This is a genomic window from Streptomyces sp. NPDC001634 (assembly GCF_040298185.1).
In the GTDB taxonomy this organism is placed as follows: Bacteria; Actinomycetota; Actinomycetes; order Streptomycetales; family Streptomycetaceae; genus Streptomyces.
In genome coordinates this window covers 1-54,543 of the sequence record NZ_JBEOZU010000070.1, presented here as the reverse complement: position 1 = coordinate 54,543, position 54,543 = coordinate 1, and the positions used below count along the sequence as shown (strand labels likewise).

General features: G+C 67.4%; 64 protein-coding genes, 1 tRNA gene and 1 pseudogene (1 of these 66 only partly in view). 57 read left to right on the top strand and 9 right to left on the bottom strand.

Annotation, left to right across the window (positions count from 1 at the left end):
• Positions 1-36, top strand: partial view of a UDP-N-acetylmuramate dehydrogenase gene (locus ABT186_RS34980; protein WP_351233923.1) — the end only. Its footprint begins 1,020 nt before the window's first position; only the last 36 of its 1,056 coding nucleotides appear in the window; its start codon lies off the left edge, out of view; its stop codon occupies positions 34-36.
• Positions 37-55: 19 nt separating this feature from the next.
• Here the strand turns inward: ABT186_RS34980 and ABT186_RS34975 are convergent, their stop codons facing one another.
• Positions 56-688 carry an NAD(P)-dependent oxidoreductase gene (locus ABT186_RS34975; RefSeq protein ID WP_351928474.1) on the bottom strand — a complete coding sequence of 211 codons (633 nt, stop codon included), beginning with the start codon at positions 686-688 and terminating at the stop codon, positions 56-58.
• Positions 689-824: 136 nt separating this feature from the next.
• On the opposite strand from ABT186_RS34975, the gene ABT186_RS34970 reads away from it, so the two are divergent.
• A complete protein-coding gene (locus ABT186_RS34970) occupies positions 825-1,463 on the top strand; it encodes a TetR/AcrR family transcriptional regulator (protein ID WP_351233919.1) in 639 nt (212 codons plus the stop codon).
• Between the two features lie 88 nt (positions 1,464-1,551).
• The gene (locus ABT186_RS34965) at positions 1,552-2,049 is read left to right on the top strand and encodes a hypothetical protein (protein WP_351928472.1); all 498 of its coding nucleotides are present in this window, start codon (positions 1,552-1,554) and stop codon (positions 2,047-2,049) included.
• On the opposite strand, the gene ABT186_RS34960 is transcribed toward ABT186_RS34965, so the two are convergent.
• Positions 2,030-3,070, bottom strand: coding sequence for an adenosine deaminase (locus tag ABT186_RS34960; RefSeq protein WP_351233915.1), 1,041 nt, complete (start codon positions 3,068-3,070; stop codon positions 2,030-2,032). The two genes, ABT186_RS34965 and ABT186_RS34960, sit on opposite strands and share 20 nt — an antisense overlap.
• A gap of 136 nt (positions 3,071-3,206) precedes the next feature.
• On the bottom strand, positions 3,207-4,433 hold the full coding sequence (locus ABT186_RS34955) for a pyridoxal phosphate-dependent aminotransferase (RefSeq protein WP_351233914.1): 1,227 nt from the start codon (positions 4,431-4,433) through the stop codon (positions 3,207-3,209).
• Between the two features lie 262 nt (positions 4,434-4,695).
• Between ABT186_RS34955 and ABT186_RS34950 the strand changes: the two genes are divergently transcribed.
• From ABT186_RS34950 to ABT186_RS34870, 17 genes and pseudogenes are all read left to right on the top strand, one after another.
• Positions 4,696-4,768, top strand: a tRNA-Trp gene (locus tag ABT186_RS34950).
• A 106-nt stretch (positions 4,769-4,874) separates the two neighbouring features.
• A complete protein-coding gene (gene secE / locus ABT186_RS34945; RefSeq protein WP_351233912.1) occupies positions 4,875-5,162 on the top strand; it encodes a preprotein translocase subunit SecE in 288 nt (95 codons plus the stop codon).
• 80 nt (positions 5,163-5,242) lie between these two features.
• A complete protein-coding gene (gene nusG, locus ABT186_RS34940; protein WP_351233910.1) occupies positions 5,243-6,049 on the top strand; it encodes a transcription termination/antitermination protein NusG in 807 nt (268 codons plus the stop codon).
• A 170-nt stretch (positions 6,050-6,219) separates the two neighbouring features.
• Positions 6,220-6,654 (top strand): 50S ribosomal protein L11, encoded by a 435-nt coding sequence (gene rplK / locus ABT186_RS34935; RefSeq protein WP_030601313.1) that lies wholly within the window; start codon positions 6,220-6,222, stop codon positions 6,652-6,654.
• 103 nt (positions 6,655-6,757) lie between these two features.
• Positions 6,758-7,483, top strand: a complete 726-nt coding sequence (rplA, locus tag ABT186_RS34930) for a 50S ribosomal protein L1 (protein WP_351233908.1) — start codon at positions 6,758-6,760, stop codon at positions 7,481-7,483.
• A 175-nt stretch (positions 7,484-7,658) separates the two neighbouring features.
• The gene (locus ABT186_RS34925) at positions 7,659-8,549 is read left to right on the top strand and encodes an SCO4651 family lipoprotein (RefSeq protein ID WP_351928470.1); all 891 of its coding nucleotides are present in this window, start codon (positions 7,659-7,661) and stop codon (positions 8,547-8,549) included.
• A gap of 254 nt (positions 8,550-8,803) precedes the next feature.
• On the top strand, positions 8,804-9,652 hold the full coding sequence (locus ABT186_RS34920) for an SCO4651 family lipoprotein (RefSeq protein WP_351233904.1): 849 nt from the start codon (positions 8,804-8,806) through the stop codon (positions 9,650-9,652).
• A gap of 288 nt (positions 9,653-9,940) precedes the next feature.
• The gene (gene rplJ, locus ABT186_RS34915; RefSeq protein ID WP_351233903.1) at positions 9,941-10,471 is read left to right on the top strand and encodes a 50S ribosomal protein L10; all 531 of its coding nucleotides are present in this window, start codon (positions 9,941-9,943) and stop codon (positions 10,469-10,471) included.
• A gap of 114 nt (positions 10,472-10,585) precedes the next feature.
• Positions 10,586-10,969, top strand: a complete 384-nt coding sequence (gene rplL, locus ABT186_RS34910) for a 50S ribosomal protein L7/L12 (RefSeq protein ID WP_351233902.1) — start codon at positions 10,586-10,588, stop codon at positions 10,967-10,969.
• Positions 10,970-11,700: 731 nt separating this feature from the next.
• On the top strand, positions 11,701-15,186 hold the full coding sequence (gene rpoB / locus ABT186_RS34905; protein WP_351233901.1) for a DNA-directed RNA polymerase subunit beta: 3,486 nt from the start codon (positions 11,701-11,703) through the stop codon (positions 15,184-15,186).
• Positions 15,187-15,292: 106 nt separating this feature from the next.
• Entirely contained in the window at positions 15,293-19,192 is a 3,900-nt protein-coding gene (locus ABT186_RS34900; protein ID WP_351928468.1) for a DNA-directed RNA polymerase subunit beta', read from the top strand.
• Positions 19,193-20,249: 1,057 nt separating this feature from the next.
• Complete coding sequence (rpsL, locus tag ABT186_RS34895; RefSeq protein ID WP_003948652.1) at positions 20,250-20,621, top strand: 30S ribosomal protein S12; 372 nt, start codon at positions 20,250-20,252, stop codon at positions 20,619-20,621.
• 2 nt (positions 20,622-20,623) lie between these two features.
• Positions 20,624-21,094 (top strand): 30S ribosomal protein S7, encoded by a 471-nt coding sequence (gene rpsG / locus ABT186_RS34890; RefSeq protein ID WP_009330725.1) that lies wholly within the window; start codon positions 20,624-20,626, stop codon positions 21,092-21,094.
• A 39-nt stretch (positions 21,095-21,133) separates the two neighbouring features.
• Positions 21,134-23,260 (top strand): elongation factor G, encoded by a 2,127-nt coding sequence (gene fusA, locus ABT186_RS34885; RefSeq protein ID WP_351222614.1) that lies wholly within the window; start codon positions 21,134-21,136, stop codon positions 23,258-23,260.
• A 180-nt stretch (positions 23,261-23,440) separates the two neighbouring features.
• Entirely contained in the window at positions 23,441-24,634 is a 1,194-nt protein-coding gene (tuf, locus tag ABT186_RS34880; protein WP_351222616.1) for an elongation factor Tu, read from the top strand.
• Between the two features lie 196 nt (positions 24,635-24,830).
• Positions 24,831-25,187, top strand: a pseudogene (locus ABT186_RS34875) (glycosyl hydrolase 115 family protein); the annotation flags it as partial.
• Positions 25,188-25,235: 48 nt separating this feature from the next.
• On the top strand, positions 25,236-25,589 hold the full coding sequence (locus ABT186_RS34870) for a hypothetical protein (RefSeq protein ID WP_351222618.1): 354 nt from the start codon (positions 25,236-25,238) through the stop codon (positions 25,587-25,589).
• A gap of 129 nt (positions 25,590-25,718) precedes the next feature.
• Here the strand turns inward: ABT186_RS34870 and ABT186_RS34865 are convergent, their stop codons facing one another.
• Positions 25,719-26,201: a hypothetical protein gene (locus ABT186_RS34865; RefSeq protein WP_351928466.1), complete on the bottom strand. Its 483-nt coding sequence runs from the start codon at positions 26,199-26,201 to the stop codon at positions 25,719-25,721.
• Positions 26,202-26,347: 146 nt separating this feature from the next.
• On the opposite strand from ABT186_RS34865, the gene ABT186_RS34860 reads away from it, so the two are divergent.
• The gene (locus tag ABT186_RS34860) at positions 26,348-26,767 is read left to right on the top strand and encodes a hypothetical protein (protein ID WP_351928464.1); all 420 of its coding nucleotides are present in this window, start codon (positions 26,348-26,350) and stop codon (positions 26,765-26,767) included.
• Here the strand turns inward: ABT186_RS34860 and ABT186_RS34855 are convergent.
• The gene (locus ABT186_RS34855; protein ID WP_351928462.1) at positions 26,757-27,065 is read right to left on the bottom strand and encodes a YrhB domain-containing protein; all 309 of its coding nucleotides are present in this window, start codon (positions 27,063-27,065) and stop codon (positions 26,757-26,759) included. The two genes, ABT186_RS34860 and ABT186_RS34855, sit on opposite strands and share 11 nt — an antisense overlap.
• Before the next feature lie 473 nt (positions 27,066-27,538).
• Between ABT186_RS34855 and rpsJ the strand changes: the two genes are divergently transcribed.
• The 31 genes from rpsJ (at position 27,539) to truA (ending at position 45,580) form a co-directional block, all read left to right on the top strand.
• Complete coding sequence (rpsJ, locus tag ABT186_RS34850; protein WP_003948644.1) at positions 27,539-27,847, top strand: 30S ribosomal protein S10; 309 nt, start codon at positions 27,539-27,541, stop codon at positions 27,845-27,847.
• 17 nt (positions 27,848-27,864) lie between these two features.
• The gene (gene rplC / locus ABT186_RS34845) at positions 27,865-28,509 is read left to right on the top strand and encodes a 50S ribosomal protein L3 (RefSeq protein ID WP_351222624.1); all 645 of its coding nucleotides are present in this window, start codon (positions 27,865-27,867) and stop codon (positions 28,507-28,509) included.
• A gap of 8 nt (positions 28,510-28,517) precedes the next feature.
• Positions 28,518-29,174 carry a 50S ribosomal protein L4 gene (gene rplD / locus ABT186_RS34840; protein WP_351222626.1) on the top strand — a complete coding sequence of 219 codons (657 nt, stop codon included), beginning with the start codon at positions 28,518-28,520 and terminating at the stop codon, positions 29,172-29,174.
• On the top strand, positions 29,174-29,593 hold the full coding sequence (rplW, locus tag ABT186_RS34835; protein ID WP_351222628.1) for a 50S ribosomal protein L23: 420 nt from the start codon (positions 29,174-29,176) through the stop codon (positions 29,591-29,593). The genes rplD and rplW overlap by 1 nt, the downstream gene beginning before the upstream one ends.
• A 38-nt stretch (positions 29,594-29,631) precedes the next feature.
• Complete coding sequence (gene rplB / locus ABT186_RS34830; RefSeq protein WP_351222630.1) at positions 29,632-30,468, top strand: 50S ribosomal protein L2; 837 nt, start codon at positions 29,632-29,634, stop codon at positions 30,466-30,468.
• A 12-nt stretch (positions 30,469-30,480) separates the two neighbouring features.
• On the top strand, positions 30,481-30,762 hold the full coding sequence (gene rpsS, locus ABT186_RS34825) for a 30S ribosomal protein S19 (protein WP_030233885.1): 282 nt from the start codon (positions 30,481-30,483) through the stop codon (positions 30,760-30,762).
• A 45-nt stretch (positions 30,763-30,807) separates the two neighbouring features.
• On the top strand, positions 30,808-31,155 hold the full coding sequence (gene rplV / locus ABT186_RS34820; protein WP_006130776.1) for a 50S ribosomal protein L22: 348 nt from the start codon (positions 30,808-30,810) through the stop codon (positions 31,153-31,155).
• Positions 31,155-31,973 (top strand): 30S ribosomal protein S3, encoded by an 819-nt coding sequence (gene rpsC / locus ABT186_RS34815; RefSeq protein WP_055706471.1) that lies wholly within the window; start codon positions 31,155-31,157, stop codon positions 31,971-31,973. Before rplV ends, rpsC begins: the two co-directional genes overlap by 1 nt.
• Positions 31,974-31,978: 5 nt before the next feature.
• Entirely contained in the window at positions 31,979-32,398 is a 420-nt protein-coding gene (gene rplP / locus ABT186_RS34810) for a 50S ribosomal protein L16 (RefSeq protein ID WP_103837549.1), read from the top strand.
• Positions 32,398-32,622, top strand: a complete 225-nt coding sequence (gene rpmC, locus ABT186_RS34805) for a 50S ribosomal protein L29 (protein WP_018564811.1) — start codon at positions 32,398-32,400, stop codon at positions 32,620-32,622. Before rplP ends, rpmC begins: the two co-directional genes overlap by 1 nt.
• Positions 32,622-32,906: a 30S ribosomal protein S17 gene (gene rpsQ / locus ABT186_RS34800; RefSeq protein ID WP_004984524.1), complete on the top strand. Its 285-nt coding sequence runs from the start codon at positions 32,622-32,624 to the stop codon at positions 32,904-32,906. Before rpmC ends, rpsQ begins: the two co-directional genes overlap by 1 nt.
• A 405-nt stretch (positions 32,907-33,311) precedes the next feature.
• Positions 33,312-33,680, top strand: a complete 369-nt coding sequence (gene rplN, locus ABT186_RS34795; RefSeq protein ID WP_003998823.1) for a 50S ribosomal protein L14 — start codon at positions 33,312-33,314, stop codon at positions 33,678-33,680.
• Positions 33,681-33,682: 2 nt separating this feature from the next.
• Positions 33,683-34,006, top strand: coding sequence for a 50S ribosomal protein L24 (gene rplX, locus ABT186_RS34790; protein WP_351222634.1), 324 nt, complete (start codon positions 33,683-33,685; stop codon positions 34,004-34,006).
• Complete coding sequence (gene rplE / locus ABT186_RS34785; protein ID WP_097252926.1) at positions 34,006-34,563, top strand: 50S ribosomal protein L5; 558 nt, start codon at positions 34,006-34,008, stop codon at positions 34,561-34,563. The genes rplX and rplE overlap by 1 nt, the downstream gene beginning before the upstream one ends.
• A 5-nt stretch (positions 34,564-34,568) precedes the next feature.
• Positions 34,569-34,754 (top strand): type Z 30S ribosomal protein S14, encoded by a 186-nt coding sequence (locus tag ABT186_RS34780; RefSeq protein WP_003948630.1) that lies wholly within the window; start codon positions 34,569-34,571, stop codon positions 34,752-34,754.
• Between the two features lie 213 nt (positions 34,755-34,967).
• A complete protein-coding gene (gene rpsH / locus ABT186_RS34775; RefSeq protein WP_100827756.1) occupies positions 34,968-35,366 on the top strand; it encodes a 30S ribosomal protein S8 in 399 nt (132 codons plus the stop codon).
• Positions 35,367-35,390: 24 nt separating this feature from the next.
• Positions 35,391-35,930 (top strand): 50S ribosomal protein L6, encoded by a 540-nt coding sequence (gene rplF, locus ABT186_RS34770; RefSeq protein ID WP_351222637.1) that lies wholly within the window; start codon positions 35,391-35,393, stop codon positions 35,928-35,930.
• 3 nt (positions 35,931-35,933) lie between these two features.
• Positions 35,934-36,317 carry a 50S ribosomal protein L18 gene (gene rplR / locus ABT186_RS34765; RefSeq protein ID WP_019980869.1) on the top strand — a complete coding sequence of 128 codons (384 nt, stop codon included), beginning with the start codon at positions 35,934-35,936 and terminating at the stop codon, positions 36,315-36,317.
• Between the two features lie 37 nt (positions 36,318-36,354).
• Positions 36,355-36,960: a 30S ribosomal protein S5 gene (rpsE, locus tag ABT186_RS34760; RefSeq protein ID WP_009190144.1), complete on the top strand. Its 606-nt coding sequence runs from the start codon at positions 36,355-36,357 to the stop codon at positions 36,958-36,960.
• A gap of 2 nt (positions 36,961-36,962) precedes the next feature.
• On the top strand, positions 36,963-37,145 hold the full coding sequence (gene rpmD / locus ABT186_RS34755; RefSeq protein ID WP_009190145.1) for a 50S ribosomal protein L30: 183 nt from the start codon (positions 36,963-36,965) through the stop codon (positions 37,143-37,145).
• 2 nt (positions 37,146-37,147) lie between these two features.
• Positions 37,148-37,603: a 50S ribosomal protein L15 gene (gene rplO, locus ABT186_RS34750; RefSeq protein WP_059127184.1), complete on the top strand. Its 456-nt coding sequence runs from the start codon at positions 37,148-37,150 to the stop codon at positions 37,601-37,603.
• Between the two features lie 233 nt (positions 37,604-37,836).
• On the top strand, positions 37,837-39,150 hold the full coding sequence (secY, locus tag ABT186_RS34745) for a preprotein translocase subunit SecY (protein ID WP_351222641.1): 1,314 nt from the start codon (positions 37,837-37,839) through the stop codon (positions 39,148-39,150).
• Entirely contained in the window at positions 39,150-39,812 is a 663-nt protein-coding gene (locus tag ABT186_RS34740) for an adenylate kinase (protein ID WP_351222643.1), read from the top strand. Before secY ends, ABT186_RS34740 begins: the two co-directional genes overlap by 1 nt.
• 141 nt (positions 39,813-39,953) lie before the next feature.
• Positions 39,954-40,790: a type I methionyl aminopeptidase gene (gene map / locus ABT186_RS34735; RefSeq protein ID WP_351928459.1), complete on the top strand. Its 837-nt coding sequence runs from the start codon at positions 39,954-39,956 to the stop codon at positions 40,788-40,790.
• Positions 40,791-41,172: 382 nt separating this feature from the next.
• Complete coding sequence (infA, locus tag ABT186_RS34730; protein ID WP_003948620.1) at positions 41,173-41,394, top strand: translation initiation factor IF-1; 222 nt, start codon at positions 41,173-41,175, stop codon at positions 41,392-41,394.
• A gap of 193 nt (positions 41,395-41,587) precedes the next feature.
• Complete coding sequence (gene rpmJ / locus ABT186_RS34725; protein ID WP_003998809.1) at positions 41,588-41,701, top strand: 50S ribosomal protein L36; 114 nt, start codon at positions 41,588-41,590, stop codon at positions 41,699-41,701.
• A gap of 192 nt (positions 41,702-41,893) precedes the next feature.
• On the top strand, positions 41,894-42,274 hold the full coding sequence (rpsM, locus tag ABT186_RS34720) for a 30S ribosomal protein S13 (RefSeq protein ID WP_009300593.1): 381 nt from the start codon (positions 41,894-41,896) through the stop codon (positions 42,272-42,274).
• Between the two features lie 64 nt (positions 42,275-42,338).
• Entirely contained in the window at positions 42,339-42,743 is a 405-nt protein-coding gene (gene rpsK / locus ABT186_RS34715) for a 30S ribosomal protein S11 (protein WP_003956432.1), read from the top strand.
• A 145-nt stretch (positions 42,744-42,888) separates the two neighbouring features.
• Positions 42,889-43,911 (top strand): DNA-directed RNA polymerase subunit alpha, encoded by a 1,023-nt coding sequence (locus tag ABT186_RS34710; protein WP_062640332.1) that lies wholly within the window; start codon positions 42,889-42,891, stop codon positions 43,909-43,911.
• A gap of 203 nt (positions 43,912-44,114) precedes the next feature.
• Positions 44,115-44,636 carry a 50S ribosomal protein L17 gene (gene rplQ / locus ABT186_RS34705; protein ID WP_351928457.1) on the top strand — a complete coding sequence of 174 codons (522 nt, stop codon included), beginning with the start codon at positions 44,115-44,117 and terminating at the stop codon, positions 44,634-44,636.
• Positions 44,637-44,725: 89 nt separating this feature from the next.
• A complete protein-coding gene (gene truA, locus ABT186_RS34700; protein ID WP_351928455.1) occupies positions 44,726-45,580 on the top strand; it encodes a tRNA pseudouridine(38-40) synthase TruA in 855 nt (284 codons plus the stop codon).
• 20 nt (positions 45,581-45,600) lie between these two features.
• On the opposite strand, the gene ABT186_RS34695 is transcribed toward truA, so the two are convergent.
• Positions 45,601-46,476, bottom strand: coding sequence for a hypothetical protein (locus ABT186_RS34695; RefSeq protein ID WP_351222652.1), 876 nt, complete (start codon positions 46,474-46,476; stop codon positions 45,601-45,603).
• 315 nt (positions 46,477-46,791) lie between these two features.
• On the opposite strand from ABT186_RS34695, the gene rplM reads away from it, so the two are divergent.
• The 3 genes from rplM to glmM all read left to right on the top strand — a co-directional run bounded on the left by rplM (position 46,792) and on the right by glmM (position 49,404).
• Positions 46,792-47,235, top strand: coding sequence for a 50S ribosomal protein L13 (gene rplM, locus ABT186_RS34690; RefSeq protein WP_351222654.1), 444 nt, complete (start codon positions 46,792-46,794; stop codon positions 47,233-47,235).
• A gap of 42 nt (positions 47,236-47,277) precedes the next feature.
• Positions 47,278-47,790: a 30S ribosomal protein S9 gene (gene rpsI, locus ABT186_RS34685; RefSeq protein WP_351222656.1), complete on the top strand. Its 513-nt coding sequence runs from the start codon at positions 47,278-47,280 to the stop codon at positions 47,788-47,790.
• A gap of 255 nt (positions 47,791-48,045) precedes the next feature.
• The gene (gene glmM / locus ABT186_RS34680; protein WP_351222658.1) at positions 48,046-49,404 is read left to right on the top strand and encodes a phosphoglucosamine mutase; all 1,359 of its coding nucleotides are present in this window, start codon (positions 48,046-48,048) and stop codon (positions 49,402-49,404) included.
• 94 nt (positions 49,405-49,498) lie between these two features.
• Here glmM and coaA read toward each other — a convergent pair whose 3' ends face one another.
• Entirely contained in the window at positions 49,499-50,467 is a 969-nt protein-coding gene (gene coaA, locus ABT186_RS34675; protein ID WP_502973418.1) for a type I pantothenate kinase, read from the bottom strand.
• 407 nt (positions 50,468-50,874) lie between these two features.
• Between coaA and glmS the strand changes: the two genes are divergently transcribed.
• Entirely contained in the window at positions 50,875-52,722 is a 1,848-nt protein-coding gene (gene glmS / locus ABT186_RS34670; protein ID WP_351928453.1) for a glutamine--fructose-6-phosphate transaminase (isomerizing), read from the top strand.
• On the opposite strand, the gene ABT186_RS34665 is transcribed toward glmS, so the two are convergent.
• Positions 52,683-52,907 carry a DUF397 domain-containing protein gene (locus ABT186_RS34665; protein ID WP_351928452.1) on the bottom strand — a complete coding sequence of 75 codons (225 nt, stop codon included), beginning with the start codon at positions 52,905-52,907 and terminating at the stop codon, positions 52,683-52,685. The genes glmS and ABT186_RS34665 overlap by 40 nt on opposite strands.
• A gap of 6 nt (positions 52,908-52,913) precedes the next feature.
• A complete protein-coding gene (locus ABT186_RS34660; RefSeq protein ID WP_351928450.1) occupies positions 52,914-53,756 on the bottom strand; it encodes a helix-turn-helix domain-containing protein in 843 nt (280 codons plus the stop codon).
• A gap of 208 nt (positions 53,757-53,964) precedes the next feature.
• Between ABT186_RS34660 and ABT186_RS34655 the strand changes: the two genes are divergently transcribed.
• Positions 53,965-54,381, top strand: coding sequence for an ATP-binding protein (locus tag ABT186_RS34655; RefSeq protein WP_351222668.1), 417 nt, complete (start codon positions 53,965-53,967; stop codon positions 54,379-54,381).
• The last annotated feature ends 162 nt before the right edge of the window (positions 54,382-54,543 follow it).

Here is a 54,543-nt window from a genome sequence, read left to right as displayed (position 1 = left end):
GTGAACGAGCCGGTGACGGTGGGCGTGAGCCTCTGAGGCGGTCCGGGCCGAAGTCCTAGTAGGCCACCCCCACCCCCTGCTTCACCGTCCCCGGGTCGTCCACCATCGCCAGCATTGCGTGGGCGACATCGGCGCGGCCGATGAAACGTCCCTTGCGCGGGAAGCCGCCGACGGCCGTGCGGTACGTGCCGGTGACCGGCTTGTTCTGCAGGCGCGGCGGCCGCACGACCGTCCAGTCCGTGGTGCTGCGGGCCAGTTCCGCCTCCATCTCGCTCAGATCGGCGTAGACGTCCTTGAGGAGCGCCGAGACCACGCCGCGGGCGGTGCGGTCGAGCGCCCCGTCGCCCTCCGGTGCGGGACCGACCGGACCGGCGCTCACCACGAGCAGCCGGCGGACCCCCTCGGCCTCCAGGGCGGCCAGTACCGTACGCGTCAGCCGGGCCGCCACCCCTGCGTCCTTGCGGCTGCGTGCGCCGAGCCCCGACAGGACCGCGTCCCGGCCGGCGACCGCCGGACGCAGCGCCTCCGGGTCGCTCAGATCCGAGCGGAACACCTCCAGTCCCGTGCCCGTCACGCTGAGCCGTGCGGGATCCCGTACGACGGCGGTGACCTGGTGCCCGGCCGTCAAGGCCTGTTTGACGATCTCCTGGCCGATGCCGCCTGTGGCACCGAAAACCGTGAGCTTCATGGCGTGTCTCCCGTACTCCCGTTGGAGTCTCCTGAGGGTGGGTGAGTATTCACTCACCCCGGTTTCCCTCTAGAGTGGGTAAGCACTTACTCACCCGTCAAGTCTGAATGGACCGACCATGGAATCCTTGGGCCCCATGCAGCACACAGGGGCGCAGAAGACGGCCCAGCACAGACCCACCCGGGTCCGCATCCTCGACGCCGCGCACGAGCTGATGCTCAGCGTGGGGCTCGCCCGCGCCACGACCAAGGAGATCGCCAAGGCGGCGGGCTGTTCCGAGGCCGCGCTCTACAAGTACTTCGCGAGCAAGGAGGAGCTGTTCATCCGCGTCCTCGCGGAGCGACTGCCCCAGCTCGGACCGCTGCTGAGCAGCCTCGCGGCCGAGCCCGGCCGGCACACCCTGGAGGAGAACCTCACCGAGATCGCCCGCCAGGCCGCCCTCTTCTACGAGCAGAGCTTCCCGATCGCCGCGTCGTTGTACGCCGAGACCCAGCTCAAACGCCGGCACGACGAGGCGATGCGGCAGATGGGGTCGGGGCCGCACATGCCCATCCGGCTGCTCGACACGTACCTGCGTGCGGAACAGGCCGCCGGGCGGGTCCACGCCGACGCGGACACCTTCGCGGCGGCCTCGCTACTGCTCGGCGCATGCGCGCAGCGGGCGTTCGCGTACGAGTCGACGGAGACGGGCGCACGGCCGCCGGTGGACGACTTCGCGCGGCGGTTGGCGCGGACACTGCTGGGCGGAATTTCCGATGCCGGCGGCTCCCCGTGACCGCGACGCCAGGTGCATGAGGCACCCGGAACTTCCCGAACATCCCGCATTCGGCTGAGGCTGCGCCAGTGCAAGTCCAGGAGGCCCCATGAGCACCGGGTCGTCCAGCCCTGGCAGCCTCTGTGACGGAATCCCGCCCGACGAGGGCCGGTGCGAGCCGGTCGACCTCGTCCTGGCCCACCTCACGTCCGGCCTGCGCCCCGCCAAGTGGCCCGAGCTGCGCCGGAAGCTGCGGCAGGGCACTCCGCCGACCGTCCGCACCGACGGGGCGCGCACCGCCCGGGACGCAGCGTCCTGGCGCGCGCGGTGGCAACGAGCGGACTTCCGGGACGAGCTGCGGCACACCACGTACGCCCGCACGTTCTTCCTGTTCGGCAGCCGGGACGTCTTCGCCGAGACCGCCATGTGCTTCGCCCACGCGGCGGGCCGGGGGCCGTACCGGAAGAGCGTTGCCAAGGGGCACTCGGCGCTGATGGCGTCACTCCCGTCGCTGATCCGGCCGCCCGGCGGCGGACACCCCGTCGAGGTGCTGATCTGCTTCAGGCCCTGTCCGCCCTACGTCCCCTTCAAGAGGCCGGGGCGCTGAGCCAGTCGTCGATGCCCGACAGCAGCTTCGCCTTCGTGTCATCCGGTGCCGCCGAACCCCGTACCGACTGCCGCGCCAGTTCCGCCAGCTCCTCGTCCGTGAAGCCGTGGTGCCGGCGGGCGATCTCGTACTGGGCCGCCAGACGGGAGCCGAACAGCAGCGGGTCGTCGGCGCCCAGCGCCATCGGGACGCCCGCCTCGAACAAGGTTCGCAGGGGTACGTCCTCGGGCTTCTCGTAGACGCCGAGCGCCACGTTCGACGCCGGGCACACCTCACAGGTCACGCCCCGGTCCGCGAGACGCTTCAGCAGGCGCGGGTCCTCCGCCGCGCGCACCCCGTGCCCGATCCGGCTCGCATGGAGATCGTCCAGACAGTCGCGCACCGAGGACGGGCCGGTCAGCTCGCCGCCGTGCGGGGCCGACAGCAGACCCCCGTCGCGGGCGATGGCGAAGGCACGGTCGAAGTCCCGCGCCATGCCCCGGCGCTCGTCGTTCGAGAGGCCGAAACCGACCACGCCGCGGTCCGCGTACCGCACGGCCAGCCGGGCCAGCGTGCGCGCGTCAAGCGGGTGCTTCATACGGTTCGCGGCCACGAGCACGCGCATGCCGAGACCCGTCTCCCGCATCGCCGTCTCCACCGCGTCCAAGATGATCTCCAACGCCGGAATGAGACCGCCCAGGCGCGGTGCGTACGACGTCGGGTCGACCTGGATCTCCAGCCAGCCCGAGCCGTCCTTGATGTCCTCCTCCGCGGCCTCCCGCACCAGCCGCCGGATGTCCTCCGGCTCCCTGAGGCAGGAGCGCGCCGAGTCGTACAGCCGCTGGAAGCGGAACCAGCCCCGCTCGTCCGTCGCCCGCAGCTTCGGCGGCTCCCCGCTGACCAGCGCATCGATCAGCGCGTCGGGCAGCCGCACGCCGTACTTGTCGGCCAGTTCCAGCAGGGTGGCGGGCCGCATCGACCCGGTGAAGTGCAGGTGCAGATGGGCTTTCGGCAGCTCAGAGACATCACGTACGTGCTCCATCCCAAGATCCTGCCGTACGTCCCCGCTGTCCCGGTAGCGCTTTCCCCGAACGTGGTCTTGCTCGCACGGACGCTCGCACAAAAGAAAAGAAGGGGACGAGCGGGTGAATTCACCCGCTCGTCCCCTTAGCGGGGCTTCAGTCCCGCGCCTCCGACAGCAGCTTCTGGATCCGGCTCACGCCCTCGACCAGGTCCTCGTCACCGAGGGCGTACGACAGCCGCAGGTAACCAGGGGTGCCGAAGGCCTCACCTGGGACGACCGCGACCTCGGCCTCCTCCAGGATCAGCGCGGCCAGCTCCACCGAGTTCTGCGGGCGCTTGCCGCGGATCTCCTTGCCGATCAGCGCCTTCACCGACGGGTACGCGTAGAACGCGCCCTCCGGCTCCGGGCAGAGCACGCCGTCGATCTCGTTCAGCATCCGCACGATGGTCTTGCGGCGCCGGTCGAAGGCCTCGCGCATCTTCGCGACCGCCTCCAGGTCGCCGGATACGGCGGCCAGGGCCGCCACCTGCGCGACGTTCGACACGTTCGACGTCGCGTGCGACTGCAGGTTCGTCGCCGCCTTCACCACGTCCTTCGGGCCGACGATCCACCCGACACGCCAGCCCGTCATCGCGTACGTCTTCGCGACACCGTTGACGACGATGCACTTGTCGCGCAGCTCCGGCAGGAGCGCCGGCAGCGAGGTGAACTTCGCGTCGCCGTAGACCAGGTGCTCATAGATCTCGTCCGTCAGCACCCACAGGCCGTGCTCGACCGCCCAGCGGCCGATCGCCTCGGCCTCGGCCTCGCTGTAGACCGCGCCGGTCGGGTTCGAGGGGGAGACGAACAGGACGACCTTCGTCCGCTCCGTGCGGGCCGCCTCCAGCTGCTCGACGGAGACGCGGTAGCCCGTCGTCTCGTCCGCGACGACCTCCACCGGGACACCGCCGGCCAGCCGGATCGACTCCGGGTACGTCGTCCAGTACGGCGCCGGGACGATCACCTCGTCGCCCGGGTCGAGGATCGCGGCGAAGGCCTCGTAGATGGCCTGCTTGCCGCCGTTGGTGACCAGGACCTGCGAGGGGTCCACCTCGTAGCCGGAGTCGCGCAGCGTCTTCGCGGCGATCGCGGCCTTCAGCTCGGGCAGACCGCCGGCCGGCGTGTAGCGGTGGTACTTCGGGTTCTTGCAGGCCTCGATGGCGGCCTCGACGATGTAGTCCGGCGTCGGGAAGTCGGGCTCACCGGCGCCGAAGCCGATCACCGGGCGCCCGGCGGCCTTGAGGGCCTTGGCCTTGGCGTCCACGGCGAGGGTGGCGGACTCGGAGATCGCCCCGATCCGGGCGGATACCCGGCGCTCGGTGGGAGGGGTTGCAGCGCTCATGGGGCCCATCGTTTCAGACCGGAAACTCCAGCGGCACGCGGGTTTCACGGACTGAACAAGACCGGACCGATGACTGAACAACTGTCCGGATGCGGTCCGCTGCCTGGCCGATCTTTCGCGGGCAAAGCCCTTATGGGCACTTTCTGTTCGACGACCGGCCGCGGACCACGTACACTCTCACCTCGTTGGCCTCCAGCGGCGGCGATCGAGCGGGTGCACACCGAGCACCCGGCTGGATGCGGTACGTTGGGGTACACAACAAAGGGTCGTAGCTCAATTGGTAGAGCACTGGTCTCCAAAACCAGCGGTTGGGGGTTCAAGTCCCTCCGGCCCTGCTACACACTCCCCATCAGGAAGTGTGCGCACAGTACGTACGTATTGCACGCCGTGCGGCTCCACCGGGCGCGGCACGGTCACGACCCGGGAATCAGGTGAGGACGAGTGACGGACGCCGTGGGCTCCATCGACATGCCTGACGCCCAGGATGAGCTGCAGGAGTCGAAGAAGAAGACCCGCAAGGGCGGCAAGCGAGCCAAGAAGGGCCCGCTGAAGCGCCTTGCCCTCTTCTACCGCCAGGTCGTCGCGGAGCTCCGCAAGGTCGTCTGGCCGACGCGGAACCAGCTGACGTCGTACACAACAGTGGTGATCTTCTTCGTCGCGATCATGATCGCCCTGGTGACTTTGATTGACTATGGGCTCAACCACGCCGCCAAGTACGTCTTCGGCTGAGCCGAGAGCGAAGGACGCCGTCGTGCCCGGCGTCCCTTTCGCATGTTCCACCCCTATGTATCCAGGAAGAAGCAGCCACCGTGTCTGACCCGAACCTGAACGACGCCATCGAGCCGGACGAGTCCGTGGATGACGAGCTCGACATCGTCGAGGGCGCGGACGAGCAGGACGAGTTCGAGGCTGCCGAAGCCGAGGCGGGCGAGTCGGCCGAGGAGGCCGCCGTACACGTCGTGGACGAGGACGAGGTCGCCGAAGAGGAGACCGCGCCCGTGGACCCCGTCGAGGCCCTGCGCGAAGAGCTGCGTACCCTGCCCGGCGAGTGGTACGTGATCCACACGTACGCCGGCTACGAGAACCGTGTGAAGACCAACCTGGAGCAGCGCGCCGTCTCGCTGAACGTCGAGGACTACATCTTCCAGGCCGAGGTGCCGCAGGAAGAGGTCGTCCAGATCAAGAACGGCGACCGCAAGACGATCAAGCAGAACAAGCTGCCGGGCTACGTCCTGGTCCGCATGGACCTGACGAACGAGTCCTGGGGCGTCGTCCGCAACACCCCCGGTGTCACCGGCTTCGTGGGCAACGCCTACGACCCGTACCCGCTGACGCTGGACGAGATCGTCAAGATGCTCGCCCCCGAGGCCGAGGAGAAGGCCGCCCGCGAGGCCGCCGAGGCCGAGGGCAAGCCCGCTCCGCAGCGCAAGGTCGAGGTTCAGGTGCTGGACTTCGAGGTCGGCGACTCGGTCACCGTCACCGATGGCCCGTTCGCCACGCTGCAGGCGACCATCAACGAGATCAACGCCGACTCCAAGAAGGTCAAGGGTCTCGTGGAGATCTTCGGCCGCGAGACGCCGGTCGAGCTCTCCTTCGACCAGATCCAGAAGAACTGAGTCCTTCTGGTACGAGCACTTCCGTGCAGGTCAGCCCGGCTTCCGTAGCCGGTCTGACCTGCTCGGTTTTTGGCCGCGCATAGGTACCCGTTATCGTTGTGCGGTATGCCTCCATCCGGATGATCCGGATCGGACGGCGGAAAACTCTCACTAAGGACCCGGAGAGAGCAATGCCTCCCAAGAAGAAGAAGGTCACGGGGCTCATCAAGCTCCAGATCCAGGCCGGCGCCGCCAACCCGGCTCCGCCGGTCGGCCCGGCGCTGGGTCAGCACGGCGTCAACATCATGGAGTTCTGCAAGGCCTACAACGCCGCGACCGAGTCGCAGCGCGGTTGGGTCATCCCGGTGGAGATCACGGTCTACGAGGACCGTTCCTTCACCTTCGTCACCAAGACTCCGCCGGCCGCCAAGATGATCCTCAAGGCCGCAGGCATCGAGAAGGGCTCCGGCGAGCCGCACAAGACCAAGGTCGCCAAGATCACCCAGGCGCAGGTCCGCGAGATCGCCCAGACGAAGATGCCCGACCTCAACGCCAACGACCTGGACGCCGCCGCGAAGATCATCGCCGGCACCGCCCGTTCCATGGGCGTCACGGTCGAGGGCTGAACCCCACCTTCGTAGAACCATGCAGCTGCCGAATACGCAGCCGCACGTGGCAGGGCCTGCTCGGCCCGTACCACGACTCCTTTCAGAACACACAGGAGCAGTTGTGAGCAAGCGCAGCAAGGCTCTCCGCGCTGCGGACGCCAAGATCGACCGGGAGAAGCTGTACGCCCCGCTCGAGGCCGTCCGTCTCGCCAAGGAGACCTCCACGACCAAGTTCGACGGCACCGTCGAGGTCGCCTTCCGTCTGGGTGTCGACCCGCGCAAGGCCGACCAGATGGTCCGTGGCACTGTGAACCTCCCGCACGGCACCGGTAAGACCGCCCGGGTCCTGGTCTTCGCGACCGGTGACCGTGCCGAGGCCGCTCGTGCCGCGGGCGCCGACATCGTCGGCGCCGACGAGCTGATCGACGAGGTGTCGAAGGGCCGTCTGGACTTCGACGCCGTCGTCGCCACCCCGGACCTCATGGGCAAGGTCGGCCGCCTCGGCCGCGTGCTCGGTCCCCGTGGTCTGATGCCGAACCCCAAGACCGGCACCGTGACCCCGGACGTGGCGAAGGCCGTCACCGACATCAAGGGCGGCAAGATCGAGTTCCGCGTCGACAAGCACTCGAACCTCCACTTCATCATCGGCAAGACGTCCTTCGACGAGGCCAAGCTGGTGGAGAACTACGGTGCGGCGCTCGAGGAGATCATCCGTCTGAAGCCGTCCGCCGCCAAGGGTCGCTACATCAAGAAGGCCGCCATCACCACCACGATGGGCCCCGGCATTCCGGTCGACCCGAACCGCACCCGTAACCTCCTCGTCGAGGAGGACCCGGCCGCCGTCTGATCCTGACGGCAGCCGCGGGCACGCGCAGCTGACGCCGGGCCCCGCACCTTTCGAGGTGCGGGGCCCGGCGTGTTTTGTGCGAGAGATGCGGCACATGCCGTTTCGCGGGAGGTGCGTGCCGATTTCCCCGTGTCGGAGTTAGCGTGAAGATCACGGAGCGCACAAGGGGGAACAGATGAGGGACAGGGGCGTGAGGCGCGGGATCCTCTCGATCGTCGTGGTCGCGGCGCTCTCCACCGCGGCGGGGTGCACCCTCTCCGGCGACGGCGGCTCCCACAAGGGCTCCTCGGAGGCGTCCGGCGGCCGTGGCACCCGTGTCGACTCCCGGTCGGCGAGCGCTCTGCGGGCCGTCGAGAAGGCCACCGCCAGGGCCGGGTCCGCGCGGATCGAGTCCACGACGGCCATGGGCACGATGCTCTCCCTGAAGACCGATGGCGCCCTCGGCTGGTCCGGCGCCTCTGTGGGCACGCTCCGCCTCACGTACACCGGCGGCCAGCTCGCCGAGACCATGCGCACGCTGGGCAGCACCTCCATGGAGGCCCGGCTGCTGCCCGACGCCTATTACGCGAAGGTCGGCGCCACGTTCGCCCGCCGTCTGCACGGCAGGCGCTGGATCAAGTACGCGTACGACGACCTGGCGGCCCTTCCGGGCGGCTCGGGGGCGTATCTGACGGACCAGCTGCGCAACACCGCCCCGCTCCAGCCGGTGCGGCTGTTGCTGGCCGCCGGGGACGTACGGAGGGTCGGCGACGAGACGGTACGCGGCCGGCGCACCACGCACTACTCGGGCACGGTCACCACGGCGGCCCTCGGCGGCGAGGACGCGGCCGGTCTCAAGGAGCAGCTGGAGCAGGCGGGGGTCACCACGGAGACCGTCGACATCTGGGTCGACGACCATGACCTGCTGGTCAAGAAGGTCGAGAAGGGCGAGCTGTCGACCGGACGGATGTCCTCCACGGCGTACTACCGCGACTACGGCGTGAAGGTCTCGGCCGCAAAGCCGCCTGCGGCGGAGACCGCCGACTTCAAGGAACTGGTGAGCACGCAGGGCTCGTCGAGCCGATGAACGGGCGTGGCGCGTATCGCTTCCGCGTCGCATCGGCATCATCGGCATCTCGGGTTCTCGGCCCGCCGCCTGGCCAGGGCGTGCCGCCTCCTTCGGACGGGCCCTGCGGCCAGGCTCCGCCCATCGACGGACGATGTGTACCCACCCCCATGCCCCGGCCTCCCCCACCCCCAGAAATCACGAGCCTCCCGGCCCCCACCCGGATAAGCTCGCCGCTTGTCTGTGTATCGCTCATCTGTTCACTGGGGGGAATCATGGGGATTTCTGTGCGCGCAGCGGCGGGGGCCGGGCTTGTTGTGGTTCTGGCTTCCGGGGGAGTGGTCGGCTGTACGAAGGGTGATGCGGGGGAGCCGCGGATGACGCCCGCCGCGGCCGTGGCCAAGGCCGCGAAGAACACCGAGAAGATCACGTCCCTCCGCTACCGGATGACCGGCACGGTCCCGGGCGCGGGCCGGGTCTCCGGCGAGGCCGCGATGAAGATGAAGCCGGTCGCCATGGCCATGAAGATGACGGCCGAGAACCAGCACGCCAAGGGCCCGGTCGAGATCCGGCTCGTCGACAAGGCGATGTACATCGGTGGGGGAGCCGAGGCTGCCAAGGAGATGAACGGCAAGAGCTGGATCAAGTTCGACCTGGCCGCCCTCGGCGCGGACAAGGGACTGAACTCGAATCAGTTCGGCGGCGGCCAGGCCGACCGGAACCCGGCCCAGGAGTCCACGTTCCTCACGGGCTCCAAGCACGTCACGAAGGTCGGCACCGAGACCGTCGACGGTGTGAAGGCCATCCACTACACGGGCCGGTTCACCCTCGACGACCTGCGTGCCTCCCTCAGGGAGCAGAAGCTGGACAAGGACACCCGCGAACGGCGCGAGAAGGGCCTCGACCAGTACGAGAAGATGGGCGCTCGCACGATCACCATGGATCTGTGGGTCGACGGCGGCGACCACACCAAGCAGTTCCGGATGCGCAGCGACGCCGACAAGGGCCGCCTCGACATGACCATCACCTTCCTGGACTTCAACAAGCCGGTGACGGTGACGGCCCCGCCCGCCAAGGACACGGTCTCCCTCACCGACCTGATGAAGGACGCCAAGCAGAGCTGAGAGCCGAGCCCGGGGAGCGGATTTGCTTGACGGCGATCCGTTCCCGTACTCTCCTACGGAAGCCAAAGACCGCTGGTCGTTGCCGTGCGCTCGGATGAGGGCGCGGTGGCCGAAGGATCCGCTGAACTGCGGACGACCCGCGCAGGTGACAGTGGAAGAACTCCCGGAGTGCGTGCGGTATCCGTGCGTGCGGCCGGTCGAGTCCGCCCCGTGCGCCTGCGCCGGGGCGTTTCGTTTTGCCCAGCCCCTTCCGAGCGGTCTCATCACCCGGAAGGAGGCCGACGCTCTATGGCAAGGCCCGACAAGGCTGCCGCGGTAGCCGAGCTCGCGGAGCAGTTCCGCAGCTCGAACGCCGCCGTGCTGACCGAGTACCGGGGTCTCACCGTGGCGCAGCTCAAGACGCTGCGTCGTTCGCTCGGTGAGAACGCCCAGTACGCCGTGGTGAAGAACACGCTGACCAAGATTGCGGCCAACGAGGCCGGGATCACGACGCTCGACGACCTGTTCAACGGTCCGACGGCGGTCGCCTTCGTCACCGGTGACCCGGTGGAGTCGGCGAAGGGTCTTCGTGACTTCGCCAAGGACAACCCCGCGCTCGTCATCAAGGGCGGTGTCCTTGAAGGCAAGGCGCTGTCCGCCGACGAGATCAAGAAGCTTGCGGACCTCGAGTCCCGCGAGGTTCTGCTCGCCAAGCTGGCGGGCGCCTTCAAGGGCAAGCAGACCCAGGCTGCTCAGGTCTTCCAGGCGCTCCCGTCGAAGCTCGTCCGCACCGTGGACGCGCTGCGCGCCAAGCAGGCCGAGCAGGGCGGTGCCGAGTAATTCGGCTCGCGAAATGACCGTAGCCGCCTGAGGCAGCGGTCGTAGCGGGCCGAACGTACGCCCGCCAGACATGTACATCCGGCACCAGCCGAATTAGTGGAAGGATCGCCCATCATGGCGAAGCTCAGCCAGGAAGACCTGCTCGCGCAGTTCGAGGAGATGACCCTCATCGAGCTCTCCGAGTTCGTGAAGGCGTTCGAGGAGAAGTTCGACGTCACCGCCGCCGCCGCGGTCGCCGTCGCCGGTCCCGCCGTCCCCGGCGCCCCGGTCGAGGCCGAGGAGGAGAAGGACGAGTTCGACGTCATCCTCACCGGCGCCGGCGACAAGAAGATCCAGGTCATCAAGGTCGTGCGCGAGCTGACCTCCCTGGGTCTGAAGGAGGCCAAGGACCTCGTGGACGGCGCTCCGAAGCCCGTCCTGGAGAAGGTCGCCAAGGACGCCGCCGAGAAGGCCGCCGAGTCCCTCAAGGGCGCCGGCGCCTCCGTCGAGGTCAAGTAACACCTCTGCGGGTCCGCACCGGACTCACGGGTCCGCACCGGACTCACGGGTCCGCACAGGACTCACTGGGCCGTACGGGGCTGAACGCTCCGTACGGCCCTGCTGTGCACGCCGATCACGGTTCACTCGAACGCCGGACACGGCCCGGGCACGGGTCGGTCACGGCTCACTCGTAGGGCTGTAACGCGGGCGCATCGACGAGCGATCATCCATCCGGGTGGTCGCTCTTCGGCGTTCCGGGGGGTCCGGCGACGGCTGCCTTGCACCCGTCGCCGCGGGGAGTATGGTGATCTTCGTCGTGCCTCCGAGGGTTCCCGGTGACGGGCTGCAAGTGACGATGGCAGCATCCGGTTTGGGCAATGGGGGCCTTGACGAACTGCACGCAGCGCGCAATTCTCAGGACGCGTCGTCACAACGATCCGGATCCGAGGCATGGATCGACGACGAAGAGGGCAGTATCGATGTGCATCGAGGGCGTGGCTTGCCGCAGGTGTTGAGGAACAACGAGGGCCTCCGTCGGGAGCCTGTAAACCCGCACTGGACATCAGTGTGCCAAGTGGCTACACTGACCCTTTGCGCTGCCTGTTAGCTGCCTCCTGCCCGTCACCAGGAGCATGCCCTTGCTTGAGCACCGACGACTGAAGAGTCTCTGACCTGGGACTTTCCATCTCTGTGCCTGGCGGGGGACCGGTACGCGCGTAGTGAGTCCGAGCCCTCGGAAGGACCCCCTCTTGGCCGCCTCGCGCAACGCCTCGACCGCGAATACGAACAACGGCGCCAGCACCGCCCCGCTGCGCATCTCCTTTGCAAAGATCAAGGAGCCTCTCGAGGTTCCGAACCTGCTCGCGCTGCAGACCGAGAGCTTCGACTGGCTGCTCGGCAACACTGCGTGGCAGAGTCGGGTCGAGGAGGCTCTTGAGAACGGTCAGGACGTCCCCACCAAGTCCGGTCTGGAGGAGATCTTCGAGGAGATCTCCCCGATCGAGGACTTCTCCGGGTCGATGTCCCTGACGTTCCGGGACCACCGCTTCGAGCCGCCGAAGAACTCGATCGACGAGTGCAAGGAGCGCGACTTCACCTACGCCGCGCCCCTCTTCGTCACGGCCGAGTTCACCAACAACGAGACCGGCGAGATCAAGTCCCAGACTGTCTTCATGGGCGACTTCCCGCTCATGACGAACAAGGGCACCTTCGTCATCAACGGCACCGAGCGTGTCGTGGTGTCGCAGCTGGTCCGTTCCCCCGGTGTCTACTTCGACTCCACCATCGACAAGACGTCCGACAAGGACATCTTCTCCGCCAAGATCATCCCCTCCCGGGGTGCCTGGCTGGAGATGGAGATCGACAAGCGCGACATGGTCGGTGTCCGCATCGACCGCAAGCGCAAGCAGTCCGTGACCGTCCTCCTGAAGGCGCTCGGCTGGACGACCGAGCAGATCCTCGAGGAGTTCGGCGACTACGAGTCCATGCGCGCCACCCTGGAGAAGGACCACACCCAGGGCCAGGACGACGCGCTGCTCGACATCTACCGCAAGCTGCGTCCGGGTGAGCCCCCCACGCGTGAGGCCGCGCAGACGCTGCTGGAGAACCTCTACTTCAACCCGAAGCGCTACGACCTCGCGAAGGTCGGCCGCTACAAGGTCAACAAGAAGCTGGGTGCGGACGCTCCGCTCGACGCGGGCATCCTGACCGTCGAGGACGTCATCTCGACGATCAAGTACCTGGTGAAGCTGCACGCGGGCGAGATCGAGACGGTCGGCGACAGCGGTCAGACGATCGTCGTCGAGACCGACGACATCGACCACTTCGGCAACCGCCGCCTGCGCAGCGTCGGCGAGCTCATCCAGAACCAGGTCCGTACGGGTCTGGCGCGTATGGAGCGCGTCGTGCGCGAGCGCATGACCACTCAGGACGTCGAGGCGATCACGCCGCAGACCCTGATCAACATCCGGCCGGTCGTCGCCTCCATCAAGGAGTTCTTCGGCACCAGCCAGCTGTCCCAGTTCATGGACCAGAACAACCCGCTGTCCGGTCTGACGCACAAGCGGCGTCTGTCCGCGCTCGGTCCGGGTGGTCTCTCCCGTGAGCGGGCCGGCTTCGAGGTCCGTGACGTGCACCCCTCGCACTACGGCCGCATGTGCCCGATCGAGACCCCTGAAGGCCCGAACATCGGTCTGATCGGTTCGCTCGCCTCGTACGGCCGTGTGAACGCGTTCGGTTTCGTCGAGACGCCGTACCGCAAGGTCGTCGACGGCCAGGTCACCGACGAGGTGGACTACCTGACCGCCGACGAGGAGGACCGCTTCGTCATCGCGCAGGCCAACGCCACGCTGGCGGACGACCTGCGCTTCGCCGAGGCCCGTGTCCTCGTCCGCCGCCGTGGCGGCGAGGTCGACTACGTCAGCCCCGAAGACGTGGACTACATGGACGTCTCGCCGCGCCAGATGGTGTCGGTCGCGACCGCCATGATCCCGTTCCTCGAGCACGACGACGCCAACCGTGCCCTCATGGGCGCGAACATGATGCGCCAGGCCGTTCCGCTGATCCAGTCGGAGGCCCCGCTCGTCGGTACCGGCATGGAGTACCGCTCCGCCGTCGACGCCGGCGACGTCGTCAAGGCCGAGAAGGCCGGTGTGGTCCAGGAGGTCTCCGCGGACTACATCACCACGGCCAACGACGACGGCACGTACATCACGTACCGCCTGGCCAAGTTCGCCCGCTCCAACCAGGGCACCTCGGTCAACCAGAAGGTCATCGTCAACGAGGGCGACCGCGTCATCGAGGGCCAGGTCCTCGCCGACGGTCCGGCCACCCAGAACGGCGAGATGGCGCTCGGCAAGAACCTGCTCGTGGCGTTCATGCCGTGGGAGGGTCACAACTACGAGGACGCGATCATCCTGTCGCAGCGCCTCGTGCAGGACGACGTCCTCTCCTCGATCCACATCGAGGAGCACGAGGTCGACGCCCGTGACACCAAGCTCGGCCCCGAGGAGATCACCCGGGACATCCCGAACGTCTCCGAGGAGGTCCTCGCCGACCTCGACGAGCGCGGCATCATCCGCATCGGTGCCGAGGTCATCGCCGGTGACATCCTCGTCGGCAAGGTCACCCCGAAGGGTGAGACCGAGCTGACCCCCGAGGAGCGTCTGCTGCGCGCGATCTTCGGTGAGAAGGCCCGTGAGGTCCGTGACACCTCGCTGAAGGTGCCGCACGGCGAGACCGGCAAGGTCATCGGTGTGCGCGTCTTCGACCGCGAGGAGGGCGACGAGCTTCCCCCGGGTGTGAACCAGCTTGTGCGCGTGTACGTGGCGCAGAAGCGCAAGATCACCGACGGTGACAAGCTCGCCGGCCGGCACGGCAACAAGGGTGTCATCTCGAAGATCCTGCCGATCGAGGACATGCCGTTCCTGGAGGACGGCACCCCGGTCGACATCATCCTCAACCCGCTGGGTGTCCCGTCCCGAATGAACCCGGGACAGGTCCTGGAGATCCACCTCGGCTGGCTCGCCAGCCGCGGCTGGGACGTGTCCGGACTGGCCGACGAGTGGGCCCAGCGCCTGCAGGCCATCGGCGCCGACCAGGTCGACCCGCGGACCAACGTCGCGACCCCGGTCTTCGACGGTGCCCGCGAGGACGAGCTGGCGGGTCTGCTCCAGCACACCATCCCGAACCGCGACGGTGACCGCCTGGTCCTCCCGTCCGGCAAGGCGCGGCTGTTCGACGGCCGCTCCGGTGAGCCGTTCCCGGACCCGATCTCGGTCGGGTACATGTACATCCTGAAGCTGCACCACCTGGTCGACGACAAGCTGCACGCGCGCTCGACCGGTCCGTACTCGATGATCACCCAGCAGCCGCTGGGTGGTAAGGCCCAGTTCGGTGGCCAGCGCTTCGGCGAGATGGAGGTGTGGGCCCTCGAGGCCTACGGCGCCGCGTACGCCCTCCAGGAGCTGCTGACCATCAAGTCCGACGACGTCACCGGCCGCGTGAAGGTCTACGAGGCCATCGTCAAGGGCGAGAACATCCCCGAACCCGGCATCCCCGAGTCCTTCAAGGTGCTCATCAAGGAGATGCAGTCCCTGTGCCTGAATGTGGAGGTGCTGTCCAGCGACGGTATGTCCATCGAGATGCGTGACACCGACGAGGACGTCTTCCGCGCTGCGGAGGAGCTCGGCATCGACCTGTCCCGGCGCGAGCCGAGCAGCGTCGAAGAGGTCTGACGGGAGTCCGGCGGGGACCGGACCCACTGGAAGGTCCAGTCCCCGCCGACCCCCAGGCCCCCGTTTCAGACCAAAGACTTACGACCCTGAGAGGGATTGACGCATAGTGCTCGACGTCAACTTCTTCGACGAGCTCCGGATCGGCCTGGCCACCGCTGACGACATCCGCCAGTGGAGCCACGGCGAGGTCAAGAAGCCCGAGACCATCAACTACCGCACCCTGAAGCCCGAAAAGGACGGACTCTTCTGCGAGAAGATCTTCGGTCCGACCCGGGACTGGGAGTGCTACTGCGGCAAGTACAAGCGTGTCCGCTTCAAGGGCATCATCTGCGAGCGCTGTGGCGTCGAGGTCACGCGCGCGAAGGTGCGCCGTGAGCGGATGGGCCACATCGAACTGGCCGCCCCCGTCACGCACATCTGGTACTTCAAGGGTGTTCCGTCGCGGCTGGGCTACCTGCTCGACCTCGCCCCGAAGGACCTGGAGAAGGTCATCTACTTCGCGGCGTACATGATCACGTACGTCGACGAGGAGCGCCGTACGCGTGACCTGCCCTCCCTGGAGGCACACGTCTCCGTCGAGCGGCAGCAGATCGAGAACCGTCGCGACGCCGACCTCGAGGGCCGCGCCAAGAAGCTCGAGGCCGACCTGGCCGAGCTGGAGGCCGAGGGTGCCAAGGCCGATGTGCGCCGCAAGGTGCGCGAGGGTGCCGAGCGCGAGATGAAGCAGCTGCGCGACCGTGCGCAGCGCGAGATCGACCGCCTCGACGAGGTGTGGACCCGGTTCAAGAACCTCAAGGTCCAGGACCTCGAGGGCGACGAGCTGCTCTACCGCGAGCTGCGTGACCGCTTCGGCACGTACTTCGACGGTTCGATGGGTGCCCAGGCCCTGCAGAAGCGCCTGGAGTCCTTCGACCTCGAAGAGGAGGCCGAGAAGCTCCGCGAGATCATCCGTACCGGCAAGGGCCAGAAGAAGACCCGTGCGCTGAAGCGGCTGAAGGTCGTGTCTGCCTTCCTGCAGACCTCCAACAGCCCCAAGGGCATGGTCCTCGACTGCGTGCCGGTCATCCCGCCGGACCTGCGTCCGATGGTGCAGCTGGACGGTGGCCGCTTCGCGACCTCCGACCTGAACGACCTGTACCGCCGTGTGATCAACCGCAACAACCGTCTGAAGAGGCTCCTGGACCTCGGTGCCCCGGAGATCATCGTCAACAACGAGAAGCGCATGCTTCAGGAGGCTGTTGACGCCCTCTTCGACAACGGTCGTCGCGGCCGCCCGGTCACGGGCCCCGGCAACCGCCCGCTGAAGTCCCTCAGCGACATGCTGAAGGGTAAGCAGGGTCGATTCCGTCAGAACCTGCTCGGCAAGCGTGTCGACTACTCGGCGCGTTCCGTGATCGTCGTCGGTCCGCAGCTGAAGCTGCACCAGTGCGGTCTGCCGAAGGCGATGGCGCTGGAGCTCTTCAAGCCGTTCGTGATGAAGCGCCTGGTCGACCTGAACCACGCGCAGAACATCAAGAGCGCCAAGCGCATGGTCGAGCGCGGCCGCACGGTCGTGTACGACGTGCTGGAAGAGGTCATCGCGGAGCACCCGGTTCTGCTGAACCGTGCCCCCACCCTGCACCGCCTCGGCATCCAGGCCTTCGAGCCGCAGCTGGTCGAGGGCAAGGCCATCCAGATCCACCCGCTCGTCTGCACCGCGTTCAACGCGGACTTCGACGGTGACCAGATGGCCGTGCACCTGCCGCTGTCCGCGGAGGCGCAGGCCGAGGCCCGCATCCTGATGCTGTCCTCGAACAACATCCTCAAGCCGGCCGACGGCCGCCCGGTCACGATGCCGACCCAGGACATGGTCCTCGGTCTGTTCTTCCTGACCACGGACGGCGAGATGCGGAATGTGAAGGGCGAGGACCGCTCCTTCGCGTCCGTGGCCGAGGCGATCATGGCGTTCGACGCCGGCGAGCTCTCGCTGCAGTCGCGCGTGGACATCCGCTTCCCGGTGGGCACCATCCCGCCGCGCGGCTGGACCCCGCCGGCGCAGGAGGAGGGTGAGCCGGAGTGGCAGCAGGGTGACAGCTTCCGTCTGAGGACCACGCTGGGTCGTGCGCTCTTCAACGAGCTGCTGCCCGAGGACTACCCGTTCGTCGACTACGAGGTCGGCAAGAAGCAGCTCTCCGAGATCGTCAACGACCTCGCCGAGCGCTACCCGAAGGTCATCGTGGCGGCGACGCTCGACAACCTGAAGGCGTCCGGCTTCTACTGGGCCACCCGTTCCGGCGTCACCGTCGCCATCTCCGACGTCGTCGTTCCCGAGGCGAAGAAGGAGATCGTCAAGGGCTACGAGGCGCAGGACGAGAAGGTCCAGAAGCAGTACGAGCGCGGTCTGATCACCAAGGACGAGCGCACGCAGGAACTCATCGCGATCTGGACCAAGGCGACCAACGAGGTCGCCGAGGCGATGAACGACAACTTCCCGAAGACCAACCCGATCTTCATGATGGTGAACTCGGGTGCACGAGGCAACATGATGCAGATGCGTCAGATTGCCGGTATGCGTGGTCTGGTGTCGAACGCGAAGAACGAGACGATCCCGCGTCCCATCAAGGCGTCCTTCCGTGAGGGCCTGTCCGTGCTGGAGTACTTCATCTCCACGCACGGTGCCCGTAAGGGTCTCGCGGACACCGCTCTGCGTACCGCCGACTCGGGTTACCTGACCCGTCGTCTGGTGGACGTGTCGCAGGACGTCATCATTCGCGAGGAGGACTGCGGCACCGAGCGCGGCCTCAAGCTCCACATCGCGGAGCGCGGTGCGGACGGCGTGCTGCGCAAGGCGGAGAACGTCGAGACGTCCGTGTACGCGCGCTGCCTCGCCGAGGACATCGTCGTCGACGGCCAGGTGCTGGCCCCGGCCGGCACCGACCTGGGCGACGTACTCATCGAGGAGCTCGTCTCCCGCGGCGTCGAGGAGGTCAAGACCCGCTCGGTCCTGACCTGCGAGTCCGCCGTCGGCACCTGCGCGATGTGCTACGGCCGTTCGCTGGCCACCGGCAAGCTGGTCGACATCGGTGAGGCGGTCGGCATCATCGCCGCCCAGTCCATCGGTGAGCCCGGCACCCAGCTGACGATGCGTACCTTCCACACCGGTGGTGTGGCCGGTGACGACATCACCCAGGGTCTGCCGCGTGTCGTCGAGCTCTTCGAGGCCCGTACCCCGAAGGGTGTCGCCCCGATCTCCGAGGCCCAGGGCCGCGTGCGGATCGAGGAGACCGAGAAGACCAAGAAGATCGTCATCACGCCGGACGACGGCAGCGACGAGACGGCGTACCCGATCTCGAAGCGTGCCCGACTCCTGGTCAGCGAGGGCGAGCACGTCGAGGTGGGCCAGAAGCTCACCGTGGGTGCCACCAACCCGCACGACGTGCTGCGCATCCTGGGCCAGCGTGCCGTCCAGGTCCACCTGGTCGGCGAGGTCCAGAAGGTGTACAACTCGCAGGGTGTGTCGATCCACGACAAGCACATCGAGATCATCATCCGGCAGATGCTGCGCCGCGTGACGATCATCGAGTCCGGCGACGCCGAGCTGCTGCCCGGCGAGCTGGTCGAGCGCTCGAAGTTCGAGCACGAGAACCGTCGTGTGGTCCAGGAGGGCGGTCACCCGGCCTCCGGTCGTCCGCAGCTCATGGGTATCACCAAGGCCTCGCTGGCCACGGAGTCCTGGCTGTCGGCGGCGTCCTTCCAGGAGACGACGCGAGTCCTCACCGACGCGGCGATCAACGCCAAGTCCGACTCGCTCATCGGCCTCAAGGAGAACGTCATCATCGGTAAGCTCATCCCGGCCGGTACGGGTCTGTCCCGCTACCGCAACATCCGGGTCGAGCCGACCGAGGAGGCCAAGGCCGCGATGTACTCGGCCGTCGGCTACGACGACATCGACTACTCGCCGTTCGGCACGGGCTCCGGCCAGGCCGTGCCGCTGGAGGACTACGACTACGGTCCGTACAACCAGTAGGCGCATGTCCCGCTAGTACGGCAGAGGCCCCCGCACGTCGGTGCGGGGGCCTCCGCCGTTGTGGGGGAGCCTGCGTTGCGAGGGGGCCTCAGTGCCTGCATCCGAAGTTCCTGGCCCGGGCGACCGCCGCCTCGGCGGCCGCCGAGGCGCACGGCCTGGCAGCGCTGTCTGTGGGCGCCGGACCCGCCGTCCGGAGCCCGCCGTCCAACGGCAGGAACTCGGAGAGGGGGCGGCGGATACCAGCAAGTACAAGTACGGCTCATACGGACTCCGCAACCCTGTCCGTCGTTCGGCGGTTCCCCGCATCCCGTGAAGGTCTTCCCTTCGCCAACGGCCCTGATATGAAGGCCGGTTCGGCGCATGGAGATGCGCCGTGTCGCCTCCGCCGTGACAGTCCCGGCGGCGCCGTTGTCGTCGCTGTCCGCCGGGCGCGCCGACCGTGAGCCGTGTCGCGTCGTGTTGAGCGTGGGGCACGCCGAAGTGCGGCCGGAGCGGCCCGAGTTGGAGAGGCGGGCCCAGGCGGCCCGTCAGCCCCGCTGACCCAGGGTCCTGTACCCCTGACGGCGGCCGCCGTGCCCGTACGCGGGCTGCTCAGCCCATCGGTCATCGGCCTCGCCGGCCTCCCGGAATACGCTGCGCGCTCCGAGGTGCGCCGTACCGGTGATCCGGGAGACCATATGGGTCTGATCCTCGCGTCCGGACGACAAGCGCGAAGTGACAACTCGAAGATCGCGGAACACTGCTCTGACGTGCATGGATCGCAAATTCGAAGATCGTCGGCGAGGTATGGGCTTGACATGCCCCGTACGGCGATGCAGGAGCGGCCCATTTGTTTTGACCACAGCGAATGAGCTAGGTACGCTCAGACCTTGTGCCTGGGGTGTGCCCTGGCTCTCGTGCGTGCCTTCAAACCGCATAGCGAGCCGTCATCGGCCACCGTAATCTGCGCCCTTTTCGCCTTGCGGCGGGAGTCTGCGGGATTCGACACACCCGACCGCGTGGGTCGGCGACGTTCCAGGTTAGCTGTACCCATCGGCACACAGAAACCGGAGAAGTAGTGCCTACGATCCAGCAGCTGGTCCGCAAGGGCCGGCAGGACAAGGTCGAGAAGAACAAGACGCCCGCACTCGAGGGTTCCCCTCAGCGTCGTGGCGTCTGCACGCGTGTGTTCACGACCACCCCGAAGAAGCCGAACTCGGCCCTGCGTAAGGTCGCGCGTGTGCGTCTGACCAGCGGGATCGAGGTCACCGCTTACATTCCGGGTGAGGGACACAACCTGCAGGAGCACTCCATCGTGCTCGTGCGCGGCGGCCGTGTGAAGGACCTGCCGGGTGTTCGCTACAAGATCATCCGCGGCTCGCTCGACACCCAGGGTGTCAAGAACCGCAAGCAGGCTCGCAGCCGTTACGGCGCCAAGAAGGAGAAGTAAGAATGCCTCGTAAGGGCCCCGCCCCGAAGCGCCCGGTCATCATCGACCCGGTCTACGGCTCTCCTCTGGTGACCTCCCTGATCAACAAGGTGCTGCTGAACGGCAAGCGCTCGACTGCCGAGCGCATCGTTTACGGCGCCATGGAGGGCCTGCGCGACAAGACCGGCAACGACCCGGTCATCACGCTCAAGCGCGCTCTCGAGAACATCAAGCCGACCCTCGAGGTCAAGTCCCGCCGTGTCGGTGGCGCCACCTACCAGGTCCCGGTCGAGGTCAAGCCCGGCCGTGCCAACACCCTGGCGCTGCGCTGGCTCGTGGGCTACTCCCGCGCCCGTCGCGAGAAGACCATGACCGAGCGTCTGCTCAACGAGCTCCTCGACGCGTCCAACGGCCTCGGTGCCGCTGTGAAGAAGCGCGAGGACACGCACAAGATGGCCGAGTCCAACAAGGCCTTCGCGCACTACCGCTGGTAGTCGCTACCCCATCGAGAACCGAGAGAAGACTGAAGCCTTATGGCTACCACTTCACTTGACCTGGCCAAGGTCCGCAATATCGGGATCATGGCCCACATCGACGCGGGCAAGACGACCACCACCGAGCGGATCCTGTTCTACACCGGTGTGTCGTACAAGATCGGTGAGGTCCACGACGGCGCTGCCACCATGGACTGGATGGAGCAGGAGCAGGAGCGTGGCATCACGATCACCTCTGCTGCCACCACCTGTCATTGGCCGCTGGAAGACGTCGACCACACCATCAACATCATCGACACCCCGGGCCACGTCGACTTCACCGTCGAGGTGGAGCGCTCCCTGCGCGTGCTCGACGGTGCCGTGACGGTGTTCGACGGCGTCGCCGGCGTTGAGCCGCAGTCCGAGACGGTGTGGCGTCAGGCGGACCGCTACGGCGTTCCGCGTATCTGCTTCGTCAACAAGCTCGACCGCACCGGTGCCGAGTTCCACCGCTGCGTCGACATGATCAGCGACCGTCTGGGCGCGCAGCCGCTGGTCATGCAGCTGCCGATCGGTGCCGAGGCCGACTTCAAGGGCGTTGTGGACCTGGTCCGCATGAAGGCCCTGGTCTGGTCCGCGGAGGCGACCAAGGGCGAGATGTACGACGTCGTCGACATCCCGGCCACGCACACCGAGGCCGCCGAGGAGTGGCGCGGCAAGCTGCTCGAGGCCGTCGCGGAGAACGACGAGGAGCTCATGGAGCTGTACCTCGAGGGCGAGGAGCCCTCCGAGGAGCAGCTGTACGCGGCGATCCGTCGTATCACCATCGCGTCCGGCAAGTCCAAGGACACCACGGTAACCCCGGTGTTCTGCGGTACCGCGTTCAAGAACAAGGGCGTCCAGCCCCTGCTCGACGCGGTCGTGCGCTACCTCCCCTCCCCGCTTGACGTCGAGGCCATCGAGGGCCACGCCGTCAACAACCCGGAGGAGGTCGTCAGGCGCAAGCCGTCCGACTCGGAGCCGCTGTCCGCGCTGGCGTTCAAGATCATGAGCGACCCGCACCTCGGCAAGCTCACCTTCGTCCGGGTCTACTCGGGCCGCCTGGAGTCCGGCACCGCCGTGCTGAACTCCGTCAAGGGCAAGAAGGAGCGCATCGGCAAGATCTACCGCATGCACGCCAACAAGCGTGAGGAGATCGAGTCGGTGGGCGCCGGCGACATCGTCGCCGTCATGGGCCTGAAGCAGACCACCACCGGTGAGACGCTGGCCGACGACAAGAACCCGGTGATCCTGGAGTCCATGGACTTCCCGGCGCCGGTCATCCAGGTCGCGATCGAGCCCAAGTCCAAGGGCGACCAGGAGAAGCTGGGTGTCGCCATCCAGCGTCTCGCGGAGGAGGACCCCTCCTTCCAGGTCCACTCGGACGAGGAGACCGGCCAGACCATCATCGGCGGCATGGGCGAGCTGCACCTCGAGGTGCTGGTCGACCGTATGCGCCGTGAGTTCAAGGTCGAGGCCAACGTCGGCAAGCCGCAGGTCGCGTACCGCGAGACGATCCGTAAGGCCGTCGAGCGCGTCGACTACACGCACAAGAAGCAGACTGGTGGTACCGGCCAGTTCGCGAAGGTGCAGATCGGCATCGAGCCGCTCGAGGGTGGCGACACCTCGTACGAGTTCGTGAACAAGGTGACCGGTGGTCGCATCCCGAAGGAGTACATCCCTTCGGTCGACGCCGGTGCGCAGGAGGCCATGCAGTTCGGCATCCTCGCCGGTTACGAGATGACCGGCGTGCGCGTCATCCTTCACGACGGTGCCTACCACGAGGTCGACTCCTCCGAGCTCGCCTTCAAGATCGCCGGTTCGCAGGCCTTCAAGGAGGCCGCGCGCAAGGCTTCGCCCGTGCTCCTTGAGCCGATGATGGCCGTCGAGGTCACCACGCCCGAGGACTACATGGGTGAGGTCATCGGCGACATCAACTCCCGCCGTGGCCAGATCCAGGCCATGGAGGAGCGGGCGGGTGCCCGCGTCGTGAAGGGTCTCGTGCCCCTCTCGGAGATGTTCGGTTACGTCGGCGACCTGCGCAGCAAGACGTCCGGCCGCGCCAGCTACTCCATGCAGTTCGACTCCTACGCCGAGGTTCCGCGGAACGTCGCCGAGGAGATCATCGCGAAGGCCAAGGGCGAGTAACGCACCCCGTTTACACGCTTTAGGCTTGACACCGACCGCCGGGGTTTCCGACCCCGGGGAGGAACCCCGGATTCCGTGGATTCCGACCCAAGGAAAGTGCCCCGGCGGGCGGCACCCCAGCAAAGATCACCTGGCGCCGATGAAGTAAGGCGTACAGAACCACTCCACAGGAGGACCCCAGTGGCGAAGGCGAAGTTCGAGCGGACTAAGCCGCACGTCAACATCGGCACCATCGGTCACATCGACCACGGTAAGACGACCCTCACGGCCGCCATTACCAAGGTGCTGCACGACGCGTACCCGGACCTGAACGAGGCCACCCCGTTCGACAACATCGACAAGGCGCCCGAGGAGCGCCAGCGCGGTATCACCATCTCCATCGCGCACGTCGAGTACCAGACCGAGTCGCGTCACTACGCCCACGTCGACTGCCCGGGTCACGCGGACTACATCAAGAACATGATCACCGGTGCCGCCCAGATGGACGGCGCGATCCTGGTGGTCGCCGCCACCGACGGCCCGATGCCGCAGACCAAGGAGCACGTGCTCCTGGCCCGCCAGGTCGGCGTTCCGTACATCGTCGTCGCCCTGAACAAGGCCGACATGGTGGACGACGAGGAGATCCTGGAGCTCGTCGAGCTCGAGGTCCGTGAGCTCCTCTCCGAGTACGAGTTCCCGGGCGACGACGTTCCGGTCGTCCAGGTCTCCGCTCTGAAGGCGCTCGAGGGCGACGAGAAGTGGACCCAGTCGGTCCTCGACCTCATGAACGCCGTCGACACCTCCATCCCGGAGCCCGAGCGTGACGTCGACAAGCCGTTCCTGATGCCGATCGAGGACGTCTTCACGATCACCGGTCGCGGTACGGTCGTCACCGGCCGTATCGAGCGTGGTGTCCTCAAGGTCAACGAGACCGTCGACATCATCGGCATCAAGCCGGAGAAGACCTCCACCACGGTCACCGGCATCGAGATGTTCCGCAAGCTGCTCGACGAGGGCCAGGCCGGTGAGAACGTCGGTCTGCTGCTCCGCGGCATCAAGCGCGAGGACGTCGAGCGCGGCCAGGTCATCATCAAGCCGGGCTCGGTCACCCCGCACACCGAGTTCGAGGCGCAGGCCTACATCCTCTCCAAGGACGAGGGTGGCCGCCACACGCCGTTCTTCAACAACTACCGTCCGCAGTTCTACTTCCGTACGACGGACGTGACCGGCGTCGTGACCCTCCCCGAGGGCACCGAGATGGTCATGCCGGGTGACAACACCGAGATGAAGGTGGAGCTCATCCAGCCCGTCGCCATGGAAGAGGGCCTGAAGTTCGCCATCCGTGAGGGTGGCCGCACCGTGGGCGCCGGCCAGGTCACCAAGATCAACAAGTGAGTTCCGCTCTCTTGAGGGTCTGACCCCTGGGTCACCTGACCTGAAGAGGCCCGTACGACTTCGGTCGTACGGGCCTCTTCGCTGTTTCCGTTGTCACGAAAGTATTCGGCGCGTACGACCCGTTCCCCACGCGGCTCACTCCCTCCACGTCCGGACGCGTCAGCCGGAGGGCCGTTCTCGGCGCGGGTCTCGCCGCGGTCTGCTGACGCCGGGCGAGGTGACGGTGTGGGCGTACGGCTCGCCGCGCAACCCGGCGCTGCCGACGGGCGGCCTCCTCTACGCCGTGTCCTTCGACGACGGGACGCCGCAGACGGTCGACATCAACGCGGCCGCGGGTGCCGACGACGGGCTGATGAACATCCAGTGGGCCCGGAACACGTCCGACAACGTGAACAGGACGGCGACGCGGCACATGATCGCCAGGGCCGGGGTGCACCGGCTGACGTTCTGGAGGGTGGATCCGACGGTGGTGCTGCAACGGCTGCTGATCGACACGGGCGGGCTGCCGGCGACGTACCTGGGGCCGCTGGAGAGCCTGCGCATGCCCACCTGAGTACCAGCGCTCATGTGGCCGGCTCCGCCCTGCGGTTGGGTGGAGCACATGCTGGACAACACACAGGGCGGACCCGTGCGGCGCGCGTGGGTCGCGCCGCTGGTCGCGACCGTGCTCACCGTTCCCGGGAGCCTGCTGGCCTACGCCTTCGCCGGTCTGACGCCCATGGCGTGCGATGCCTGCGACGGAGCGGTGGCCGACCGTTTCACCAGGGGCTTCGACAGCGCGTACACGGTCCTTCGGATCGGCCTCGCCGCCGCCTTCGTACTGCTGCTGGTCAGCTGGTGCCTGCCATGGAGCGAACGGAACGTCGTCCCGCGCCGTGTCCTCGCCGCCTTCGCGCCCGGCACCGTACTGGTGTCGGTCCTCCTCTTCGCGTCGATGGTCCCCTGGCCGAGCTGATCTTCGGGTCACGCCACCCGCACCGGAGGGACGTGGAGCGGGCCGTTCGGGGGAACGGCGGGTGTCGTACGGGGAGACGGGCCGGGCGCGGCTCATACGTTCGGTCGGCATGACGGACGTGGCGGCTGATCAGGCGTCCGGCCCCAGCCGCCGCCGGACCCTGTCCGGACTCGCCGGCGCGGCCGGGGCGGTACTGGCCGCCGGATGCACGGTCATGGACGCCTCCTCGGAACCGAACCCCACGCCCGCGGGTCCGACGTCCGCCCCGGCGGGCGGCCCCACCCCCGGCGTGACTTCCGCGCCCTGTGGGCCGCGCAGTACTACGCCCGGGCGCTGTTCTTCGTCCTCGGCTCCGACGGCCCCCGGCAGCGAGGAGCAGCTGTACAGAGCCGGGCGCGACGCCTGGGACACGTTCTGCATGCTGTGCGACCCGGCGGCGGTGAGGGCGAACGTCCCGTACGGGAGCACCCCGCTTCCCCCGGACAAGCAGGAGTCCAACACCATCTGGAACAAGGAGGTCGTCCCGAAGCTGTCCCCCGCCCAGGCCGCGACGATGAAGAAGCGCTTCGAACCCTTCTTCGTACCGGCGATGCCCGCTGCCCGCGAGGGCATGGTCTTCACCGACTTCGCCGACTGGCTGGAGGGGGGCGCTGCGGGGCGGGTGAACCCTCGTCGGCGGCGGCATCTTCCACGCGTCCCCTATGTTGACCCGATGGGCTTTTTCGACAAGCTGACCGGCACCAGGTACCCCGACAGCGGTGTCGTACCCGCTGCCGGCGGCGGAGATCCGGGGCGCGCTGCTCGCGCTCAATGGGGCGGACGTGCCGTTCCGTGTGCGCAACGCCCTCCCCGGGGAGAGGGCCGATCTGGTGGCGGAGTGGCAGGTCCGGGAGGTGGGTGTGACCCTCAGGACCCGGATGCGCTTCGTCCCGGAGAACCGCGAGGTGCGTACGCTCGACGAGCGGTGGGAGACCTCGCCGCTCGGGCACTCCGGCCGGCGCTACGACCGTGGGCCGTCGACCATGGTTTCCCGTCAGTGGACATACGAGCGGGGTCCCGACGGCCGCCGGCGCAAGATCGAGACGGCCCGCCTGGACCCGCGGGACATGAGAAACCCCCTGCTGGAGGCGGTCCTCGGTGCGGGGTGGACCTGGCGCGGGGTGCTGTTCAGGTGGTGAGCCGGCGGGGCGGCCACTCGCCCGACGCGCGCAGCCTCATGTACTCCTCCGTGGGCGGGAACGTCGGGGCGAAGTGTGCGGCCGTTCCGTCGTGCGGGGCGACCATGACGGGGCTGAACGGGGCCTGGGTGGGGTCTCCCGTATCGATGTGCTCCTTGAAGTCGAAGCACACGGTCCAGCCGTACGGGAACTCGACGGCCGTGTCGGGGAGCATGACGACGGACTCCGGGCGGTCCGGATATGCCTGGGTCTGCAGATAAGCGGCGGCGGCCGCCACTGCCTCGTCTCGGGTCAGCATGCGCAAGATCGTACGGAAGGGCGCCTCTTCCCGGGCGTGTTCCTCTGCCCAGCCCACCCGGGTTTGACCTACGTCACCCCCGGGGTACGCTCTACGGCCCGATTGGCCAGGCCCCCGCCCCGTATGGCAGACTAGCGGGGTTGCTCGGTCGAGTGTTGATGCTGCGCGCCTCCCGCCGGGAGGACCGGAAGCGAGTCCCACAGTACTCGTCGCCCTAACTGCCTCACGGCAGCGCTGGGGCGGACGTACGGGAATCTTCCGGGAAGTGTGGGCGCGGCACCGGCCAGGCGCCCGGTGGGCCACCTCACCCCCGGTTCCACGGTTCCGGAAGGGCCGTGTTCCCAGAACAGGGATGTCCGGACAAGGGACATCTGTGTCAGCGGGAGCGCGACACGCCCGACCGCGTGGGTCGGAGGGAAGGGCTGGAATGCCGGGTTCCAGAGCGTTAAAAGAGACAGGACTACGGAGTAGCCATGGCGGGACAGAAGATCCGCATTCGGCTCAAGGCCTACGACCACGAGGTCATCGACTCCTCGGCGAAGAAGATCGTCGAGACGGTGACCCGTACCGGTGCGTCGGTCGCGGGCCCGGTGCCGCTGCCCACTGAGAAGAACGTGTACTGCGTCATCAAGTCGCCGCACAAGTACAAGGACTCGCGCGAGCACTTCGAGATGCGCACGCACAAGCGCCTGATCGACATTCTCGACCCCACCCCCAAGACCGTTGACTCTCTGATGCGACTCGACCTGCCGGCCGGTGTCGACATCGAGATCAAGCTCTGAGGGTCGGTGAGCTGAGAATGGCTAAGCAGATCAAGGGCATCCTGGGCGAGAAGCTCGGCATGACGCAGGTGTGGGACGAGAACAACCGTGTTGTTCCGGTCACCGTCGTCAAGGCCGGCCCCAACGTCGTCACCCAGGTCCGCACGAACGACGTCGACGGCTACGAGTCGGTCCAGATCGCCTTCGGCGAGATCGACCCGCGCAAGGTGAACAAGCCCCTCAAGGGTCACTTCGCCAAGGCCGACGTCACCCCGCGTCGTCACCTCGTCGAGCTCCGCACCGCGGATGCCTCCGAGTACACGCTCGGCCAGGAGATCACCGCTGAGGTGTTCGAGGCCGGTGTGAAGGTCGACGTCACCGGCACGAGCAAGGGCAAGGGCTTCGCCGGTGTCATGAAGCGTCACAACTTCAAGGGCCTCGGCGCCGGTCACGGCGTTCAGCGCAAGCACCGCTCGCCCGGTTCCATCGGTGGCTGCGCCACCCCGGGCCGTGTGTTCAAGGGCGTCCGCATGGCGGGTCGCATGGGCAACGAGCGTGTCACCACCCAGAACCTGACCGTCCACGCCGTTGACGCGGAGAAGGGTCTGCTGCTCATCAAGGGCGCGGTTCCCGGTCCGAACGGCGGCCTCGTCCTGGTCCGCACCGCGGCCAAGGGGGCCTGAGGTAACCGATGAGCACTGTTGACATCCTTTCGCCTGCCGGCGAGAAGACCGGTAGCGTCGAACTCCCCGCGGAGATCTTCGGCGTGGAGAAGGTCAGCATCCCGCTGATCCACCAGGTCGTCGTCGCGCAGAACGCGGCTGCCCGCCAGGGCACGCACAAGACCAAGACCCGCGCCGAAGTCCGTGGTGGTGGCCGGAAGCCTTACCGCCAGAAGGGCACCGGCCGCGCCCGTCAGGGCTCGACCCGCGCGCCGCAGTTCGCCGGTGGTGGCGTCGTGCACGGTCCCGTGCCGCGTGACTACTCGCAGCGGACCCCGAAGAAGATGAAGGCCGCGGCCCTGCGCCACGCCCTCACCGACCGGGCCCGCCACAACCGCATCCACGTCGTCACCGGCGTGATCGAGGGCGAGACCCCCTCCACCAAGGCCGCCAAGACGCTGTTCGGCAAGATCTCGGAGCGCAAGAACCTGCTCCTGGTCGTAGAGCGTGCCGAGGAGGCCGCGTGGCTGTCCGCCCGCAACCTGCCCCAGGTCCACATCCTGGAGCCGGGCCAGCTGAACACGTACGACGTGATCGTCTCCGACGACGTGGTCTTCACCCAGGCCGCTTTCGAGTCCTTCGTGTCCGGCCCGAAGGCCACTGACACCGAAGGGAGCGAGGCCTGATGGCTATCCGTCACCCCGCCATTGCCTCGAAGGCCGCCAAGGCGGCCAAGGCCGCGCGCGTCGCCAAGGCGCGTCGCCACGCCGCCGAGGGCAAGAACACCGTCGTCACCCCGGCGAGCAAGGCGTACACGGACCCCCGTGACGTCCTGCTGAAGCCGGTCGTGTCGGAGAAGAGCTACGCGCTCCTCGACGAGAACAAGTACACGTTCATCGTCGACCCGAACGCCAACAAGACCCAGATCAAGCAGGCCGTCCAGGCGGTCTTCTCGGTCAAGGTCACCGGGGTCAACACGATCAACCGTCAGGGCAAGCGCAAGCGGACCCGCACCGGTTTCGGCCAGCGCGCGGGCACCAAGCGCGCGATCGTGACCCTCGCCGAGGGCGACCGTATCGACATCTTCGGCGGTCCGACCGCGTAAGCGGGTCGGATCGTCCGATATCGGACGAGGACTGAGAAATGGGAATCCGCAAGTACAAGCCGACTACGCCGGGCCGTCGTGGCGCCAGCGTCGCCGACTTCGTCGAGGTCACGCGGTCCACGCCGGAGAAGTCGCTGGTCCGCCCCCTGCACAGCAAGGGTGGCCGTAACAACTCAGGTCGTGTGACCGTCCGCCACCAGGGTGGTGGCCACAAGCGCGCCTACCGCGTGATCGACTTCCGTCGTCACGACAAGGACGGCGTGCCGGCGAAGGTCGCGCACATCGAGTACGACCCCAACCGCACCGCGCGCATCGCGCTGCTGCACTACGCGGACGGCGAGAAGCGCTACATCCTCGCGCCGCGTGGCCTGTCGCAGGGCGACCGCGTCGAGAACGGTCCCGGGGCCGACATCAAGCCGGGCAACAACCTTGCCCTGCGCAACATCCCGGTCGGTACGACGCTGCACGCGATCGAGCTCCGTCCGGGCGGCGGCGCCAAGATGGCCCGCTCCGCAGGTGCCTCCGTGCAGCTGCTCGCGCGTGAGGGCGCCATGGCGACCCTCCGTATGCCGTCCGGCGAGATCCGCATGGTGGACGCGCGCTGCCGCGCCACCGTCGGTGAGGTCGGCAACGCCGAGCAGAGCAACATCAACTGGGGCAAGGCGGGCCGCAAGCGGTGGCTGGGCGTTCGCCCGACCGTCCGTGGTGTGGTCATGAACCCGGTTGACCACCCGCACGGTGGTGGTGAGGGCCGGACCTCCGGTGGTCGCCACCCTGTGTCCCCGTGGGGCAAGAAGGAAGGCCGTACTCGTTCGCCCAAGAAGGCGTCGAACAAGTACATCGTCCGCCGCCGCAAGACGAACAAGAAGCGCTAAGGACGGGTTGAGATGCCTCGTAGCTTGAAGAAGGGGCCCTTCGTCGACGACCACCTGATGAAGAAGGTGGACGCCCAGAACGAAGCCGGCACCAAGAACGTCATCAAGACCTGGTCCCGCCGCTCGATGATCGTCCCGGCCATGCTGGGCCACACGCTGGCGGTGCACAACGGCAAGACCCACATCCCGGTGTTCGTCACCGAGTCGATGGTCGGCCACAAGCTCGGCGAGTTCTCGCCGACCCGCACCTTCCGGGGCCACGTCAAGGAAGACCGGAAGTCGAAGCGCCGCTAGTAGCGGATCGCATTCAGACACGTAAGTAACTCTGAAGGGACAACCATGGAAGCCAGGGCCCAGGCGCGGTACATCCGCGTCACGCCCATGAAGGCCCGCCGTGTGGTGGACCTCATCCGTGGCATGGATGCCACGGAGGCCCAGGCTGTTCTGCGATTCGCTCCGCAGGCAGCCTCGGTTCCGGTCGGCAAGGTGCTCGACAGCGCCATTGCCAACGCCGCGCACAACTACGACCACACCGATGTCGACAGCCTCTTCATTTCCGAGGCCTACGTCGACGAGGGCCCGACCCTGAAGCGGTTCCGTCCGCGCGCCCAGGGCCGTGCCTACCGGATCCGCAAGCGGACCAGCCACATCACCGTGGTCGTCAGCAGCAAGGAAGGAACCCGGTAATGGGCCAGAAGGTAAACCCGCATGGGTTCCGGCTCGGTGTCACGACCGACTTCAAGTCGCGTTGGTACGCCGACAAGCTGTACAAGGACTACGTCAAGGAAGACGTCGCCATCCGTCGGATGATGACGTCCGGCATGGAGCGCGCCGGCATCTCCAAGGTCGAGATCGAGCGCACCCGTGACCGCGTGCGTGTGGACATCCACACCGCTCGTCCGGGCATCGTCATCGGCCGCCGTGGCGCCGAGGCCGACCGCATCCGCGGCGACCTCGAGAAGCTCACGGGCAAGCAGGTCCAGCTGAACATCCTCGAGGTCAAGAACCCCGAGACCGACGCTCAGCTCGTGGCCCAGGCCGTCGCCGAGCAGCTCTCCTCCCGCGTCTCCTTCCGTCGGGCCATGCGCAAGAGCATGCAGTCCGCCATGAAGGCCGGCGCCAAGGGCATCAAGATCCAGTGCGGTGGCCGCCTCGGCGGCGCCGAGATGTCCCGCTCGGAGTTCTACCGCGAGGGCCGCGTGCCCCTGCACACGCTCCGCGCGAACGTGGACTACGGCTTCTTCGAGGCCAAGACGACCTTCGGCCGCATCGGTGTGAAGGTCTGGATCTACAAGGGCGACGTCAAGAACATCGCCGAGGTCCGCGCCGAGAACGCTGCCGCCCGTGCGGGTAACCGCCCGGCCCGCGGTGGCGCCGACCGCCCGGCCCGTGGTGGCCGCGGTGGCGAGCGGCGCGGTCGCAAGCCGCAGCAGGCTGCCGGTGCCGAGGCCCCCAAGGCCGAGGCTCCCGCCGCTCCGGCTGAGAGCACCGGAACGGAGGCCTGACCGACATGCTGATCCCCCGTAGGGTCAAGCACCGCAAGCAGCACCACCCGAAGCGCGATGGCGCTGCCAAGGGTGGCACGACGGTTGCGTTCGGCGAGTACGGCATCCAGGCGCTCACCCCGGCGTACGTGACGAACCGTCAGATCGAGGCCGCTCGTATCGCCATGACGCGTCACATCAAGCGTGGTGGCAAGGTCTGGATCAACATCTACCCGGACCGTCCGCTCACCAAGAAGCCCGCCGAGACCCGCATGGGTTCCGGTAAGGGTTCTCCGGAGTGGTGGATCGCCAACGTCAAGCCCGGACGCGTGATGTTCGAGCTGTCGTACCCCAACGAGAAGATCGCCCGTGAGGCGCTGACCCGTGCGGCCCACAAGCTGCCGATGAAGTGCCGGATCGTCAAGCGCGAGGCAGGTGAAGCGTGATGTCGGCCGGTACCAAGGCGTCCGAGCTGCGCGAGCTGGGCAACGAGGAGCTTCTGGGCAAGCTCCGCGAGGCCAAGGAAGAGCTGTTCAACCTCCGCTTCCAGGCGGCGACGGGCCAGCTCGAGAACCACGGCCGTCTGAAGGCGGTCCGCAAGGACATCGCGCGGATCTACACCCTGATGCGCGAGCGTGAGCTGGGCATCGAAACGGTGGAGAACGCCTGATGAGCGAGAACAACGTGACTGAGAACACTGAGGCGCGCGGCTTCCGCAAGACCCGTGAGGGTCTCGTCGTCAGCGACAAGATGGACAAGACCGTCGTCGTCGCCGTCGAGGACCGTGTCAAGCACGCGCTGTACGGCAAGGTCATCCGCCGTACGAACAAGCTCAAGGCGCACGACGAGCAGAACGCCGCGGGTGTCGGCGACCGCGTCCTCCTGATGGAGACCCGGCCGCTGTCCGCGACGAAGCGCTGGCGCGTCGTCGAGATCCTCGAGAAGGCGAAGTAATCAAGCGGGGCTCTGCCCCGCTGACCCCGCCGAGGGCTCCCGCCCTCGGTACCCCGCTGGGGGGCTGACGCCCCCGCGCTGGGGCACCGCCCTCCGGCCTTCGGCCGAGGGGCGAGGCCCCCGGGGAGGCCGAACGCCAGGCCGCCCCGGTCGGCCCGCGAGTCCTCGCGGAGCCCGGCCGGACGGCCTGCGGCCGCCCCAGGCCCCGGGCCGACGGGACGAATGTTCCGCGGCCTCCGGGGGCGCCGCTCAGGGCCCTTGGCCCAGGGCGGTGCACGCCCCCGGCGGTACGGGTTTCCGCTTCCAGAGGCGCAAGTAATTCCTGCGGGAGCAACTCGCAGGACAGTTCCGCCAGGCTTTCCGGGCCAACCCCGGAGGGAACCGGCAGACGATCAGGAGATAGACGTGATCCAGCAGGAGTCGCGACTGCGTGTCGCCGACAACACTGGTGCGAAGGAGATCCTTTGCATCCGTGTGCTCGGTGGCTCCGGTCGCCGCTACGCGGGCATCGGTGACGTCATCGTCGCCACCGTCAAGGACGCGATCCCCGGTGGCAACGTGAAGAAGGGTGACGTCGTCAAGGCGGTCATCGTTCGCACCGTCAAGGAGCGCCGCCGTCCGGACGGCTCGTACATCCGCTTCGACGAGAACGCCGCCGTCATTCTGAAGAACGACGGCGACCCTCGCGGCACCCGCATCTTCGGCCCGGTCGGCCGTGAGCTGCGCGAGAAGAAGTTCATGAAGATCATCTCGCTCGCGCCGGAGGTGCTGTAAGCATGAAGATCAAGAAGGGCGACCTGGTCCAGGTCATCACCGGCAAGGACAAGGGCAAGCAGGGCAAGGTCATTGCCGCTTACCCGCGCGAGGAGCGCGTCCTGGTCGAGGGTGTCAACCGGGTCAAGAAGCACACCAAGGCCGGCCCGACCGCCAGCGGTTCGCAGGCCGGCGGCATCGTCACGACCGAGGCGCCGATCCACGTCTCCAACGTCCAGCTGGTCGTTGAGAAGGACGGCAACAAGGTCGTCACGCGTGTCGGTTACCGCTTCGACGAAGAGGGCAACAAGATCCGCGTTGCCAAGCGGACGGGTGAGGACATCTGATGGCTACCACCACCACTCCGCGTCTGAAGCAGAAGTACCGCGAGGAGATCGCGGGCAAGCTGCGTGACGAGTTCAAGTACGAGAACGTCATGCAGATCCCCGGCCTCGTCAAGATCGTGGTCAACATGGGTGTGGGCGACGCCGCCCGCGACTCCAAGCTGATCGAGGGCGCCATCCGCGACCTCACCACGATCACCGGCCAGAAGCCGCAGGTCACCAAGGCCCGCAAGTCCATCGCGCAGTTCAAGCTGCGTGAGGGCCAGCCGATCGGTGCCCACGTCACGCTTCGTGGCGACCGCATGTGGGAGTTCCTGGACCGCACCCTGTCGCTCGCGCTGCCGCGCATCCGCGACTTCCGCGGCCTGTCCCCCAAGCAGTTCGACGGCCGTGGCAACTACACCTTCGGTCTCACCGAGCAGGTCATGTTCCACGAGATCGACCAGGACAAGATCGACCGCGTCCGGGGTATGGACATCACCGTGGTCACCACGGCGACCAACGACGCTGAGGGCCGCGCGCTCCTTCGTCACCTCGGCTTCCCGTTCAAGGAGGCGTGAGCGAGATGGCGAAGAAGGCTCTGATCGCTAAGGCTGCTCGTAAGCCCAAGTTCGGTGTGCGTGGCTACACCCGCTGCCAGCGCTGCGGCCGTCCGCACTCCGTGTACCGCAAGTTCGGCCTGTGCCGCGTGTGCCTTCGTGAGATGGCTCACCGTGGCGAGCTGCCGGGCGTGACCAAGAGCTCCTGGTAATTCCGGTAATTCGGGATTCCCAAGGCTCTCGGTAAGCAGATGGGGCGGTCAGACGCCCACCTCACATGCCTTAGGCTTGGGGGGTTGGGCGTCTGTCGCCGCCCGTACGACTTACTACGCCGTAGGTCCACCGCGCCGCACCCGTCCCGTCTCGGATCGGGGAGAGGGATGGCGCACCAGGAAACCCCGGCGAGAGAGGCCGAAGGCCAATTCATGACCATGACTGATCCGATCGCAGACATGCTCACGCGTCTGCGGAACGCGAACTCGGCGTACCACGACACCGTGACGATGCCGGCGTCGAAGATCAAGTCCCACATCGCGGAGATCCTCCAGCAGGAGGGCTTCATCACGGGCTGGCGCGTCGAGGACGCCGAGGTCGGCAAGAACCTCACCCTCGAGCTGAAGTTCGGCCCGAACCGTGAGCGCTCCATCGCGGGCATCAAGCGGATCTCCAAGCCCGGTCTGCGGGTTTACGCGAAGTCCACCAACCTGCCGAAGGTGCTCGGCGGCCTCGGCGTGGCGATCATCTCCACGTCCCACGGGCTCCTCACCGACAAGCAGGCCGGCAAGAAGGGCGTAGGCGGAGAAGTTCTCGCCTACGTCTGGTAACGGAAGGGAACGGAGGAAACAGCTATGTCGCGCATCGGCAAGCTCCCCATCGCGGTTCCCGCCGGCGTGGACGTCACCATCGACGGCAGCACGGTTTCGGTCAAGGGCCCCAAGGGCGAGCTGACCCACACCGTCGTCGCGCCGATCGAGATCGTCAAGAACGAGGACGGCACCCTCCAGGTGACCCGCCCCAACGACGAGCGTCAGAACAAGGCCCTGCACGGCCTGTCCCGCACGCTGGTGGCGAACATGATCACCGGCGTGACCCAGGGTTACGTGAAGAAGCTCGAGATCAGTGGTGTCGGTTACCGCGTGACCGCCAAGGGCTCGAACCTCGAGTTCGCGCTCGGCTACAGCCACCCGATCACCGTCGAGGCGCCCGAGGGCATCACCTTCAAGGTGGAGACCCCGACCCGCTTCCAGGTCGAGGGCATCGACAAGCAGAAGGTCGGCGAGGTTGCGGCCAACATCCGCAAGCTGCGCAAGCCCGACCCGTACAAGGCCAAGGGCGTCAAGTACGAGGGCGAAGTCATCCGCCGCAAGGTCGGAAAGGCGGGTAAGTAAGCCATGGCATACGGGCAGAAGATCCTGAAGGGCGACGCCTACAAGCGCGCCGCGATCAAGCGCCGTCACATCCGGATCCGCAAGCGGATCTCCGGTACGGCGGAGCGTCCCCGTCTGGTCGTGACCCGCTCCAACCGCCACATCGTGGCGCAGGTGATCGACGACCTCAAGGGCCACACCCTGGCGTCGGCGTCCACCCTGGACACCTCGATCCGTGGTGGCGAGGGCGACAAGTCCGCGCAGGCCAAGCAGGTCGGCGCCCTGGTCGCCGAGCGTGCCAAGGCCGCCGGTGTCGAGGCCGTCGTGTTCGACCGTGGTGGCAACCAGTACGCCGGGCGCATCGCCGCCCTGGCGGACGCCGCCCGCGAGGCCGGGCTCAAGTTCTGAGCCGCCGTAGCTAGCGGAAAAGAGAGAGGTAAATCCAATGGCTGGACCCCAGCGCCGCGGTGGCGGTGCCGGTGGCGGCGAGCGGCGGGACCGGAAGGGCCGTGACGGCGGCGCTGCTGCCGCCGAGAAGACCGCGTACGTTGAGCGCGTCGTCGCGATCAACCGCGTCGCCAAGGTTGTGAAGGGTGGTCGTCGCTTCAGCTTCACCGCGCTGGTCGTGGTGGGCGACGGTGACGGCACCGTGGGTGTCGGTTACGGCAAGGCCAAGGAGGTGCCGGCCGCCATCGCCAAGGGCGTTGAGGAGGCCAAGAAGCACTTCTTCAAGGTCCCCCGGATCCAGGGCACCATCCCGCACCCGATCCAGGGTGAGAAGGCTGCCGGCGTCGTGCTGCTCAAGCCCGCGTCCCCCGGTACCGGTGTTATCGCCGGTGGTCCGGTGCGTGCCGTGCTCGAGTGCGCCGGTATCCACGACGTGCTGTCGAAGTCGCTCGGCTCCGACAACGCGATCAACATCGTGCACGCGACCGTGGAGGCCCTGAAGGGCCTGCAGCGTCCCGAGGAGATCGCGGCCCGCCGTGGTCTGCCCCTCGAGGACGTCGCCCCCGCGGCCCTGCTGCGTGCGCGTGCCGGGGCGGGTGCGTAATCATGGCGCAGCTCAAGATCACGCAGACGAAGTCGTACATCGGCAGCAAGCAGAACCACCGCGACACCCTGCGTTCCCTGGGCCTCAAGCGCCTGGGTGACGTGGTCGTCAAGGAGGACCGTCCCGAGTTCCGCGGCATGGTGCACACCGTCCGCCACCTCGTGACGGTCGAGGAGGTCGACTGATCATGGCGGAGCAGAACCCGCTCAAGATCCACAACCTCCGTCCCGCCCCGGGCGCCAAGACCGCCAAGACCCGTGTCGGTCGTGGTGAGGCGTCGAAGGGTAAGACGGCCGGTCGTGGTACCAAGGGCACCAAGGCCCGCTACCAGGTTCCGGAGCGCTTCGAGGGTGGCCAGATGCCGCTGCACATGCGCCTCCCGAAGCTGAAGGGCTTCAAGAACCCGTTCAAGACCGAGTACCAGGTCGTGAACCTCGACAAGCTGGCCGCGCTCTACCCCGAGGGTGGCGAGGTCACCGTCGAGGGTCTGGTGGCCAAGGGTGCCGTTCGCAAGAACGCGCTCGTCAAGGTCCTCGGCCAGGGCGAGATCTCCGTGGCGCTGCAGGTGACGGTCGACGCCGTCTCCGGCTCCGCCAAGGAGAAGATCACCGCCGCCGGCGGCACCGTCACCGAGCTCGTCTGACATTTTCAGGCGTCTCGATGACTTGAACGATCCCGACCGGGGATACCCCACAATTGGGGTATCCCCGGTCGGTCGTTCCAAGGGGGCAGTCTCGCCGGTAAGGTGGCCTGCACTGCCTACTTTCACAGGGTGCTTCACTTGGGGCACTCTGAGCGGCAGATGACCGTTATGTATTCGTCGAACCTCAAGACCGTCACCCTTGACGCAGTTGCGCGGGGGTCGCAGGAGGCACCGTGCTCACCGCGTTCGCCCGGGCGTTCAGGACGCCCGACCTGCGCAAGAAGCTGCTCTTCACGCTCGGCATCATCGTGGTCTACCGGGTCGGTACACACATCCCGATCCCTGGCGTCGATTACAAGAACGTGCAGACCTGTATGGATGTGGCCAGCGCGAACCGCGGCCTGTTCAGCCTGATCAACATGTTCAGTGGCGGCGCGCTGCTCCAGATCACCCTCTTTGCGCTCGGCATCATGCCGTACATCACAGCGAGCATCATTCTCCAGTTGCTCACCGTGGTGATCCCGCGCCTGGAAGCCCTCAAGAAGGAGGGCCAGGCCGGTACAACGAAGATCACACAGTACACGCGCTATCTGACGGTGGCGCTCGCCATCCTGCAGGGCACCGGCCTGGTGGCCACCGCCCGCAGCGGCGCCCTGTTCCAGGGCTGCCCCGTGGCGTCGCAGATCGTGCCGGACCAGTCGATCTTCACCACCATCACCATGGTCATCACGATGACGGCCGGCACCTGTGTCGTCATGTGGCTCGGCGAGCTCATCACGGACCGTGGCATCGGCAACGGTATGTCGATCCTGATGTTCATCTCGATCGCCGCCACCTTCCCGAGCGCGCTGTGGACGATCAAGCTCCAGGGCAAGCTGGCGGGCGGCTGGATCGAGTTCGGCACGGTGATCGCCGTTGGGCTCTGCATGGTCGGCCTGGTGGTCTTCGTCGAGCAGGCACAGCGGCGGATCCCGGTCCAGTACGCCAAGCGCATGATCGGCCGCCGGTCGTACGGCGGCACGTCGACGTACATCCCGCTGAAGGTCAACCAGGCGGGTGTGATCCCCGTGATCTTCGCCTCGTCGCTGCTCTACATCCCCAGCCTGATCGCGCAGTTCGCGGGGGGCAATTCCAGCTGGAAGACGTGGGTCCAGAACAACCTGACCAAGGGTGACCACCCGATTTACATCACCACCTACTTCCTTCTGATCGTGTTCTTCGCGTTCTTCTACGTGGCGATCTCGTTCAACCCCGAGGAAGTCGCCGACAACATGAAGAAGTATGGTGGCTTCATCCCGGGCATCCGGGCCGGCCGGCCCACCGCTGAGTACCTGAGCTACGTACTCAACCGGATCACCTGGCCAGGGTCGCTGTATCTGGGTCTGATCGCTCTCGTGCCGACAATGGCGTTGGTTGGTTTCGGGGCAAATCAGAACTTCCCGTTCGGTGGTACGAGCATCCTGATCATCGTGGGTGTCGGCCTTGAGACGGTGAAGCAGATCGAGAGCCAGCTCCAGCAGCGCAATTACGAAGGGTTCCTCCGCTGATGCGAATCGTGCTCGTCGGGCCGCCCGGTGCCGGCAAGGGGACGCAGGCTGCGTTCCTGGCCAAGAACCTGTCGATCCCGCACATCTCCACGGGCGACCTGTTCCGCGCCAACATCAGCCGGCAGACGGAGCTCGGCAAGCTGGCGAAGTCCTACATGGACGCGGGCAACCTGGTGCCGGACGAGGTCACGATCGCGATGGCCAAGGACCGCATGGAGCAGCACGACGCGGAGAACGGCTTCCTGCTCGACGGCTTCCCGCGCAACGTCTCGCAGGCCGAGGCGCTGGACGAGATGCTCAAGGCCGAGGGCATGAAGCTGGACGCGGTGCTCGACCTGGAGGTCCCCGAGGACGAGGTCGTCAAGCGGATCGCGGGCCGACGGATCTGCCGCAACGAGTCGGCGCACGTCTTCCACGTCTCGTACAAGGCGCCGAAGGTGGACGGCGTCTGCGACGTCTGCGGTGGCGAGCTGTACCAGCGCGACGACGACTCCGAGGAGACCGTCCGCAAGCGGCTGGAGGTCTACCACACGCAGACCGAGCCGATCATCGACTACTACAAGGCGCAGGGCCTGGTGGTCACCATCTCGGCGCTCGGCAAGGTGGAAGAGGTCACCGCGCGCGCGATGGAGGCGCTCAAGCCGAAGGTCGGCGACAAGTAGTCGCCCTTCCTTCCCGCCGCTCTACGGCCGCGGTTCCCTGGCGGGGGCCGCGGCCGAGCTGTGAGCGGGGCTCGACGGGCCGGCGCGCCCGTATCGTTGAAGACATCCGTACTCTCCCGGTCCAGAAAGGCCGCAGCCGCCATGGTGCAGATCAAGACCCCCGAGCAGATCGCCAAGATGCGTGAGGCGGGGCTGGTCGTCGCCGCCGTGCACGCGGCCACGCGCGAGGCGGCTGTGCCGGGTGCCACGACGAAGGACCTGGACGAGGTCGCGCGCAAGGTGCTCGCGGAGCACGGGGCGAAACCGAACTTCCTGGGGTACGGCGGCTTCCCGGCGACCATCTGCACCTCGGTGAACGAGGTGGTCGTCCATGGCATCCCGTCCGACGAGGTGGTCCTCAAGGACGGCGACATCATCTCCATCGATGCCGGTGCGATCGTGGACGGCTGGCACGGAGACGCGGCGTACACGGCCTTCGTGGGGTCCGGTCACGCCCCGGAGCTGATCGAGCTGTCCCGGGTGACCGAGGAGTCCATGTGGGCCGGGATCGCGGCGATGAAGCAGGGCAACCGGCTTGTCGACGTCTCGCGGGCCGTCGAGACGTACATCCGCCGGCAGCCGAAGCCGGGCGGCGGCCGGTACGGGATCATCGAGGACTACGGCGGCCACGGGATCGGCACCGAGATGCACATGGACCCGCATCTGCTGAACTACGTCGACCGCCGCCGCGGCAAGGGCCCCAAGCTGGTTCCCGGCTTCTGCCTCGCCATCGAGCCGATGGTCTCTCTCGGCACCCCGAAGACCGAGGTCCTCGGGGACGACTGGACCGTGATCACGACGGATGGCACCTGGTCCTCCCACTGGGAGCACTCGGTGGCGTTGACGGAGGAGGGGCCGCTCGTGCTGACGGCTCCCGACGGTGGCAAGGCCAAGCTGGCCGAGTACGGGATCACGGCGGCTCCCGACCCTCTGAGCTGAACCGATCTGAACGCAGCGATCGCTTGGCGTTGCGGCCGGCGCGTTCGCTCTCGCCATGATGGCCGGTACCACGCCCGCGTTCGCGTCTGCGCACGGGTGCCACGCCTCGGCAAGTTCAAGATCTACGCGCTGATCGACGGCACGGCTGACGGCGGCACCGCCTGCGCGGAAGTCCACAGCTGACCTGTTGGTCGTCCGCCCCGTCCATCGCGCATACCGCGTCGATGGGCGGGGCATCGTCATGAGTGGCGAAGAGAAGATCAGGGCCGAGTTCGTGTTTCCGGGTGCGCTGACGTAGACTGACTCGTCGGCTCCCTTGCACCCGCATGCCCGCATGCGCTTGTACGGGGTCGATCAAGGTAGTCGATTCGAAGGGCGAAGCGTGGCCAAGAAGCAAGGTGCCATCGAGATCGAGGGCACTGTCGTCGAGTCTCTGCCGAACGCCATGTTCAAGGTCGAGCTCCAGAACGGCCACCAGGTCCTGGCACACATCAGCGGCAAGATGCGTATGCACTACATCCGCATCCTCCCTGACGACCGGGTCGTGGTGGAGCTGTCTCCGTACGACCTGACCCGTGGCCGGATCGTCTACCGGTACAAGTGAGCTTGGGCGGGTCCCGCACGCGCCCCGGCGGCCGGGAGGGTCGTCGCTGGACAGGCCTGACCTGTCAAACTCCCCGGAGCGATCCAGGGGAGAGTCTTCCTGACCCGTCGGGAAGAGAACTCCAACGCTAGAAGTAGATCTTGCCTCGCCCCCGCCTCCAGCGGGGGCACTGACCCGGAGAACCTCACATCCCATGAAGGTCAAGCCGAGCGTCAAGAAGATCTGCGACAAGTGCAGGGTGATCCGCCGTCACGGTCGGGTCATGGTCATCTGCGAGAACCCGCGCCACAAGCAGCGCCAGGGCTGACGCACGACCGCTCCCTCTGCGATTCGCAGAAATTCGCGCGACGCGAGCTGAATATATTCATACGCAGGGCCCAGACCTCGAGCATCAGGTCTGACACCCCCGGTTCGGAGGCCGGGGACCCAGTTCGTACCTCGTACGGCGGCTGGGATCCGGTTCTGCGGAAGACCTCCGAAGATCACCAGGAGCCATTGAATGGCACGCGTTTCCGGTGTTGACATCCCGCGCGAAAAGCGCGTGGAGGTCGCCCTCACCTACGTGTTCGGCATCGGCCGGACCCTCTCGAAGGAGACGCTGGCTGCGACCGGCGTCGACCCGAACACCCGCGTTCGCGACCTCTCCGAGGAGCAGCTCGTCGCGATCCGCGAGTACGTCGACAACAACATCAAGACCGAGGGTGACCTCCGTCGCGAGATCCAGGCCGACATCCGCCGCAAGGTCGAGATCGGTTGCTACCAGGGTCTGCGGCACCGCCGCGGTCTGCCCGTCCGCGGTCAGCGCACCAGCACCAACGCCCGCACCCGCAAGGGCCCGCGTCGCGCCATCGCCGGCAAGAAGAAGCCGGGCAAGAAGTAGTCCGCAGCGGACACCTGTCCACGGTCTTCGCTGTAGGACCGACCACCTCCGTAGGAGTTAAAGGATGCCCCCCAAGGGACGTCAGGGCGCTGCCAAGAAGGTGCGCCGCAAGGAAAAGAAGAACGTCGCTCACGGCCACGCGCACATCAAGAGCACGTTCAACAACACGATCGTTTCGATCACTGACCCGTCCGGCAACGTGATCTCCTGGGCCTCCGCCGGCCACGTCGGCTTCAAGGGCTCCCGGAAGTCCACGCCGTTCGCCGCCCAGATGGCCGCCGAGTCCGCCGCGCGTCGTGCCCAGGAGCACGGCATGCGCAAGGTCGACGTGTTCGTCAAGGGCCCGGGTTCCGGTCGTGAGACCGCCATCCGTTCGCTCCAGGCGACCGGTCTCGAGGTCGGCTCCATCCAGGATGTCACCCCGACCCCGCACAACGGCTGCCGTCCGCCGAAGCGTCGTCGCGTCTGACGCCTCACGGCCAGTGGTCTTCGGGCGGTACGACCCCTTCCGGGTCGTATCGCCCGTACCCTTGCAGTACCCGCACTTTTCACGGGTGCGGTTTCCGTCGGACGTCAAATAGCGGGCGTCCACGAATGAAGGATCTGATCCACACATGCTGATCGCTCAGCGTCCCTCGTTGACCGAAGAGGTCGTCGACGAGTTCCGCTCCCGGTTCGTGATCGAGCCGCTGGAGCCGGGCTTCGGCTACACCCTCGGCAACTCCCTGCGTCGTACGCTCCTCTCCTCGATCCCGGGTGCGGCGGTCACGTCCATCCGCATCGACGGCGTTCTGCACGAGTTCACCACCGTGCCGGGCGTCAAGGAGGACGTCACCGACCTGATCCTCAACATCAAGCAGCTGGTCGTCTCCTCGGAGCACGACGAGCCGGTCGTGATGTACCTGCGCAAGCAGGGCCCGGGTCTCGTGACCGCCGCCGACATCGCGCCTCCGGCCGGTGTCGAGGTGCACAACCCCGACCTGGTCCTCGCCACGCTCAACGGCAAGGGCAAGCTGGAGATGGAGCTGACCGTCGAGCGCGGTCGCGGCTATGTCTCCGCCGTGCAGAACAAGCAGGTGGGCCAGGAGATCGGCCGTGTCCCGGTCGACTCGATCTACTCGCCGGTTCTCAAGGTCACCTACAAGGTCGAGGCGACCCGTGTCGAGCAGCGCACCGACTTCGACAAGCTGATCGTCGACGTCGAGACCAAGCAGGCCATGCGTCCCCGTGACGCCATGGCATCCGCCGGCAAGACCCTGGTGGAGCTGTTCGGTCTGGCGCGTGAGCTCAACATCGACGCCGAGGGCATCGACATGGGTCCGTCCCCGACGGACGCCGCCCTCGCCGCCGACCTGGCGCTGCCGATCGAGGAGCTGGAGCTCACGGTCCGCTCCTACAACTGCCTCAAGCGCGAGGGCATCCACTCCGTGGGTGAGCTCGTGGCTCGCTCCGAGGCCGACCTCCTGGACATTCGCAACTTCGGTGCGAAGTCGATCGACGAGGTCAAGGCGAAGCTGGCCGGCATGGGCCTGGCCCTGAAGGACAGCCCGCCCGGATTCGACCCGACCGCTGCGGCCGACGCCTTTGGCGCGGACGACGACGCGGACGCCGGGTTCGTCGAGACCGAGCAGTACTGAGCGCTCCGCGGGGAGGCCGTACTGCGTCTGCGGGCCGGTTGTGGCTGGTCGCGCCCACGCGGCGGAGCCGCATAGTGTCCGCAGTCCCCGCCCCTTCCGGGGCGCCCCTTCGGGGACGCCCCGGATCTTCGACAGACAACCGTCTGCTCGGATACTGACCCCGGTACCTGACACGGCCGGGGCAGACACCTAGGAGAAACACGATGCCGAAGCCCACCAAGGGTGCCCGTATGGGCGGCAGCGCCGCGCACGAGAAGATCATCCTCGCGAACCTCGCGAAGGCGCTCTTCGAGCACGGCCGTATCACCACCACCGAGGCGAAGGCGCGCAAGCTGCGTCCGTACGCCGAGCGCCTGGTCACCAAGGCGAAGAAGGGCGACCTTCACAACCGCCGTCAGGTGCTTCAGGTCATCACGGACAAGAGCATCGTCCACACGCTCTTCACCGAGATCGGCCCGCGCTACGAGAACCGTCCGGGTGGCTACACCCGCATCACCAAGATCGGTAACCGCCGTGGCGACAACGCGCCCATGGCTGTCATCGAGCTGGTCGAGGCGCTGACGGTGCAGCAGAAGGCGGTCGGCGAGGCCGAGGCGGCCACCAAGCGTGCCGTCAAGGAGGCCGAGGCCACCGAGGTCGTCGAGGACGCCAAGCCGGCCGAGGTCGTCGAGGACGCCAAGCCGGCCGAGGCCACCGAGGCTGCTGAGGAGTCGAAGGACGCCTGAGGCTTGCCCTCGCGTTGAGCGGGTCCGTCCTTCGGGGCGGGCCCGCTTTCGCGTTTCTGCGAGGATCCAGGTCTTGAGAGGATCTAGGGGTGAGTGACGAAGTAGAGCCCGGGTACGTACGGGTACGCCTCGACCTTTCCTACGACGGCACCGACTTCCACGGCTGGGCCAAGCAGGCCGGTGGTAAGCGGACCGTGCAGGGGGAGATCGAGGACGCCCTCCGCACGGTGACACGGTCGAAGGACATGTACGAGCTGACCGTGGCCGGGCGGACCGATGCGGGGGTGCATGCGCGGGGGCAGGTCGCCCATGTCGATCTGCCTCGGGAGGTCTGGGGCGAGCACCACGGGAAGCTGCTCAAGCGGCTTGCCGGGCGCCTGCCGAAGGACGTGCGCGTCTGGGCCCTCAGGGAGGCGCCCAGCGGCTTCAACGCCCGTTTCTCGGCGGTCTGGCGGCGGTACGCGTACCGGGTCACCGACAACCCGGGCGGTGTCGATCCGCTGCTGCGCAACCACGTGCTGTGGCACGACTGGCCGCTCGACGTCGACGCCATGAACGAGGCGGCCAGGGGGCTCCTCGGCGAGCACGACTTCGCCGCCTACTGCAAGAAGCGGGAAGGTGCGACCACGATCCGTACGCTCCAGGAGCTCAGCCTGGTGCGCGGGGAGGACGGGATCATCACCGCCACGGTCCGTGCGGACGCGTTCTGTCACAACATGGTGCGGTCGCTGATCGGCGCGCTGCTGTTCGTGGGGGACGGGCACCGGGCGCCCGACTGGCCCGGCAAGGTGCTGGCCGCCGGCGTACGGGACTCGGCCGTGCACGTCCTGCGTCCGCACGGGCTCACCCTCGAGGAGGTCGGCTACCCGGCCGACGAGCTGCTCGCCGCGCGGAACAAGGAGGCGCGGAACAAGCGGACGCTGCCGGGGGCGGGCTGCTGCTGAGCCCCCGGCCGTCCGTGCCGTTACTGGCCCGAGGCCGCGGCCGCCTGCGCCTCGCCGCGGCGGCGGATCTGGCGGAACGTGAACTCGGCCAGGTCGTCGCCGGCCGTGAAGACCTTCGCGTCCTTGGTCGTCACGTCCTTGCCGTTGGTGAAGCCGGCGAGCGTGAAGTACGCGTAGCGGCCGTAGGAGTTGGTGGTGGAGCGGCAGACCGTCGTACGGCAGAAGGTGGGCACACCCTTGCCGGTCAGCGACGTGAGGATGCTCTTGCTGTCCGCATCCTGCTTCACCTTCGTCGCCTGCGCCGCGGTGTCGAAGAGGGCCACGCCGACCGTGACCGCGACGCCGTCCTTGGTGTAGGTGGCGCGGATGACACGGGTGCAGCCGTTCTTGGTGAGCACCCCGGGCAGTGTGCCCTGCACGGCCGACGCGCAGTTCGTCGTGGAGGCCGTGGGGCCCTTCTTGTAGACGTTCGACCCCATCGTCAGCTGGGTGCCGGGGAACAGCGTGTCCGCGCTGATCGGGGCCTTGTCCTTCTTCGCGCTGGAGATGAAGTCCATCGGGTTCAGCGGCGGAGGGGCCGAGGTCGGAGCGAACGACGGCCCGGTGTCGGCGCTCTCACTGGGGATGTTCGCGGTGCTGGGCAGGGCGCTGGCCGGCTTGTTGGAGGCCTCGTTGCCGCCGTTCGCGCGCACGACCGCCACGGCGACCGCGGCGCCGACAGCGACCGTGGCCAGGGCACCGCCGACGATCAGCAGAAGCCGACGGCGCTTGTTGCGCGCCTCGGAGGCCTCGGCCAGCGCGGCCCAGTCCGGGGTGCCGCTCTGGCTGCCCCACTGCGGTTGCTGGGAACTCGGTTTCCAGGGATCCCACTGAGGGTCCCCCTGCCCATAACTCATGCGGCGCATCTTAGACGGGGCAGGGGCCGCGTTGTTCCCACTCGGTAACCACCACAGCAACAACACAGGCCACGCCGACACCACGCGTCGATGGCAACGACCTCGTTTTGACCCGTCCGGGCGCCCCCGTTATCCTGGCTGTTCGTTATGTGTATTGGCTTGCTCATTCTCACGTGAGGGGCCCTTACACCGGTCCCCGGGCCGATGACCAGCGACCAGCACGCGGTTTGCGTCACCGCGGTGCGGTCAGGGCTGTCGTGATCGTCTTCGGTGGCCTTGTCAGGAACCTCACTGAAGAAGCGAAGGCTACGAACCGTGCGTACGTACAGCCCCAAGCCCGGCGATGTGACGCGCCAGTGGTACGTCATTGACGCTCAGGACGTCGTCCTGGGCCGTCTCGCCACCACTGCCGCCACCCTTCTGCGCGGCAAGCACAAGCCGATCTACGCGCCCCACGTGGACGCCGGCGACTTCGTCATCATCATCAACGCGGACAAGGTGCACCTGTCCGGCAACAAGCGGACCCAGAAGATGGCGTACCGCCACTCCGGCTACCCGGGTGGTCTGCGCTCCGTCCGCTACGACGACCTGCTGGCGAACAACCCGGAGAAGGCCGTCGAGAAGGCCGTCAAGGGCATGCTCCCCAAGAACACTCTCGGTCGTCAGATGCTCTCGAAGCTGAAGGTCTACTCGGGCGACCAGCACCCGCACGCTGCCCAGCAGCCGGTGCCGTTCGAGATCACCCAGGTCGCGCAGTAAGTCCGGCCACCCCCTAAAGCTGAAGAGAATCTGAGGAGAATCGTGGCCGAGACCACTGCCGAGCAGCCGCTCGAAGAGCTTGACATCGACAGCTACACCACCGAGACCGAGGTCCCGCTGGAGGGTGAGTACACCTCCGAGTCCCTCGCGTCCCGCTTCGGTGAGCCCCAGCCCGCCGCCGGCCTGGGCCGCCGCAAGAACGCCATTGCCCGCGTCCGGATCGTTCCGGGCTCCGGCAAGTGGAAGATCAACGGTCGCACCCTCGAGGACTACTTCCCGAACAAGGTGCACCAGCAGGAAGTCAACGAGCCCTTCAAGGTGCTCGAGCTCGAGGGCCGTTACGACGTCATCGCCCGTATCGCGGGTGGCGGTGTCTCCGGTCAGGCCGGTGCGCTCCGTCTGGGTGTCGCCCGTGCGCTGAACGAGGCGGACGTCGACAACAACCGCGGCCCGCTGAAGAAGGCCGGCTTCCTCAAGCGCGACGACCGTGCGGTCGAGCGCAAGAAGGCCGGTCTGAAGAAGGCCCGCAAGGCTCCGCAGTACAGCAAGCGCTAATCGCGGCCGCTGGTCGCAGCAGGCGTCGTACCGCCTGCCCGCGCACGTATCGCCCCGGCAGCACGCTCTGTGCCGCCGGGGCGGTTCATTTACGGGGGAGGTTGTTTATCACAGGCTTATGGAGCAATCCCGACGATCTCGGGACGGCTCCGTGGGATAAGCCTCAAGACAGGTCCGAGGGATGTACGTATTCCGTCCCTGTCTGGACACTCGGCATGAGCCGCACATTCGCAGCAAGGTTCGGAGGACACCACAGTGGGACGACTCTTCGGCACGGACGGCGTGCGCGGTGTCGCCAACGCGGATTTGACGGCCGAGATGGCGCTCGGTCTGTCCGTCGCGGCGGCGCACGTACTCGCCGAGGCGGGCACGTTCGAGGGCCACAAGCCGAAGGCGGTGGTCGGGCGTGATCCGCGGGCGTCCGGAGAGTTCCTGGAGGCCGCGGTGGTCGCGGGTCTCGCCAGCGCGGGCGTGGACGTGCTGAGCGTCGGTGTGCTGCCCACCCCGGCCGTCGCGTACCTGACCGGCGCGCTCGGCGCCGACCTGGGCGTGATGCTCTCCGCCAGCCACAACGCCATGCCCGACAACGGCGTCAAGTTCTTCGCCCGCGGCGGCCACAAGCTCGCCGACGAGCTCGAGGACAAGATCGAGGCCGTGTACGAGGAGCACCGCACGGGCGCTCCCTGGGACCGGCCCACCGGTGCCGGGGTCGGCCGTGTGACGTCGTACGACGAGGGCTTCGACCAGTACGTCGCCCACCTGCTCGCGGTCCTGCCGAACCGCCTCGACGGGCTGAAGGTCGTCCTCGACGAGGCGCACGGCGCCGCCGCCCGGGTCTCGCCCGAGGCGTTCGCGCGCGCGGGCGCCGAGATCGTCACGATCGGCGCGGAGCCGGACGGGCTCAACATCAACGACGGCTGCGGCTCCACCCACCTGGACAAGCTGAAGGCCGCCGTCGTCGAGCACGGCGCCGACCTCGGCATCGCGCACGACGGAGACGCCGACCGCTGCCTCGCCGTGGACCACACCGGCGAGGAGGTGGACGGCGACCAGATCCTGGCCGTGCTCGCACTGGCCATGCGGGAGCGTTCCGCACTGCGCTCCGGCACCGTCGTCGCGACGGTCATGTCCAACCTGGGCTTCAAACTGGCCATGGAGCGCGAGGGCATCCAGCTCGTGCAGACCGCGGTCGGCGACCGGTATGTGCTGGAGGAGATGAAGGAGAAGGGCTACGCCCTCGGCGGCGAGCAGTCCGGCCACGTCATCATCCTCGACCACGCCACCACCGGCGACGGCACGCTGACCGGTCTGATGCTCGCCGCCCGGGTCGCTCAGACCGGCCGTACGCTCAAGGACCTCGCCTCCGTCATGGAGCGGCTGCCGCAGGTCCTCGTGAACGTACCGGACGTCGACAGGTCCCGGGTCGCCACATCGGCGGACCTGGCCGCCGCGGTCACCGAGGCGGAGCGGGAGCTGGGGTCGACCGGGCGGGTGCTGCTGCGCCCGTCGGGCACCGAGCCGCTCGTACGGGTCATGGTCGAGGCCGCGGACATCGACCAGGCGCAGTCGGTGGCCGGACGGCTGGCGGACGCGGTGAAGTCCGCGCTCGGCTAGGTCCTGTCCGACGACGGGGCCTGGAACTGCCCTGCTCTGAAAGGACGTTCGCGCAGCCTGGCCCGGAGCCACTTCCGGGCCAGGAGCGTGAGTGTCACAGTTTGCGCAGGCGCAGCCGCTGCACCTTGTGGTCCGGGCCCTTGCGGACGACGAGGGTGGCGCGTCCGCGGGTGGGGGCGATGTTCTCCACCAGGTTGGGCTTGTTGATCGTCCGCCACTGGGCGCGCGCGTAGTCGAGGGCCTCCTCCTCGGAGACCTGGGTGTACTTGCGGAAGTACGAGGACGGGTCCTGGAAGGCGGTCTGGCGCAGCTTCTTGAAGCGATTGAGGTACCAGCGCTCGATGTCCTCGGTGCCGGCGTCGACATACACGCTGAAGTCGAAGTAGTCCGCGAGGCCGACGCGGGTGCGGCCGTCCTTGCCGGGGAGGGCGGGCTGGAGCACGTTCAGGCCCTCGACGATCAGGATGTCGGGGCGGCGGACGGTGAGCTTCCGGCCCGGGACGATGTCGTAGATGAGGTGGGAGTAGACGGGGGCCGTCACCTCGTCCTTCCCCGCCTTGATGTCGGCGACGAAACGGGTGAGCGCGCGGCGGTCGTACGACTCCGGGAAACCCTTGCGCGACATCAGTCCGCGGGCCTGCAGCTCCTTGGTGGGCAGCAGGAAGCCGTCCGTGGTCACCAGCTCGACGCGCGGGTGTTCGGGCCAGCGGGAGAGCAGCGCCTGGAGGAGACGGGCGACGGTCGACTTGCCGACGGCCACGGAGCCCGCGACGCCTATGACGAACGGGGTACCGGACTGGGAGCCCTGCTCGCCGAGGAAGGTGTTCAGCGCGCTTCTGAGGCCGTCCGTGGCGCCGACGTAAAGGTTGAGGAGCCGGGACAGCGGCAGATAGATGTCCCGCACCTCGTCCAGGTCGATCACATCGCCCAGACCACGCAGCTTCTCGACCTCCTCGGCGGTCAGCGGCAGCGGCGTCTTGTCGCGCAGCGCGCTCCACTCGGCACGGGTGAGGTCGACGTAGGGAGTCGCCTCCGGCCGGGACCGGTGGGCGCTCCGGGGCATCGAGGAGACCGGAGAGATCACAGTCCATTGTTAACGGAGTTTGAACGGGACTGCGGGGTGGGGTGCGTCACGTGCCGGGGCGGCTCACCGTCCGGCCCTGCACCAAGCAGGCCCCGCCGGAGCGAGAGCACGCACGGTCAAGTGCACGTACTGCTCGGCTTCGACGGGGCCCGAGCGAAAGCTCAGTTGTTTCTGACGTTGAGGCTGTCGTCGACAAGGAACTCCGGGTAACCGAAGCGTTCCCCGAGAGCGTTGAGCGCTTCGCAGCGTTCTTCGCTGATCTCCACGGAGTAGGCCTTCACTCTGCGCTGCCACGGGGCGCCGGGCGTTCGTACCCCGGCGGGAATTTCCGATTTCGGGCACGCTGCGGGAGGTCGGGGCGCCCGCCCGAACGTAGGCTGCGGCACATGTGCGGAATCGTGGGATACGTGGGATCGCAGTCGGCGCTCGACGTGGTCGTGGCCGGACTGAAGCGGCTGGAGTACCGGGGCTACGACTCGGCGGGCGTCGCCGTGCTCGCGGACGGGGGCCTGGCCGCCGCCAAGAGGGCCGGGAAGCTGGTCAACCTGGAGAAGGAGCTGGCCGACCGGCCGCTGCCGACGGGCACCACGGGTATCGGGCATACCCGCTGGGCCACCCACGGCGCTCCGACCGACGCGAATGCGCACCCGCACCTCGACAACGCGGGGCGCGTCGCCGTCGTCCACAACGGGATCATCGAGAACTTCGCGCTGCTGCGGACCGAGCTGGAGGAGCGGGGCCACACCCTCGCCTCCGAGACGGACACCGAGGTCGTCGCGCATCTGCTCGCCGAGGAGTTCTCCGCGACCGCGGACCTCGCGGAGGCGATGCGGCTGGTGTGCCGGCGGCTGGAGGGCGCGTTCACCCTGGTCGCGGTGCATGCCGACGAGCCGGACGTGGTCGTGGGCGCGCGGCGCAACTCGCCGCTGGTGGTCGGCGTCGGCGAGGGCGAGGCCTTCCTCGCCTCGGACGTCGCCGCATTCATCGCCCACACGCGATCCGCGATCGAGCTGGGCCAGGACCAGGTCGTCGAGCTGCGCCGCGACGGGGTGACGGTCACCGGCTTCGACGGCCGGCCCGCCGACGTCCGCTCGTACCACGTCGACTGGGACGCCTCGGCCGCCGAGAAGGGCGGTTACGACTACTTCATGCTCAAGGAGATCGCCGAACAGCCCAAGGCGGTCGCCGATACCCTCCTGGGCCGGATCGACGCGTCCGGATCGCTGCGCCTCGACGAGCTGCGGATCTCTGCCGCCGAGCTGCGCGAGGTCGACAAGATCGTGATCGTGGCGTGCGGGACGGCCTTCCACGCGGGGCTGATCGCCAAGTACGCCATCGAGCACTGGACCCGGATCCCCTGCGAGGTGGAGCTGGCCAGCGAGTTCCGCTACCGGGACCCGATCCTGGACCCGCGCACCCTGGTCATCGCCATCTCCCAGTCCGGCGAGACCATGGACACGCTGATGGCGCTGCGGCACGCCCGTGAACAGGGATCCAAGGTGCTGGCGATCTGCAACACGAACGGTTCGACGATTCCGAGGGAGTCGGATGCGGTCCTTTACACGCATGCGGGACCGGAAGTCGCGGTGGCGTCCACGAAGGCGTTTCTGACCCAGCTCGTCGCCTGCTATCTGGTGGCCCTGTACCTGGGTCAGGTGCGCGGCACCAAGTGGGGCGACGAGATCCACGTCGTCATCCGCGACCTGTCGCAGATCTCCCGCGAGGTCGAGCGGGTCCTGGAGACCATGGAGCCGGTACGGGAGCTGGCGCGTTCGCTCGCCGACAAGAACACCGTGCTGTTCCTCGGGCGGCACGTGGGCTACCCGGTGGCCCTCGAAGGCGCCCTCAAGCTCAAGGAGCTGGCCTACATGCACGCCGAGGGGTTCGCGGCGGGCGAGCTGAAGCACGGGCCGATCGCGCTGATCGAGGAGGATGTGCCGGTCGTCGTGGTGGTGCCCTCGCCGAAGGGCAGGTCCGTCCTGCACGACAAGATCGTGTCGAACATCCAGGAGATCCGGGCGAGGGGTGCGCGCACGATCGTGATCGCGGAGGAGGGGGACGAGGCGGTGGTCCCGTACGCCGACCATCTCATCCGGATCCCGGCGACACCGACGCTGCTCCAGCCGCTCGTCGCCACCGTTCCGCTCCAGGTCTTCGCCTGCGAGCTGGCGACGGCCCGGGGCAACGAGGTGGATCAGCCGCGGAACCTGGCGAAGTCCGTGACGGTGGAGTGAGTCTCGCTTTTCAGGGCTTCGATGAAGGTGGTGAAGGCTCCGGCCGGGAAGGAGAGGGTGGCCCTGGCCGGGGCCTTGGAGTCGCGGATGGCTATGTGGGTGCGGCGGTTTGCGATCTCTACGCAGGCGTTGCCGTCGCCGCCGCCGGAGTAAGACGACTTCCGCCAGTTGTCGGGGGTGGCCATGGCGCCTCACAGCTCCTTCGTCAGCCTGTGGATGAGGTCACGCGACTTTTCGGGTTCGAGTGACACCGCCTCCACTCTACGGAAGAGCGTTCGAAAGACGGTGAGTTGCGCTTCAGAGTCAATGAAGACCGTGCCATGAGGGGCGTCGCGCACCACGGTGTCCAGCTTTGGGACAGCGCCGCCTGCGTACACCATGGCGCTTCCGAGGTCTGCGAAGTCCTCCAAGTCGAACGGGATGACCCGCACAGTGACATGGTCTGCTTCGGAGAGCTCCAGGATCTGCGCAAGCTGAGCCCGTGAGCCGGCACGACCGCCGACCCTGATACGCAGCGCTGCCTCATGGACCAACGCTTCGTACGGGACCTTCTCGATCACGGCGCGCCGTCGCATTCGATGCTCGACGCGCAACTCAAGCTCATTTCCAGGGAGTTCAGGGACTCGGCGCGAGAAGAGAGCTCGTGCGTAGTCCACCGTCTGGAGCAGGCCTGGAACGTGCAGGAAGTCGACGTCCCACCGGTAGGTGGCATAGTGCTCGAGCTCGGAGAGGTCCAGGAACGACGTGGGCAGGAGGCCCCGGTACTCCTCCCACCAGCCATGTGTCCTGTCGGTCGTCATCGTCACCAGCGCCTCGACCAAGTCCTGGTCCGTGCAGGAGTAGTGAGCGGCAAGTCGGCGTACGCGCTCCTCACTCACGCCCGCGAAGCCGGACTCAATCTGGCTCATTTGTGCCGAGTCCGTCCCGAGCAGTGCAGCTGCTTCGCGCGCCTTGAGTCCTGCGGCCTCCCGGAGCTTTCGCAGTTCAGCACCTAGGCGCTCCTGGCGTGCAGTGGCCTGCTGCCTGCGGGCCATGGCTCCTCCTCGCCTCAACTTGTCGGGAAACAGCGACTCGTTCGAGCGGCAGATTACGGCAGCGGCTTGCATGGGCACAAATTTGGGCCCTACCGTAAGTCACGCGACGCACACGCTGCGGAAGTGCACCGCTCCGTCCTGCCGTGACGGCTGCGGCAATGCCACCGCCCGCACCCGTAAACCCCCGCCACCCGAACGGAGCTGACGCATGCCCGAAAACGAGTCCGAACCCTGGGAGTACTGCCTCTACATCCCCAACGACCTGCGCGCCGTCACCATCAGCCGCCGCACCCTCCGCCTCATCCTCACCATGCACGGCCTGATCCGCCTGGTCGACACCGCCGAACTCCTCGCGGCCGAGCTGGTCTCCAACGCCGTACGCCACACCAAAGGCCCGGCCGCACTGCGCGTGCGCTGGTCGGCCGGCGTCCTGCGGATCGGGGCGTGGGACGCCGACCCCGAGCCGCCGGAGCCGCCCGTCCCGCTGGAGCAGGTGGCCGACCTGGAGGAGGGGCGAGGGCTGGCGCTGGTCCGGGCCTGCGCCGACCTGTGGGGTTGGCAGCCGCTGGGCAGAGACGGCAACCGGGGCAAGGTCGTGTGGTGCGAACTGACCGCCGCGGCGTGAACGTTTTTCCGCCACTCGCAAGAGTGAACGCTCCCCGATCACCCGGACAACCCATCCCTTGATCCACCTAGTGTCGTGCGCCGCAAATCACACGGGTAAGTTGCTACCTGTTTGGCGGACTGATTTTGGTGAGGTAGTCGGCGAGAGATTTCAGGATCTCGT

What these genes read in the sequence shown, in the direction of transcription:
- rplW (WP_351222628.1), top strand. Translation starts at nt 29,174, where the DNA reads ATGGCTATCCGTCACCCCGCCATTGCCTCGAAGGCCGCCAAGGCGGCC.
- ABT186_RS34975 (WP_351928474.1), bottom strand. Translation starts at nt 688, where the DNA reads ATGAAGCTCACGGTTTTCGGTGCCACAGGCGGCATCGGCCAGGAGATC.
- rpsG (WP_009330725.1), top strand. Translation starts at nt 20,624, where the DNA reads ATGCCTCGTAAGGGCCCCGCCCCGAAGCGCCCGGTCATCATCGACCCG.
- ABT186_RS34865 (WP_351928466.1), bottom strand. Translation starts at nt 26,201, where the DNA reads ATGCCCTCGCGGGCAGCGGGCATCGCCGGTACGAAGAAGGGTTCGAAG.
- glmS (WP_351928453.1), top strand. Translation starts at nt 50,875, where the DNA reads ATGTGCGGAATCGTGGGATACGTGGGATCGCAGTCGGCGCTCGACGTG.
- ABT186_RS34665 (WP_351928452.1), bottom strand. Translation starts at nt 52,907, where the DNA reads ATGGCCACCCCCGACAACTGGCGGAAGTCGTCTTACTCCGGCGGCGGC.
- rplL (WP_351233902.1), top strand. Translation starts at nt 10,586, where the DNA reads ATGGCGAAGCTCAGCCAGGAAGACCTGCTCGCGCAGTTCGAGGAGATG.
- rplV (WP_006130776.1), top strand. Translation starts at nt 30,808, where the DNA reads ATGGAAGCCAGGGCCCAGGCGCGGTACATCCGCGTCACGCCCATGAAG.
- rplE (WP_097252926.1), top strand. Translation starts at nt 34,006, where the DNA reads ATGGCTACCACCACCACTCCGCGTCTGAAGCAGAAGTACCGCGAGGAG.
- ABT186_RS34695 (WP_351222652.1), bottom strand. Translation starts at nt 46,476, where the DNA reads ATGAGTTATGGGCAGGGGGACCCTCAGTGGGATCCCTGGAAACCGAGT.
- ABT186_RS34660 (WP_351928450.1), bottom strand. Translation starts at nt 53,756, where the DNA reads ATGGCCCGCAGGCAGCAGGCCACTGCACGCCAGGAGCGCCTAGGTGCT.
- coaA (WP_502973418.1), bottom strand. Translation starts at nt 50,467, where the DNA reads ATGCCCCGGAGCGCCCACCGGTCCCGGCCGGAGGCGACTCCCTACGTC.
- rpsE (WP_009190144.1), top strand. Translation starts at nt 36,355, where the DNA reads ATGGCTGGACCCCAGCGCCGCGGTGGCGGTGCCGGTGGCGGCGAGCGG.
- rplC (WP_351222624.1), top strand. Translation starts at nt 27,865, where the DNA reads ATGGCTAAGCAGATCAAGGGCATCCTGGGCGAGAAGCTCGGCATGACG.
- rplD (WP_351222626.1), top strand. Translation starts at nt 28,518, where the DNA reads ATGAGCACTGTTGACATCCTTTCGCCTGCCGGCGAGAAGACCGGTAGC.
- rplF (WP_351222637.1), top strand. Translation starts at nt 35,391, where the DNA reads ATGTCGCGCATCGGCAAGCTCCCCATCGCGGTTCCCGCCGGCGTGGAC.
- ABT186_RS34710 (WP_062640332.1), top strand. Translation starts at nt 42,889, where the DNA reads ATGCTGATCGCTCAGCGTCCCTCGTTGACCGAAGAGGTCGTCGACGAG.
- ABT186_RS34855 (WP_351928462.1), bottom strand. Translation starts at nt 27,065, where the DNA reads ATGCTGACCCGAGACGAGGCAGTGGCGGCCGCCGCCGCTTATCTGCAG.
- ABT186_RS34955 (WP_351233914.1), bottom strand. Translation starts at nt 4,433, where the DNA reads ATGAGCGCTGCAACCCCTCCCACCGAGCGCCGGGTATCCGCCCGGATC.
- ABT186_RS34870 (WP_351222618.1), top strand. Translation starts at nt 25,236, where the DNA reads ATGCTGGACAACACACAGGGCGGACCCGTGCGGCGCGCGTGGGTCGCG.
- rpmJ (WP_003998809.1), top strand. Translation starts at nt 41,588, where the DNA reads ATGAAGGTCAAGCCGAGCGTCAAGAAGATCTGCGACAAGTGCAGGGTG.
- rpsQ (WP_004984524.1), top strand. Translation starts at nt 32,622, where the DNA reads ATGAGCGAGAACAACGTGACTGAGAACACTGAGGCGCGCGGCTTCCGC.
- ABT186_RS34920 (WP_351233904.1), top strand. Translation starts at nt 8,804, where the DNA reads ATGGGGATTTCTGTGCGCGCAGCGGCGGGGGCCGGGCTTGTTGTGGTT.
- rplB (WP_351222630.1), top strand. Translation starts at nt 29,632, where the DNA reads ATGGGAATCCGCAAGTACAAGCCGACTACGCCGGGCCGTCGTGGCGCC.
- map (WP_351928459.1), top strand. Translation starts at nt 39,954, where the DNA reads ATGGTGCAGATCAAGACCCCCGAGCAGATCGCCAAGATGCGTGAGGCG.
- rplJ (WP_351233903.1), top strand. Translation starts at nt 9,941, where the DNA reads ATGGCAAGGCCCGACAAGGCTGCCGCGGTAGCCGAGCTCGCGGAGCAG.
- ABT186_RS34740 (WP_351222643.1), top strand. Translation starts at nt 39,150, where the DNA reads ATGCGAATCGTGCTCGTCGGGCCGCCCGGTGCCGGCAAGGGGACGCAG.
- rpsK (WP_003956432.1), top strand. Translation starts at nt 42,339, where the DNA reads ATGCCCCCCAAGGGACGTCAGGGCGCTGCCAAGAAGGTGCGCCGCAAG.
- rpsJ (WP_003948644.1), top strand. Translation starts at nt 27,539, where the DNA reads ATGGCGGGACAGAAGATCCGCATTCGGCTCAAGGCCTACGACCACGAG.
- rpsC (WP_055706471.1), top strand. Translation starts at nt 31,155, where the DNA reads ATGGGCCAGAAGGTAAACCCGCATGGGTTCCGGCTCGGTGTCACGACC.
- ABT186_RS34655 (WP_351222668.1), top strand. Translation starts at nt 53,965, where the DNA reads ATGCCCGAAAACGAGTCCGAACCCTGGGAGTACTGCCTCTACATCCCC.
- rpsM (WP_009300593.1), top strand. Translation starts at nt 41,894, where the DNA reads ATGGCACGCGTTTCCGGTGTTGACATCCCGCGCGAAAAGCGCGTGGAG.
- ABT186_RS34970 (WP_351233919.1), top strand. Translation starts at nt 825, where the DNA reads ATGCAGCACACAGGGGCGCAGAAGACGGCCCAGCACAGACCCACCCGG.
- rplP (WP_103837549.1), top strand. Translation starts at nt 31,979, where the DNA reads ATGCTGATCCCCCGTAGGGTCAAGCACCGCAAGCAGCACCACCCGAAG.
- rplK (WP_030601313.1), top strand. Translation starts at nt 6,220, where the DNA reads ATGCCTCCCAAGAAGAAGAAGGTCACGGGGCTCATCAAGCTCCAGATC.
- ABT186_RS34780 (WP_003948630.1), top strand. Translation starts at nt 34,569, where the DNA reads ATGGCGAAGAAGGCTCTGATCGCTAAGGCTGCTCGTAAGCCCAAGTTC.
- ABT186_RS34965 (WP_351928472.1), top strand. Translation starts at nt 1,552, where the DNA reads ATGAGCACCGGGTCGTCCAGCCCTGGCAGCCTCTGTGACGGAATCCCG.
- rpmD (WP_009190145.1), top strand. Translation starts at nt 36,963, where the DNA reads ATGGCGCAGCTCAAGATCACGCAGACGAAGTCGTACATCGGCAGCAAG.
- fusA (WP_351222614.1), top strand. Translation starts at nt 21,134, where the DNA reads ATGGCTACCACTTCACTTGACCTGGCCAAGGTCCGCAATATCGGGATC.
- rpsH (WP_100827756.1), top strand. Translation starts at nt 34,968, where the DNA reads ATGACCATGACTGATCCGATCGCAGACATGCTCACGCGTCTGCGGAAC.
- ABT186_RS34960 (WP_351233915.1), bottom strand. Translation starts at nt 3,070, where the DNA reads ATGGAGCACGTACGTGATGTCTCTGAGCTGCCGAAAGCCCATCTGCAC.
- ABT186_RS34925 (WP_351928470.1), top strand. Translation starts at nt 7,659, where the DNA reads ATGAGGGACAGGGGCGTGAGGCGCGGGATCCTCTCGATCGTCGTGGTC.
- rpsS (WP_030233885.1), top strand. Translation starts at nt 30,481, where the DNA reads ATGCCTCGTAGCTTGAAGAAGGGGCCCTTCGTCGACGACCACCTGATG.
- rplR (WP_019980869.1), top strand. Translation starts at nt 35,934, where the DNA reads ATGGCATACGGGCAGAAGATCCTGAAGGGCGACGCCTACAAGCGCGCC.
- rplO (WP_059127184.1), top strand. Translation starts at nt 37,148, where the DNA reads ATGGCGGAGCAGAACCCGCTCAAGATCCACAACCTCCGTCCCGCCCCG.
- rpmC (WP_018564811.1), top strand. Translation starts at nt 32,398, where the DNA reads ATGTCGGCCGGTACCAAGGCGTCCGAGCTGCGCGAGCTGGGCAACGAG.
- rplX (WP_351222634.1), top strand. Translation starts at nt 33,683, where the DNA reads ATGAAGATCAAGAAGGGCGACCTGGTCCAGGTCATCACCGGCAAGGAC.
- rplQ (WP_351928457.1), top strand. Translation starts at nt 44,115, where the DNA reads ATGCCGAAGCCCACCAAGGGTGCCCGTATGGGCGGCAGCGCCGCGCAC.